This window comes from Nocardia elegans NBRC 108235 (assembly GCF_001612845.1).
Taxonomy (GTDB): Bacteria; Actinomycetota; Actinomycetes; order Mycobacteriales; family Mycobacteriaceae; genus Nocardia; species Nocardia nova.
In genome coordinates this window covers 1-57,671 of record NZ_BDBF01000021.1, presented here as the reverse complement: position 1 = coordinate 57,671, position 57,671 = coordinate 1, and the positions used below count along the sequence as shown (strand labels likewise).

The following is a 57,671-nucleotide window of genomic DNA, read 5'->3' as shown; positions in this document are numbered from 1 at the left end:
GCGCGGCTCCGCGGCGGCCTGGCTCCACCAAACCCCCATTCCCGGCCGCAGCAGCTCGCCGAAGTCGAGCATCAGTCCACCCGCTCGATGAGGGTCCCGGTGCCCAGTCCGCCGCCGCAGCACATGGTCACCAGGCCGAGGTGGCTGTCGCGCCGTTCCATCTCGGCGAGGATCGTCGCGATCAGCCGCGAGCCGGTTGCGCCGACGGCGTGGCCGAGTGCGATCGCACCGCCGTTGACGTTGACTCGGTCCATATCGGGCTTCAACTCCCGCTGCCAGGCGAGGACGACCGACGAGAACGCCTCGTTGACCTCGAATAGATCGATGTCGGCGACGCCGAGACCGTTGCGCTCCAGCAGCTTGTGAGTGGCGGGGATCGGGCCGGTGAGCATGATGATCGGGTCGACGCCGACGGTAGTCTGATCTGCGATCCGCGCCCTGATGCGCAACCCGTACCGCTGCGCCGCTTCCCGCGTGCACAGCAGCGCCGCGGCCGCGCTGTCGCAGATCGGGCTCGAGGTGCCGGCGGTGATCCGCCCGTTCTCGGGACGGAAGACCGTCGCCAGCTTGGCCAGTGTCTCGAGCGAGGTGCCCGGCCGGACCGTCTGGTCTCCGGTGCGGATCTCGCCGTCGAGGTCCATCTTCACCATCTCGGCGTCGAAACGGCCGGCGGCGATGGCCTCGGTCGCGAACGCATGCGAGCGCACCGCGAATTCGTCCATCTCCGTCCGGGAGATATCCCAGCGTTCCGCGATCAGTTCCGCGCTCTCGCCCTGAGTGACGAAGTCGTAGCGTTCCCGCAGCGCTGCAGGCCACGGATCACCGTACAGTTCGCTGATCTTGGCGGGAGAATTCATCGGCACATGGCCCATGTGCTCGACGCCACCGGCGATGACGATATCGTGCACGCCCGAAGACACCAGTGCGGCAGCGAAATTCACCGCGGTTTGCGCCGATCCGCAGCGGCGATCCAGCGTGGTCGCGGGGACCTCCGCCGGGTATCCGGCCTGCAGCCAGGCATTGCGTCCGATGTTTCGCGATTGCTCACCGAACGGTGCGGTGCACCCAATGATCAGGTCCTCCACCACGGCGGGGTCGATTCCGCTGCGGGCGACCAGATCCTGGTAGCACGACGCCAGCATCGCATTGGGGTGGATGTCGCGGAACCATCCCTTCTCGGGATGGGATCTGCCGATCGGGGTGCGCACCGCCTCGGCGATGACGACCTCGCGGCCCGAGGTCGCGAACGGGCCCGATACGCGTGCGCCCATCAGATCACCGTCCCGCCGTCGACGGGCAGGACCTGGCCGGTGATGTATCCCGCGGCCCCGGAGGCCAGGAAGACGAAGGTGGGGGCTATCTCGTCGGGATATGCCCAGCGTCCCAATGGTATTCGCGCGAGAGTCTTCGCGGCGAGTTTCTCGTTGCTGCGAATGTTCTCGGTCATCGCGGTGGCGGCCAGCGGTGCTACCGCGTTCACCGTGACCGATTGCTTGGCCAGCTCACGCGCGAGCGACTTGGTCAAGCCGATGATCGCGGCCTTGGCGGCACCGTAATTGGCTTGGCCGATGGTGCCGGTCAGTCCGGCCGCGGAGGTCACGTTGATGATGCGACCGCTTCCGTCGTCGGGCAGGTAGTCGAGAGCGGCATGACTGCAGTGATAACTGCCCATGAGATGGGTGTCGAGAACCTTGCGGAACTTGGCCTCGTCCATCTTCGGGAACATCGCGGGAGCGATCACACCCGCGTTGTTCACCAGGATATTGAGCTTGCCGTCACCGAGCCGGGCGGCGGCGGCAACCGCGTCGCGGGCGTTGTCGCCGTCGCACACATCGAGGGTGAACGGTTCGGCGACGCCGCCGGCTGCGGTAATTCGCCGGCTGACGGCCGCGGCCGCGTCCTTGTCGATGTCGGTTACCAGCACGGCCGCGCCGGCTGCGGCGAAAGCCTCCGCTACCGCCGCGCCGACGCCACCACCGGCGCCGGTGACCAACGCGGTGCGGCCGTCGAGGCGGAAGGCTTCGACGCCGGAGGGACTCTTGGCTGTCGATGTCTGATCGGTCATCAGTAGCTCCTCGGGAGGCCGAGTACGTGGGAACCGAGAAAGTTCAGGACCATTTCCTGACTGATCGGCGCGATGCGGGTCAGGCGCGCTTCCCGGAAGTAGCGCGACACGTTGTACTCCTCGGAGTAGCCCATGCCGCCGTGGGTTTGCAGCGCGCGGTCGGCGGCCTCGAAGCCAGCGTCAGCGCACAGATATTTGGCCGTATTCGCCTCGCGCCCACAGGGTTTGCCGTTGTCGTAGAGCCAGGTGGCCTTGCGCAGCATCAGCTCGGCGGCATCGAGGCGGGCCAGCGAATCAGCGAGGGGGAATTGAATGCCCTGGTTCTTGCCGATCTGGCGACCGAAGACCTCGCGGTCGTTGCCGTACCGGACACCGGCACGCAGCGCGGCGCGGCCGATTCCGAGCGCTTCGGCGGCCACCAGCATCCGTTCGGGGTTGAGGCCGTCGAGGATGTAGGTGAAGCCCTTGCCCTCCTCGCCGACCCGATCCTCGGCGGGGATCTCGAGGTTGTCGATGAACAGCTCGTTGGAGGTCACCGCGTTGCGGCCCATCTTCTTGATGGGCCGGATGTCGACCTTGTCGCGGTCCAGATCGGTGAGGAACAGCGTCATACCGTCGGTTTTGCGCGGGGAATCCTCGAACTTCTGCGTGCGGGTCAGCAGCAGGATCTTCTCCGACTCGACCGCCTTGGAAATCCAGACCTTACGCCCGTTGACGATGTAACTGTCGCCCTCGCGCCGGGCGAAGGTGGTGATCTTGGTGGTATCCAGTCCGGCACCCGGCTCGGTGACACCGAAGCAGACGTGCAAGTCACCGTTGACGATGCGCGGCAGCGTCCGCTGCTTGAGTTCCTCGCTGCCGTGCACGATCACCGGATGCATGCCGAAGATCGACAGGTGCATCGAGCTGGCGCCGTTCATCCCGGCGCCGGATGCGGCCACCTGCTCGAGCAGGATCGAAGCCTCGGTGATGCCGTAGCCGTGCCCGCCGTACTCCTCGGGGGTGGTGATGCCCAGCCAGCCACCTTCGGCGAAGGCGTTGTAGAACTCCGTCGGGAATTCGTGCTTCTCGTCCTTCTCCTGCCAGTACTGATCGCCGAATTTGGCGGCCAGCTCCGCGACCGCGTCACGAATCGTGAGCTGGTCCTCTGTCAGTTGGAAATCCACGCCCGTACTCCATCCATCTACTAAGTCAACTATAACAATGGACTGACCAAAAGATGCAACCGCGTCAGCGTGCGGTCACCGACTCGTCGAGCAACGCGGCCGCGATCCGCTCGTTCCAGACCGAAGGCGGGCCGTAGAGAGTGCGGTCGAGTTTGGCGCGCTTGTAGAACAGGTGCAGATCGTGTTCCCACGTGTAGCCGATCGCACCGTGGACAGTGAGCGCGGACTCCGCGAGCTCGGATACGGTGTCGCTCACCTGCGCTTTGGCGACCGCGGCGATCGTCGCGGCCTGGTCGAGTTCGGCGTCGACGGCGGCCGCGGCGTACAGCGCGATCGAATACGAGGCCTCGACCGTCACCAGCATCTGCGCCGCGGCGTGCTTGACCGCCTGGAAAGACCCGATGGACCGCCCGAACTGCTGGCGCTGCTTGCTGTATTCGACAGCGAGCTCGAGCATGCGCTCGGCACTCCCGAGCGCATCGGCGGCTACCAGTACGGCTGCCCGGATCGCGGTCCGAGACAGCGCCGATTCCTCCGCCGCGACGAACTCCAGGATCGGAGCGTTCGCGAACTCGACGGCCCCGGCCGAGCGCGAGCGGTCGAGCAGATCGTCGCGTCCCACAACAACGTCCAATGCCGACACCCTCGCCAGGCTGGGGCCGGCGGGGCCGGTCACCGGCACGACGAAGATATCCGCGTCGCCGGCGCCGAGAACGTGCGGAACAGTTCCCGTCAGCCGACTGTCGTAGGCAACCAGCGGCGCCCATGCGGGGTGCCTGTCAGCGCGAATGGCGGCGACGAATCGCCGGCGGCCGGCGAGCTGCTCCTCCATTTCCCGCTCGGTCAACAGAGGTGCGACCAGCGCGGCCGCCAGCCACCGCGAATCGGGGGCGGCGGACCGCCCGAATTCCCGTGCGGCCAGCGCCAATTCGAGTACACCGCCACCTTCGCCGGACTGCTCCTCCGGATAGCCGACACCCCACCATCCGTCTTTGATCAGCTCATCGGTGAACCGGCCCGTTTCACCGTCCGACTGCAACTTCCGGACGGTGTCGGTCGGGAATTTCGCGGCGATCCACTCACGCAGGGATGCAGTGAACATCTCCTGCTCTTCGGACAGTTCCCAATGCATCGCTTCTCCTCAGCTCGTACTCGGGCCATGCACGACATCGCGGATGGCGGCCACGGCCTCGGGGTTCTCCGCGCCCGACAGATCCCCCGGATCGGCATCGATGGCCGCCGCGCGCACCGCGCGCCGCAGAATCTTGGCGGACCGCGTTTTCGGCAGGGCGTCGACGACCCACACCTTCGCCGGGGCGAACGGCTTTCCGACACCGGCCGCTACCAGCCGGCGCAACTCTTCGGAGACGCCTTCGATCTCGGCTCCCGGTCGCGGGACCCAGAAGGCCCAGACGCTTTCGCCCTTCTTCGGATCCGGAATCCCGACGGCGGCGGCCTCTGCGACCGCCGGATGTGTGGTCAGTACGGATTCGACCTCGGCGGGTGCCAGGCGTTTGCCCGCGACGTTCATGACATCGTCGGACCGGCCCAGGATGTACCACTGCCCGTTTTCGTCGACGCGGGCGTAGTCACCGTGGCACCAGATTCCGGGGAAGGTGGACCAGTAGGACTCGAGGTAGCGCTCCCGGTCTCGCCAGACCCCTCGGGTCATGGCCGGCCAGGGCTGGCGGCAGACGAGTTCACCGATACTGCCGCGCAATGGCTTTCCGGCGTCGTCGACCACGTCGACATCCATGCCGAGCGACGGTCCGCCCAGTGAGCAGCTCGGAATCGGCTCCACGGGGTAGGGCGCAAGGAACGAGCCGCCGACCTCGGTACCGCCGGAGAAGTTGATCACTGGAACGCGGCCACCGAAGACCTGCTCCGCGAGCCAGTCGTAGGAATCGGGATCCCACGGCTCACCGGTCGATCCGAGCACACGCACCGAACTCAGGTCCCGCGCAGCGATATCGGCCAGCGGTGTCGACTTAAGCGCGCGAATGAGTGTCGGGGAGACGCCGAGCATGGTGATCTCGTGCCGCTGCACCAGATCCCACAGTCGACAGGTATCGGGAACATCGGGAGAACCCTCGTAGAGCAACAGAGTGGCGCCGTTGGCGTGGGTACCGAACGCCGACAGCGGACCCATGACCCAGCCCATATCGGTGATCCAGCAGAAGGTGTCCCCCTCGTTGATATCGAAGGAGTACGCGACCTCCGTCGCGACCTTGACCGTGAATCCGGCGTGGGTGTGGACCGCTCCCTTGGGTTTTCCGGTTGTGCCGGAGGTATAACCAAGCATCAATGTCTGCATGGCCGGGAAGGGGTGGAAAGTGTAGGGTTCGACGGCCTCGTCGACCAGGGATCCCCACGCCGTCACGGTGACATCTAGGCCGGCGAAATCGACCGGCTCACCGATATTTTCGACAGCGACAACCGCGCGGACCGAGGGTGTCAGGGCCAGCGCCTTGGCCAGCTCGTCCGCCATGCCGACCGCGCGCCCGCGCCGAATCGTCCCGTCGGCGACGACGACGGCCTTGACCTGCGCGTCGTTGAGCCGGGACGCAATGGCGGGAGCGGCGAAGCCGGAGAACAACGGTACGAGAACCGCCCCGATGCCGACCGCGGCGTAGCAGGCGATCACCGCCTCGGGGATCATCGGCAGGTAGATGGCCACCGCGTCGCCCTCACCCACTCCGAGTTCGGCCAGTCCTGCGGCGGCCCGCCCGACCTGCTCGGCGAGTTCGCCGTAGGTGAGGGTGTGGACCGAGCCGTCCTCCGCCTCGTGCACGATCGCCGCACGATCGGCAGCCGTTTCCAGCCAGCGGGTGAGGCAGGCGTCGACCGCGTTGAACGTGGCGCCGACGAACCACTCCGGGAACTCGACGCCCGCCGAGAGGTCGAGCACGGATTCGTACGGTGTCGCGAACGGGATGCCCAGATCGGTGACGGCCGCATCCCAGTACCAGGACACATCCGCGGTCGACCGCCGGCGAAGTTCATCGATCGAGTCGATGCCGTGCGTCCGCGCCAACCGCATGACGTTCGCGTTGTCGACGTATTCGGGAGTCGGATTCCACACGTAGGTGCTCATCACGCCGCCTTTCTCAGGTGCGGGGCATTCCGAGCACGCGCTCGGCAGCGATGTTGCGTTGGATGAAGGTCGATCCGCCCGCGATGGCGGTTCCGCGTGCCTGGTAGGCGAGCCGCAGCCAGCGCTGCTGATCGGCATCGGCCGCGTTCTCGGCGAGTCCGAACTGCCCACCGAACTCGGTCAATTCGAGGCCGAAATCGGCGATGTCCTCGACCAGCGGACAGAAGTACAGCTTGCCGATCGAGGTGACCGGGCCGGGTGGCTGCCCTGATGCCGCACCGGTGATCACTCGTTGCCCGATCAGATAGTGGGTCAGGGCGCGGCCGTAGAGATCGGCGATGCGCTGCCGGATCTCGGACTTGCGGCTGAGCGGGTTGCCCTCGTCGTCGGTCTTGCGCTCGACCTGCTCGATGAGATCGGCGACCGCCCTGGTGGTGTTCACCCGCCCCGTCGCGATGCCGACGCGTTCGAACGCCAGTGTCCCCATCGCGACCTTCCAGCCGTCGTCGACCTCGCCCACCACCGCGTCGTCGGGCACGAAGACGTCGTCGAGGAACACTTCGTTGAATTCCGCCTCACCCAGCATGTGCGCGAGCGGGCGCACGGTCACTCCCGCCGACGACATCGGCAGCAGGAAGTAGGTGATGCCTTTGTGGCGGTCTCCGCCGCCGGTGCGCGCCAAGAGGATCGCGTTGTCGGCGATCTGCGCGCGGGAGGTCCAGATCTTCTGTCCCTGGATTTTCCAGCCGCCCTCGACCTTGGTCGCTTTGGTCCGCAGCGACGCCAGATCCGACCCGGATTCCGGTTCGGAGAACAGCTGGCACCAGATCTCTGTGCCCTCCAGAATCGGCTGCAGATAGCGCTGCTTCTGCGCGGCGTTGCCGAAGGCGACGATCGTGGGTCCCGCGAAGTCCTCGCCGATGATGTTCAGCCGCTCCGGCGCACCCGCGCGATCCATCTCCTCGTTGAAGATCGCCTTGGTCTTCGCGTCGGCGCCGGCACCACCGAATTCCGCGGGCCACGACAGACCGGCGAAGCCGGCCTCGAACAGTTTCCGCTGCCACACCGACCAGAAACCGCGTTTGTCCTCGAGCCGTGCCGGTTCAGGCCACGGCAACGTCGGCAGGGTCTCGCTCAGCCAGTCACGAATGCGCGCACGGAATCGCGCTTCCTCCGGCGAATCGCTCAGATCCATCTGCACCTCCACGTGTTTACGGACCAACGTTACAATAGGTCAGACCATAAAATCCAGGGAGGTACCCATGACGAGCCCCTCGGCTCGGCAGTTATCGGTCGGCGCGGTCCTCGACGTCGTATCGTTCGAGGTGGAAGCGGGTAAGGTGCGAGAGTTCGCCACCGCCACACACGCAGCCGACGCGGTACATACCGACGGACAGGCCGCCGCGGATGCGGGATTCGCGAGCATTCCCGCGACTCCGACCCATGTGGTTGTCGCCGGCCATCATCGAAACCAGCAGCAGTTCGTGCATGCGCTCGGACTGGCCATCGAGCGAGTGGTGGTCGGCTCGGTGGAGTGGCGCTACTCCCGGCCGCCGGTCGTGGGCGACCGCCTCACCGGCACGCGACGGGTCGCCGGCGATACCACCAAGGCAGGCAAACGCGGCGGCGTGATGCGCCTGGTCACGCTTGAAACCCACTGGGTCGACGATGCCGGCGACACCGTCGTCACGCAGCGCGAAGTACTGATCGAGAGAGGCTCATGATGGCCCGCACCCCTGTCACACTGACAGCCGGACAAGAGCTCGAGCCGCGGCGGATCGGACCGATCACTCAGACCGATATCGTCCGGTTCGCCGGTGCGGGTGGAGATTTCAATCCGCTGCACCATGACGCCGATTACGCCGTACGCGCCGGACTGCCCGGTGTCATCGCGATGGGTCAGATGCAGGCCGGCATGCTCGCGGCCTGGGTCGCCGACCTGGTGCACGTCGAACATCTGGTCTCGTACTCCGTCCGTTTCGCCTCGCCACTGCGCATCGGGGAGATGCTCGAACTCGGCGGGCAGGTCGAATCGGTGGATCTCGAACCGGTGGATCCGGCAACGGCTGTCGCGACGTTGTCCGTGCATGCGAAATCTGGCGATCGAGTGGTGATCAGCGGCGCCGCACAGGTGCGAATTTCCTTGCTGCACTGAGGTTTCGGGTGAACCGAGGAATGCCGAAGGAAGCGGGTGATGACAGAACGACCGCGGCTGCGTCGTCAGGCCGTCTCTGTCGCCACCCGCTCGAGCGAGCGATAGGTGCGCCGCTCTAAGGGGCAAGAACGATCTTGCCGAATTCGCCGCCCGCCTCGAGCCGGCGATGCGCCTCGGCGGCATCGCCGAGCGGGTAGACACCCGCGATGGTCGGCGCAGCGACGGAGCCCGTGGACACAAGATGGAGCAACCCGCGAAAATCACTCGGCCCGCCCATCGTGGTGCCGAGCAAGCTGTACTGGCCGAAGAAGAAGCCCCGAACGTCCATGGTGGCCTGTTCGGCGACATTGGCGCCCAGCACGACAATGCGTCCGCCGGGTCGCAAAGCCTGAACGGAACGGTCCCACAACCCCACCGGATCCAGGATCACGTCGAATCCGTTGCCGTCCGGGGAGAGTGCTTTCACGTGCGCCGGCCAGTCGTCCTGCTCGTGCAGCACTCCTCCGCAGGCGCCGCTGTCGCGTGCCCGCGCCAGCTTCTCCTCGGACGATGCGGTGACGAAGGTCCGGGCTCCGAGAGCGGTCGCCAACGACAACGCCATGGTCGATACACCGCCGCCCGCGCCGATGATGAGCAGCGATTCGCCCGCCCCGAGTCCGGCACGGGTGACGAGCGCACGATAGGAGGTGACACCGACCAGTGGTAGCGCCGCCGCTTCTTCCCACGAATACGCGGCGGGCTTAGGCGCCAGGCATTCTTCGGGGACGGCCAAGCGCTGCGCATAGGTTCCCGGGGTTCGGTCACCCAGGATCTCGAAACTCGGCGATGGCGCGTCGATGCGATCGCCCCAGAACAGCGACGGCAGAATCACCACTTCTTCGCCGGTGTCGGCGCGTACGCCCGCACCGTCTGCCCCGGGCGTGTGCGGTAGCCGCGACCCGTATCGGCCACGACGCACCAGCACGTCATGCCAGTTCAACGCACTCGCGCGCAATTCGACTGTCACCCAGCCGGTCCGGGTCACCGGCTCGTCGATCTCGCGATACCGCAGTACATCCGGCCCACCGAATTCCGACATGACGATCGCTTTCACGACCGCACCCGCTGTACGGTCACGGTCGCGACGGCGCATGCCTTGTCCACCGAGTTCGAGGCCGTTACCCGCACCACAGCGAGCGACCTGCCCGTGTGAACGACGTCGGCGCAGAAGGTCGTCACATCGTCGGCGTTGCCCGGCCGGACGAAGACGATATCGATACTCGTGCTGCGGTAGTCCCCCGCCGCGCCGAGCGCCGACATGGCGGCCAGTTCCGATGCGCAGATGAGGATTCCGCCGTGCACATTGCCCATACCGTTGGCGGCCAGAGGGCTCGGCGGCACCTCGACGACACCGCGCCCGGCAGCGCGGATGCCCAGGGCTTCGCGGATCGTGGTGGTATTCGCCGGGACGCTGAAGGGCACCGCGGGGGCGGTAGGTGGTTCGTCCATCGGCACGAGATGCGATCGTTGGGTGATCAAGGCGAGGGCGGTACCGGCCGCATCGGTTACCAGGCCGCGAGTGGTGCCACCCTGATCGTCTCGGGCGATCAACTCGCCGGTGACGGCCAACCGTGATCCGTCGACCGGCGGATCGGCAAGCAGGTCGAGGCGGATGCCGAGACTGACCGGCCATCGGCCCCGCGGTGAGCCCGCCGCCACGATGTAGCCGGTGACATCGTCGAGTGGGACTGCCAGCGCGGCCCGGCAGAAGCCGGCCACCGGATCCCGCAACCACGGACCCGTTTCGACACTCAATTCCGCCCGTTCCGGTGACAGCCCGATGGTAGCGACCCGCAGCAGGGCTTCGGCCCCGCTGATCACGAACTCCGGGATGGGCGCGGGTGCCGCGCTCAACGGGCGCCTGCGGCGGTGGGTTGGTTGAGTTCCGCGGCGATCCGCATGCGCAGCAGGTGTTTCTGGATCTTTCCGGTCGCGGTCATCGGCAGTTCATCGATCGCGATGACGCGTTCGGGAGTCTTCTGGACGGCGACACCGCGGTCGGTGAGGTATGTGCGCAGTTCGTCCACCGTCGGCGCGTTATGTCCTTCTTTTGCCACCACGTAGCAGCACACCTTCTCTCCGAGTTTCGGATCGGGCATCCCCACGACGGCGAGTGCGACCAGATCCGGATGATCGGCCAGCTTGTCCTCGACCTCGCGAACACTGATGTTCATACCACCCCGGATGACGATGTCCTTGGTGCGGCCGGTGACCCGCACGTATCCGGTGTCGTCCATCACGCCGAGATCACCCGAACGCGAGAACCCTTCCGGGGTGAACAGTTCGGCGGTTTCCTCGGGTCGATTCAGATACTCGATCATGTGCGACGGCCCACGGTAGGCGATGTCACCCTCGGCACCTCGGGGCAACTCCGTGCCCTCGGGCCCGACGATCTTCACCTCGGCTCCCGGCAGCGCGGCGCCATCTGAGGTGATGGCGCGCAGCGGATCTCCGTTGATGCGGCATGTGGTCGTCGACAGATTCTCGCTACGCCCGTACAACGACAGCACGGTGGTCGTGGGCAATTGATCCTTGGCGTGCTCCACGACCGCTGCCGGAATCGGCGCACCGGCACAGACCCACACCCGCAGCGAGGACAAGTCGGCCTCGGGATGCTCCTCGGCCGCCGCGACCAGGGTCTGCAGGAAAGTCGTCGCCGTGACGGCGGCGGTGCAGCCGAACCGCTGAATCTCTTCCAGCCCGCGCACCGGATTCCATTCCGCCATCAGGTGTGTCGACGCACCGGCGATCAATGGAATCAGCACGCTGGTCACCAGACCGGTGGTGTGAGTGATCGGCGACGGACCGAACTGGACGTCGGCCGCAGTGTGCCCGAGAGCCACGGTCAACGCGCGGGCTCCCGAGGCATAGGTGTTGAACGTGTGTACACACCCCTTCGGGCGCGACGTCGTTCCGGACGTGTAGACGATGACGTACGGATCATCGGGATGGGCCCGGATATCGAGCTCGGCCGCGATCCGCCCCGAGTCGACATCGTCGATGATGAGGTCCTCGAATACCTCGATCCGCCGCTCGGCCAGTGATTCCCTCGCATCCTCTGGAGCGCGCACCGCAACGATCGCCTCGAGAGTGTCGCTGTCCCGGCGGATCCGCTCGAACATCGACAGGTAGTCGAAGCCCTTGAATTCGAACGGCGCGATCGCCATCCGGATCGAAGCGTCCGAAACCACATGAGACACTTCGTCTTTCCGATAGATCGGCATGATCGGCACCATTACCACACCGATCCGCGCCAGAGCCGCCGCGACCACCACGAAAGCGGCCCAGTTGGGCAGCTGCACAGCAACCCGGTCACCGGCGCGGAGCCCGCGCCGGTGCAGGCCCAGGGCAAGTCGTTCGGCCGTGTCGTAGAGCTCTGCGAACGTCAGAGCGTAGGTGCCATCGGTCACGAACACCTTGTGCGGCTCCGCCTCTGCTTGCGAACGCAGCAGTTCGGTGAAGTTGACGTCGGCCCACTGCCCGGTTGCATAGAACTCCTCGATCTGCGCCCGGGTGTATCTGCCGAGATTTCGCTCGCTGCTCATAGTGCCCATCCTCTATCAGTGCGTCACACGCTACGTCCAAAGATTAGAATGGTTAGACCGAAACTTGCAACCCTTTCGATGCTTCCCCCGCTCCCGAAACAGCTGCCTGCACCGCCCCGGAAACAGTCGAGGAACAGGCACTCGGACGAGGAACAAGACCGGTGTCGTCGGCGGCAGAGTAAGAAGATCTCTCGAATAGAGACCGGGTGGCGTGTTTCCAAGTAGGTGATGCCGGTCTCAATGCACGCAGGAGCACCCTCGTTGCCGAGCCGGCCGGCACGACGGTGTCGCGCGATCACCCACGACCGCCGAGAACAACCGCCGGAATGCCCCCGCTCCGGGCCGATGAAGCACGCTCGCGCGTCATTCGGCTCGAGCGCGACCCGAGAGGGCGAGGACACGCTCGGCCTGCTTCAGGTGCGGCAGATCGAGCATTTTCCCGTCGAGGGCGACCGTTCCCACGCCGGCGGAAAACGCCGCCACGACCCGCTGCGCAAATTCCACCTCCTCGGGCGAGGGCGTGAACGCGGCGTTGATCGTGTCGACCTGGGCAGGATGAATGGCGATCCGCCCGCTGAATCCCTCGGCGCGGGCACGACGAGAGGATTCCGCCAAGCCGTCGTCGTCGCGGATATCCACGTACAAAGTCTCGACCGCCTCGACGCCCGCGGCCCGGGCACTCATCAGCATCAGCGACCGGACCATTCGGTAGGTGGTGGCCCAGGTGCCGTCGGGCCCAAGATTGGTCGAAGCACCGAGGGCCGCGCTCAGATCTTCGGCACCCCAGGTCATTCCGTACAAGCGAGCAATCCCGGCGGTGGCGAAGTCACCCAGGCGGAACGGCGCGATGGGCGTTTCCGTCGCCACCGGGAGCACTCGAATCCCTCCCAGGGCCAGACCGCGTGCCGTCTCCAGAGCTTCGAGATAGTGGTGCACGCGCATGACATCGTCCGGGCCGTCGATCTTCGGAATCATGATGCCGGCCGGTCGCGAACCGACCACCGCCACGAGATCCGAGACGGCTTCTCCGGACGCGATCGGATTGATACGCACCCACAGTTGCGGACCTCGCCCGGTGTCGGGATTCGCACCGATGAATTCCGACACCAATTGTCTAGCAAGAGGTTTCCGCCCAACGCTGACGGCATCTTCGAGATCCAGGATCACCGCGTCCGCCGATGATCCGACGATCTTGGCGATCTTCTTCTCACTGTCGCCGGGCACGAACAGAAACGAGCGGATCGGGGCGGTCACTGCGGCCTCCTGCGTTGCAGGCCGGACCGCTTGCACGAGGCCACCAGTTCGTCGTGCTGATTGAACGCCTGATGCAGGAAGACCACGATTCCCTGGTCCGGCCGCGACTTGGAATCGCGTAACTCCAGAACTTCGGACACAACGTGGATGGTGTCGCCATGGAACAGCGGCTTGGGAAAGCGGACCTCGTCCCAGCCGAGGTTCGCCACCGCCGTTCCCAACGTCGTGTCACCGACAGAGATGCCCACCATCAGGCCCAGCGTGAAGGCACTGTTCACGATGCGCTGCCCGAACTGCGTGCCCTTCATGTACTCCTCGTCGAGATGCAGGAGCGCCGGATTGTGCGTCATCGCGGTGAAGAGGACGTTGTCGGTCTCGGTGACCGTACGGCGGATCGGATGTTCGAATCTCTGTCCGACCGACAACTCGTCGAACCACACACCAGCCACGTCGTTTACCTCCAGAGTCGGCCTTACAATGGTTCTACGGTACGACCAATTTAACGGACGGGTCAATGTATGCGACGTTGGTACGGAATCGAGCGCCGGGCGGGTCTGCGAACGCGCAGCGGACCGGCCGGTTTTGGACATACCATATAACTGATATGGTGTGTGTTGAGTCACACGACGTCGTCGCCGACGATCCACCGCCGCGCGTCGGTGACTGTTTGCGCGAGGAGTGGACAGTGGTTGTGCAATCAGCAACGATGCCGATTCGCCCCGCCGACGATGCCAACGTCGCAGAACGAGCGTTCGCGCGGTTACTGCAGGTGATCGGCCCCGAGCCGGAACTACTCCGACTCCAGGAGTTCAACCCGAGCCTCTCCTTGGTACGCGACTACGCCAGCAACGCGTTGCGCACCGGACTTCCCTCGCAGGAGATCACGCTGGAGGTCGCAACGATTTTGACCACCGTCGACCAGGCGATCCGGGCGGATATCGCGCGTCGCATGCGCGTGCACAGCAAACAGTTCGGCGGCTTGGCGCGGGTTGTGCGCGAAATCGACAAGGCACCCGAAGCCGCTTTGTCCCATGTGCTGACCCGCGAGCTGTGCACCGCGCTCGGCTATGGGAAAGCCATGTATTCGGTGGTCTCCGGATCGTGCTGGGCGCCGGTGACGGTCGCGGTGAACCCCGAGCTCGGTGCCGGCTTCGCACCCCTGGTCGCCGCGGTCGACGGCAGGACGATCCCCTTGCGCGAAGCGCCGCGGGAGGCCGAGCTCGTTCGACGACGCCGTTCATATGCGGTCGGACCTTCCGAGGTCAACCGCCACACCTATCGCCCGCTGTTGGATCTCAGCCGGCCCGCCGGGTATCTCGCGGTGCCCATCGTCGTGGCGGAACGCGCGGTCGCGATCGTTCACGTCGACCGCCACGACAATGATCTGAACGACGCCGACTTCCACCTCATCACCAGTCTGGCGCAGGCATGCGCGCTGTCGATGGAATCATCGCGGTTGCGGACAGCGATTGCCGAGAAGAACCGGCACACCGCCGCCGAGCTGGACAAACTCAACCGCGCATTGCGCGAACTGGAAAGCACCGTCGTCACCTTGGACGGCCTGGGAGATTCCCCGGGCGAGACGTATCACCGCGAATACCCTTCGCGCACAGAGGAATATCTCAGTTCGCTGACAGGACGCGAACGGGAGGTCTTGGCGCTGATCGCCACCGGCGCCACCAACGCGGCGATATCACGGCGGTTGTGCATTTCCGATGGCACCGTGAAATCACACGTGCAGCGGATCTTCAAGAAGATCGGCGTCGCCACCAGAGCCGAAGCCGCCGCGCAGTATGCCGGCCACCGGATGCAGCCGAGTCTTTCGGCATGAGTTCGCCGCCGGACGATCAGTGTAATCACCCGACGGCCGAGGATCTGATCGCCGCAATACGCACCGCATCCGGCTCCCGGGCGGCCGAGCTCGGTCGTCGGCTCGCCGAGCTCCTCGAACACGAACAACAGCTACGAGACAGGGAAATCGACGCGCATCGACGCGCCGCCGGCCGACTGCACCGTGCGGTCACCGGCCTCGTGACGGCCACCTCCAGTGCCGAACTACTGCGCCGCACCTGTGCGGCGCTAGCCGAAATCTGCACCGCGAGGCTCGTTCTCGCCTCCAGTATCGAATCCGATCGAGCACGACCCGTCGCCAGCTACGAATCCGGCGGCGCGAACGCAATTCCGGCGAGCTATCGCTTGCAGCCGGAATCCGCTGAATCGCATGCGGTCGTTTCAGGAAACAGTTCGTTCGGCTATCAGCCCGCGTCCGAGTTGAGGGCTTTGTTCCCCGAGGGCTGTACGGTCATATCAGTTTCGGTGGATGGAATTCCGGTGGTTCTCGTGCATATCGGTGGGAAACTCACAGCCGGACAGCATGATTCAGCTGCTCTGCTGCTGGAGGTACTCGGAAGCTGCCTGCGTCGACTGGGCTTGTCCGCCCGCCGGGCGAGACAACTCGAGTTGTTGCGATCGAGTGGAATCGCCCGCGAACACCAGAACGACATCCCCGCCGCACGGAGCGAAGCGGAACCTCCTCCACCAACCCCTTCATGGATGGAACCCCTGACCGAGCGCGAGAGCGAGGTGCTGCGCCTGGTACTCCAGGGCGCATCCAATACCGCCGTCGCCACCGAACTAGTCATCACTATCGATACAGTGAAATCTCACGTCAAGCGGATTCTGCGAAAGCTGGGGGCGACGAACCGAAGCGAGTTGATCGCCCGCCACGCCGCTCTCACAGACCGTTCGACTCCGCCACCGTCACGGTGATCGTCTCCATATCCGCGCGCAGCACCAACTGACAGGACAACCGGGAGCACGGCCTCGCCCCGTCGAGGAATTCGAGCAGATCCTGTTCCTCCGCCGACGCCTCGTCGAACGCCTCGGCGGATTCGCCTTCGACGTATACGTGGCAGGTAGCGCACGAGCAACTACCACCGCACTCGGCGACGATTCCCGGCAAGTTGTTGCGCACGGAGCCGTCCATCACGGTCTGCCCTGCCGGGACATCGACCGAACTGGCCGAGCCGTCGGGCAATCGATAGACAACGGTGGGCATGAGGTCCTCCTCCGACAGATGAAGCGCTGAAATACAGCGAATCCAGTCTGCGAATCACCTAGATCACCCGACATCCCCACGACGGCCGAATACCACCGGCCATCGGGGTGATTCCTACGCCACACTTCCCCCTTTCTGCCGACACGCTTCCGACATCGGTGTGATGTGCCTCACCCGCCGCGCTGACACGCTGGGAACCACTTCCCGATCGAACGAGGAGAGCAAATGAGCACCACGGAGCAGGCCACCGAGTTGATCCCGGACACCATCGCCCGGCAGATCGTGCTTCCCGAAGGCCACCGTGACAACGACGCGCTGTTCGACGCGTACCGCTGGTTGCGTGAGAACAATCCGCTGGGCCGCGCGGTCGTCGAGGGGTACGACCCACTGTGGCTGGTCAGCAAGCATGCCGACATCATGGAGATCGAGCGGCAGCCCGAGATCTTCACGAGCGCCGGCGGTGAGGACAAAGGGTCGGTCAACCCGATCCTGGCCAATCGGGCCGGGGACGAATTCACCAAGAGCATCAACAACGGCAGTCTCCGGATTCTGGAAACCCTGACCTATCTCGATCCCCCGGAGCACACCGAGATCAAAGACATTGCGCTGGACTGGTTCCGGCCGCAGAACTTGGCCCAGTGGGAGTCGGTGATCCGGGAGCTGGCCAAGAACGCAGTGGCACGCCTGCTCGAGACCGACGGACGGATCGATTTCGTCAAAGACTTCGCGCTGCAATATCCGCTGCACGTGATCATGAGCCTGTTCGGTGTTCCGGAATCCGACGAACCGAAGATGATGTCGCTGACCCAGGAGTTCTTCGGCACCGCCGATCCGGACGCCGCGCGAGACGATGTCGAACCACTCACTCCCGATGCCGCAGCCCGCCAGTGGGTCGCGACCATCCAGGACTTCTTCGCCTATTTCGAAGCGCTGCTGCAGGATCGGCGCGCCAACCAACGCGAGGATCTCGCCACCGTGATCGCGATGGCCCGCGATGGAAGTGGCGAGTTCTACAAGAGTGAGGTCGCCTACGGCTGGTTCATCGCCATCGCAACCGCCGGGCACGACACCACCTCCAGCACCCTGGCCGGCGGCATGCTCGAACTGGGCCGTCACCCCGAGCAACTGGAACTCGTCCGCAACGATCTCTCACTCGTCCCGCACCTGGTGAACGAGTCGCTGCGCTGGGCGTCGCCGGTGAAACACTTCATGCGCATGGCCACTCAGGATTACACCCTGCGCGGGCGCGAGATTCACGCCGGCGATCGGTTCATGCTGCTGTACCAGTCCGGCAACCGCGACGCCGACGCCAATCCGGAGCCGGACCGCTTCGATCTCACTCGCCGCCCCAACAAGCACATCGCGTTCGGCTACGGCCCGCACATGTGCATCGGGCAGCATCTGGCCAAGCTGGAACTGCGCGTCATGCTCGAAGAGCTACTGCCACACGTGAAGTCCATTACCCCGACCGATGACACGCGCTTCATTCAGACCAACTTCGTCGGCGGTCTGAAGAACATGCCCGTCGCCATCGAGTTCGACCGGTAACAGCGATGGATGCAGAATCTCCGGCGCACGACGTGGTGATCGTCGGTGCGGGGCAGGCCGGCGGAATGCTCGCCGGTCTGCTCCGGCAGCACGGTTTCACCGGTCGTGTGCTGATGTACGGAGCGGAGCCCGTTCCTCCCTATCATCGTCCGCCCTTGTCGAAGAAGTACGACGGCGAGGACTACCTCCAGTGGTTACGGCCCGAATCGTTCTACGCCGACAACGACATCGAGCTTCGGCTCGCCGATCCGGTGGTCGCCGTCGACCGGTCGGCGCGGTCGGTGACGACACGCTCCGGCCACACCGTCGAATACGGAACGCTGGTCCTGGCAACCGGTGCCCGCCCCCGCGTACTTCCGGTCCCTGGAGCCGATCTCACCGGGGTGGTCGCCTTGCGCACCGTCGCCGATGCCGCCGAACTTCGAACCGCAGTGCTCGCCGGTGCGCGGTTGACCATCGTCGGCGGCGGCTATGTCGGCCTGGAGGTAGCCGCGGCCGCACGAGCCCGCGGGTGCGAGGTGACGGTGATCGAACGTGAGGAGCGGGTTCTGGCCCGGGTGGCCAGCCCCGAATTGTCTCGGATTCTGACCGAGAGTCATCGCGCCCGCGGAACGCATATCGTCACCGGAGCCGATGTGCGGGAGATCCGCGGCCGCGAGGGACGGGTAGCGAGTGTAATCCTGGGCGACGGAACTGAAATCGGTTGCAACACGGTAGTTGTCGGGATCGGCGCGGTGGCCGTGGACGAAATCGCCCGGGATGCCGGCCTGGATTGCATGGCAGGCATCGTCGTCGACGGTGCCGCCCGCACCAGCGACCCGCACATTCTGGCCATCGGCGATGTCACCCACCGCCTGCACGACCGCTTGGGGGCCATGGTGCGTTTGGAAAGTATCCCGAGCGCCACCGAGCAGGCCAAGCAAGCCGCCGCTGTCATCACCGGTGCGCCCATCCCGCCGCACGAGGTGCCGTGGTTCTGGTCGGACCAGTTCGATATGAAATTGAAGATGGCGGGCGTACTCGCGCCTGGAACAGAGGCCGTGCTGCGCACATCCCCGGGCACGAACGCCTGCTCGGTGTTTCACCTCGACGCCGCAGGAATCGCGCATTGCGTCGAAACCGTCAATGCCGCAGCGGATTTCATGGCCGGAAAGAAGTTCATCGGCGCCCGGACTCGATTGGACCGCGACGTACTGGCCGATCCCGGCGTCTCCCTGCGCGACGCCGCGATGGATTCCGATCATGCCCCCGTGGCCGCAGGCGTTCACCCCGAAACGCGAAGGAACTGATCATGCAAGCACTCGCAGCGGTCGCGCGCGCGCCGCACAGCGAATTCTCCCTCGAGACAATCACTCTCGACGGGCCCCGCTTCGGCGAGGTACTGGTGAAGATGGAGGCCGTCGGCATCTGCCACACCGATCTCGCCGCACGCGACGGAGCGCTTCCGGTCGCTCTTCCGGCCGTCTTCGGCCACGAAGGATGCGGTATCGTCGAGGCTGTCGGTCAAGGAGTCACCAAGGTGGCACCGGGTGATCGCGTCGGCATCACCTTCGCCAGCTGCGGATCGTGCCCGGCGTGTGGTGCTGGTTCGCCGTCGTACTGCCACAATTTCATGCATCTCAACTACGACGGTGTCCGCGCCGACGGCACCCGTCCACTCTCGAACGGTGACGAGTCGATCACCGGACTGTTCTTCGGCCAGTCTTCCTTCGCCACGTACAGCCTCGCGCTGGAACGCAATGTGGTGAAGGTGCCCGCGGATCTACCCGCCGAACTGATCGCACCGATCGGATGCGGCATTCAGACCGGGGCCGGGGCCGTCATGCGCTCACTCGCTTGCCGGGCGGGCTCGGCACTGCTGATCGCGGGCGCGGGTTCGGTCGGGCTCGCGGCCGTGATGGGAGCTGTGGTGCGCGAGTGCGCCACCATCATCGTGGTCGAACCCCACGCCTCGCGCCGCGACCTGGCCCTGGAACTGGGTGCGACTCATGCCATCGATCCCGCCGCCGGGCCGGTCGCCGACCAGGTTCGCGCGATCGTCGCCGCCGGGGTGGACTACGCCATCGACACGTCCGGCATTCCGGCGGTCATCGATTCTCTGGTGAAGTCGATGACCTTCCACGGCAAGCTCGGCTTGATCGGTGTTCCCGCGAATCCCGAAGCGGCACTGCCCCTTACCGTGATCGACACTCTTGTTCTGGGCCTCACCGTGGTCGGCATCATCGAAGGTGACAGCGATCCCGACGAATTCATCCCCGAACTGATCGAGCTGTGGCGGGCCGGGCGATTCCCGATCGAGAAACTCGTGTCGACCTTCCCGTTCACCAAGATCAACGACGCCGTGGCCGCGCAACATCGCGGCGAGGTTCTCAAGCCGGTCCTCGTCCACGAGTGAGACGACCGAAAAAGAAAGCACGATCATGACCATCGATTACACCGACTTCTACATCGGCGGGCGCTGGGCGTCGCCGGCCACCAACTCGATCATCCCGGTGATCTCGCCGAGCACGGAAGAGCGTATCGGTTCAGTGCCCGACGGCGCGCAAGCCGATATCGACGCTGCGGTCGCCGCGGCAAGGGCGGCTTTCGACGATCCGACCGGCTGGGCGCACTGGGACGGCAAGCGCCGCGCGGAAGCGCTGGCCACGTTCGCCGACAAGCTGGCGGAGCGGGGCGAGGAGACCGCGGCCCGAGTCAGCACCCAGAACGGGATGCCGATCAGCCTCGCGCGACAGTTCGAAAGCGGCTTTCCCGCACTGCTTCTGCAGTACTACGGCACCATGGTCGCCGACCAGGAAGACGAAATCCGCCCCGGCATGCTCGGCGGTTCCACGGTGATCACGCGCTCACCGATCGGCGTCGTGGGCGCGATCGTGCCGTGGAATGTTCCCCAGGCAATTACCTTCCTCAAGATCGCGCCGGCGTTGGCCGCAGGCTGCACCGTCGTGCTCAAACCGGCGCCCGAGACCGTTCTCGACGCCTTCTTGATGGCTGAGGCGGCGCTGGCAGCGGGCCTGCCGCCCGGCGTGCTGAATGTGGTGCCGGGTGGCCGCGAGCTGGGTGCCTACCTGGTAGCGCACCCGAGCATCGACAAAGTGTCGTTCACCGGATCCACCGGTGCGGGGCGTGCGATCGCACGCACCTGCGGCGAGCTGTTGCGCCCGGTGACGCTGGAATTGGGCGGAAAATCCGCCGCCGTCGTCCTCGACGACGCGAACCTCGCCGACAACATCGAATCCTTCTTCAGCGCAACCCTGTTGAACAACGGGCAGATCTGCTGGCTGTGCACCCGCGTGCTGGCGCCGGCCTCCCGCTACGACGAAGTGGTCGACACCGTCACCGACCTCGCCAAGAACATCACCGTCGGTGACCCACTCTCTGCCGCCACCCAGATGGGACCACTGGTGACGGCCCGCCAACGCGACCGGGTCGAAGGCTATATCGCCGCGGGACGCAGCGACGGCGGGCGTGTCACGGCCGGTGGTGCGCGAGCGGGCGACCGCGGCTGGTTCGTCGAGCCGACGGTCTTCGCCGACGTGGCACCCGACCACACCATCGCCAAGGAGGAGATCTTCGGCCCCGTGCTGTCGGTCATCCCTTACACCACCGAGGACGAAGCCGTCGCCATCGCCAACGGCTCCGACTACGGACTCGGCGGTACGGTCTGGACGGCGGACCCGGAACGAGGCGCCCGCTTCGCCCACCGCATCGCCTCCGGCACCGTCGGAATCAACGGCTACGCCAACGATCCGACCGCACCGTTCGGTGGAATCAAGAACAGCGGTATGGGCCGTGAACTCGGTCCCGAGGGTCTGTCCGGCTACCAGAACATCAAGAGCATCTACCTCGACGTACGCTGACCGGTTTGCGTGATGGCTCGGCGGGGCCATCACGCTCACCGCCACCGGACAGTCCCGAACCGCGGGCACCCCCTTTCACATGGACCGATGTTAATATAGGTCTGACCATAAGTGAGAGGACGGACCCGATGGTGTCCTTCGATTTCGCCGACGAACACGAAGAGTTCCGCAAGACTCTCGATTCGTTCAGCCGGCATGTGCTGTTACCGGGATACCGCGATCGGGCAGCATCAGCCGAATTCCCGTTCGATATCTACAAAAAGCTCGGCGATCTGGGCTTGCTCGGAATCGGCCTACCCGAGGAGTACGGCGGCACCGGCGCAGAGGATCCGATCCTGCTCGGCCTGGCCACCGAAACCCTGGCTTACGGCGACGTCAATCTGGCGGGCGTACCCGTGCAGATCGGACTGTCGGGATCGCAACTGGCCCACGCGTCACGCGAAGTTCAGGAGCGCTATCTCCCTCCGCTGATAGCCGGCGAGGAGACGATCGCGATCGCACTGACCGAGCCCGGTTCGGGTTCGGATTCGGCCGGTCTGCGCACCACCGCGACAGCGGTCCCGGGTGGCTGGAAGCTCAACGGCGAGAAGACGGCTATCTCGTGGGCGATGAACGCCACCGTCGCACTCGTCTATGCCCGGGAAGGCGGCACCGCCCGCTCGACCGGAATCAGCTGTTTCGTCGTTCCACTGGATTCTCCCGGCGTTGCCCGTAGTCATATGCCAGGCATGGGTTGCCTCCCACTGGGCTGGGGCGCGCTGCATTTCGACGACGTCTTCGTGCCGAGCACCCACCTCGTCGGCGAAGAGGGGCACGGATTTCGTTCCGTGATGAACCATTTCGACTTCAGCCGCGCAGCATTGGGCCTTCTCTGCCTCGGGGCCGCTAAGCAGAGCCTCGAAGAAGCCGCCGAATACGCCCAGCAACGCCACGCGTTCGGAAAACCCATCTCGGAGAATCAGGGAGTCTCCTTCCAACTCGCCGAACATGCCACCTACATCGAGGGCGCCCGGTGGATCTGCTATCGCGCGTTGTGGTCGCGAGAGAACGAACGCCCGCACACCGCCCTGGCCTCGATGAGCAAGTGGTGGCCGCCCATCGTCGCCAAGAACGCCATCGAGGCCGCGATGCGTATCCACGGCAATCTCGGCTACTCCGTCGAATTCCCGCTGCAGCAACGTTTCCGGGATGTCATGGCATATCTGGTCGCCGACGGCACCGCAGAGATCCAGAAGAAGATCATCGCCCGAGATATTTTCGCCCGCGGAACTGTGTCGCTGTGAACAGCGGCATAGCTGATCCGCGTTTCTATACCTCTCGAGGAGGAGGAGAACCCACCGAAGAGGGGCTGCGCCCGACACTCACCTCGACGGATGATGAATCGAAACGAGGAGACTTCAGTGATACGTGCGCTCGATGTCGGCCAGCCACATGTCACGCCGAAGAAGTGCGCGCGCAGCGTTGGCGCATAAGAGACCGCACGCGAGCCCGCCGTCTCCCCCACCGCCTTCCGGAGACGTCATCATGACCGAGTTGCCATGGATCCCACACGAGGGAGATGTGCACGTGCGAGTCTGGCTGGCAGGTGTACCCCTCGACTTCACGACAACAGCCGCGGCGGCCCGCAACTTCATTCGCGAATGCTCGCACAGACGTTGGTGCACAATCGAATTGGTCCGCAGCACCGTCGAGCACCGCGGGCTGCTCCCCCGCCTGCCCTGCGAGCGGCTATTCCTCGCCTCTTGAGCAGCGCAGCCTGGTCAGCGACATCCGATCATTGCCGACACTCTGGAACAGAGATATTATGGTCTAACCATAATATCGTTCTCCACATACAGATGAAGGTTCCAGAGAGAAACAATGCGAGCCACGCCGCCTTCGCAGACTCGACTACTACTCGCGCAGCGCATCCGCAGATATCACCTGAACCGTGACGTGCCACGCCGCACGACGAAAGCGCCGACTCCCTACGCCTACGACGAGGCGTTGGAGATGATCCGCTTGGCCGCCATCTGGCTCCCGTTCGGCGGCCCGCCGGAGGAAGAGACCTTCACTCGATTCGGACTGTCCCGGCGAGAGTTCGAAGCGCGACTGGAGCAGGTCCTCGCGGCCGCCTGACCATCGACGGATGCCAACCGGTAAGGATAGCGATGTCGTTCACTACACTCACGTTCCACGGTCGAGGCGGACTGGACCTGACCGGCTACCGCTGGTCCCCTGACCAGACCCCGGTGGCCGCTATCCAGATCGTGCACGGAATGGGCGAGCACGCGCTGCGCTACACACCACTCGCCGAACAACTGGCCGCCACCGGATTTGTCGTCTACGCCTACGACCATCGTGGCCATGGATCCTCGACAACTGGCGAGTTGGGGGAGCTCGGCCAGGACGGCTGGGCCGCACTGGTAGCAGACATAGGGTCGGTCGGCGATCAGATCCTCGCCCGGCATCCGGGCAACCGTCTGGGCTCATCGCCCACAGCATGGGTTCGTTTGCGACACAACAGTTTCTGTTGACATCGAGTGCATCCGTCGACGCCGTGGCCTTGACCGCTACCGCAGCTCTGGACCCATTCGAGCCCGCACTCGACCTGGCGATGTTCGACGCCCCGTTCCAGCCGCAGCGGACCGACTTCGACTGGATCAGCCGCGACACTGCGATCGTCGACGAGTACGTCGCCGATCCCACGTGCGGATTCGGCGTGGACCAGGCTGGCGCCCGCGATATGTTCGCGGGCGCCCGCGCCGCGCCCTAGCCGAGCCCGCCACCCGTCGCCACCATCCGGCCGGACCTGCCCATCTACCTGGCCGTCGGCGATCAGGACCCTGCCAACGCCGGCCTCGCACTGTTCGAACCGCTGGCCGAGCGTCTGCGCGCCGCCGGAGTCGCGGACGTCACCGCACGTGCCTATTCCGGCGCCAGACACGAAATTCTGAACGAGACGAACCGGGCCGAAGTCATCGCTGATCTCGCTGCTTGGCTGAGCAACCGGTTGTCGTGAAATCGACTCGGCCTCCAGTGTTCTGCGCCTGAAATCCGTTGTGTAATCGTAGGATTCGTCGGTGGCGAGGACGGGGCGGCCGAGGTCGGGGCCGGATTTGGTGGTGACCGAGGCGCAGCGTCGGGAGTTGGTGCGGGGTGCGCGGGCGGCGACGTCGACGCAGGCGTATGCGTTGCGGTGCTGGCCTGTGCCGAGCCGGGTGCGTTCAACACCCATGTTGCGGCGCAGGTGGGGCCTGTACCATAATCCGCCCGAGCGGGCGGTCGTGCTGTGCGTGGACGAGAAGTCGCAGATCCAGGCTCTGGATCGGTCGCAGCCGGTGCTGCCGATGATGCCGGGTATGCCCGAGCGCCGCACCCGCGACTACGCCCGGCACGGCACGGCACGACCAGCCTGTTCGCCGCGTTTCAACATCGCCGACGGCACCGTGATCGGTGAACTGCACCGACGACATCGCGCAACCGAGTTCCGCAAGTTATTGACCAGCATCGACAATGCCGTGCCCGCCGAACTGGATGTGCACGTGGTTTGCGACAACTACGCCACCCACAAGACCCCGCTGGTCCAGCGATGCCTCGCCGCGCATCCACGATTCCACGGTGCACTTCACCCCGACCGGATCTTCGTGGCTCAACCAGGTCGAACGCTGGTTCACCCTCTGCACCCAGCAACTACTACGGCGCAGCGTCCACAAAAGCGTTGCGGCCCTGGAGGGAGACGTCCGCAACTGGGTCGACCAAAGAACACTAGCTCGATCCGGCATCCGGGCCCGCCGAGTACCGACGTCGTACAGCTCGGTTGCGGTCACGACGTCCGCATCGAGTGACAGGTGTATCAGCGGCCGTACGGCTGGGCGTAATACGGCAGCGGCGGCTCGGCCGGAACCCAGTTCGCGGGATTCAGCAACCCGTCGAACAGCGCGGTGAGAGTGGCCGAGAACCGAGCCATGCCGGACAGATCCAAGTCCGGCATTGTCGGCTGCCCGCACACCGAGTGGTCTACTCGACTCGGCTCCGCGGGACCGGGGTGGCTCAGCGCATCGAGCACCACTCCATATGCTGCCGAGTCGATCAGCAACGTCCCATGGTCGGCGACGTGCGTGGGGCAGACATCCTGAATCACGACTGTGCGCACGCCGGGTGACGACGACGCGGCCGGCTGCGGAAAGACGACCTCGTCCTGATAGGAGGCGATCGAGGTGTACGCCGGTCCGGACGGCAGCGGGGCGTTGCGGAAGGCGCGCGTGACCTGCGATTCGGTGCCCATCTGCCACGAGATGGGCGAGCACGTTCGGCTCGCGCACAACGTATCGGCCAATGCCGTGCCGTCGAGCGGCGCCGCGAGCCCGACGACGTCGGAGGTGACGGCGGCGACCCCCGGCCAGAATTTCGCGATCCACGCCGCCATGAGGCCGCCCTGGCTATGACCGATGATCGCGATGGGACGCCCCGAAATCTCATGGGCGTGGATTGCCGCGTAGGCCGCGTACTCTGCCGACGTCGCGAAGGAACGCAGCGACCGGTCCGGCAGAGCGACCGTGCACACACCGTATCCCGCTGCGGGAAGGGCTCTTTCGTAGTTCCACGACCACACCTCTTCCGGTGTCCCACCCGTCCCCGGAATCAACAGAACCGTCGTTCGCGTCCCCGACCTCGCGCCGTCGTCACAGTGCACCGCGCTCGCGAGCTGCTGCTCCGGAACCGTGAAAGCAGGCCCGGTCGCATCGGCCGAGCCCGGCGGGGCTCCTGCCCACGCCAGGCCGAGCCCTACGGCAAGTACCGCGAAACTACGAAGAGCTTTCATTCCGGATCCCCAAACATCCTCGGTGGGAGATCGGCAGGCGCTGTTCGGCGCCCGCGGCGATCAGGCAGTGACACGGTCGAGCCACGCGAGCAGGTCACCCTCGACCTCGTCGCGATTCGTTTCATTCAGGATCTCGTGGCGTGCGCCCGGGTACGTGCGCAATTCGACATCGGTGAGCCCGGCCGCGCGGTAGCGCTCGACCAGTGCGTTCACCAGTGTGAGCTGTCCGTTGACAGGATCCTGATCGCCGACGGCGATGTAGAGGGGCAGGTCGGAGCGGATGGCGGCAAGGCCGTCCGGATCCGCCGCTTGCCGGGCCCCCGCGAACACCGCTTTCATACCGTCGGTGTCGTAGGCGAATCCGCACAGCGGATCCGCTACGTAGAGGTCTACTTGGTGCTCGTCACGGGAAAGCCATTCGAAGCCGGTGCGGCTGGGTTCGAACGGAGCGTTGAAACCGTTCAGGCCGACCCCGGCGTCCAGGTCGAGGGCCGGCTCGATGAGGTCGAGGGCACTCGTACCTGACAGGGCGACCGCATCCACGCGGGCGCTGTGATCGAGCAGATACTGCTGAGTGGCGAACGAGCCCATGCTGTGCGCGAACAGCACCAACGGCAGGCCCGGGAATTCGGCGCGTCCGCGATCGACCAGAACATCGATGTCCTCGATCGAACGCGCCCATCCGTCGGCGCCGATCACACCGGGCTCCGAGCCAGGAGAGATCGTCTGCCCGTGTCCGCGGCTGTCGTAACCGTGTACGAAGAACCCGGCTCCGGTGAGCGTCTGCGCAAGATGCTCGTAACGACGCAGATGTTCGCCGAGGCCGTGAATCACCTGCACGACGCCACGGGGCGCACGGGCCGGCTCCCAGCGATAACCGACGATCTGCTGGCCCTCACGCCCTTCGAATCGGAATTCGGTCCTGGTGCTCATCGAGCCTCTCCATCTGGTCTGTTATCGACGCAGGCTCCGCCGCGCCATCGGTGGACGCGGTGTTCCGCGCGCCGACGTCCTCTTTAATCGGATCTTAATTAAGGTCAGTCCAAATGTCGGCGCTTTACGAAAGTTCGGTATCGGCGCCTGCCGGTCGAGTCCCCACCCCGGGACCCGGTCGGCGAAACACCGTCCTTCCCGCAGATGATTCGTGATGGTCACCAGGCGTGTCCGTGCGTTTCGTGGCCGGGGGCGTCCCGCAGCAGTCCCCGGTAGGCGTCCGTCGCCCGCGCCCCGCGGTTGACGACCGCGTCCACCTCGCGGACGGTCGGGGCTTCGACGCCCTGCTGGTCGGCGAGCCGCTTGACCACACCGACGGCACCGGCCCCCTCGGCCACCTGGGGAATCGTCGCGAGCGCCTCGGCGATGGCCAGGCCGCGGCCGAGCGCTTCGCCGAGTCTGCGGTTTCTGCTCAGGGGACTCATGCAGGTCACGATGAGGTCGCCGTTGCCCGCGAGTCCGTTGAATGTTGCCGGTTCACCTCCGAGTGCCGAACCGAGAGTTGCCATTTCACGAAGTGAGCGCGTGATGACCATTGCCTTGGTGTTGTAGCCCGCACCGGCCCCGTCCGCCATTCCCGCCGCGATCGCGAACACGTTCTTCAACGCACCACACAACTCCACGCCCACCACGTCGGTGCTGGAATAGACCCGATAGCGAGACGTCCGGAACACCTCGGCCAGACGGCAGGCGAGACCCAGATCGGGCATCGCGAGCGTGGCCGCCGCCGCATAGCCTTCGACGATCTCCTGCGCGATGTTCGGGCCCGCGAGCACACCGGCCGGACACCCCGGCAACAGCTCGGCGACGATCTCGGTCATGCGCAGGTCACTGCCCTGTTCGAGTCCCTTGACCAGGCTGACGATCGGTGTGCGTGGCCGGATGAAGGCCGCCGCTTCGGCCAAGACCGCGCGGAATCCGCGTGCGGGAATACCGACGACGACCATGTTGGCTTCGGCCACGGCTTCGGCCAAATGCGGCGTGGCACGCAGGTTCGGCGGGAGGAGCCGATCGCCTGTATAGCGCGTGTTGCGCGACTGATGGTTGATCTCGGCCGCGACCTCGGGAGAGCGTGCCCACATCACGGTCGGTGCGTTGCGCGCGACGATCGATGCCACCGCCGTCGCCCAGGATCCTGCGCCGAGGACCGCGATCGACGGCCGCGGGGCAGTCACGAGACCACCGTCCTTCCGGCCGAGCGCGCAATCCGGACCATCAGGACGCTGCCGTCCCTCGGGACCGGATTCGCGCATCCCCCAACGGAATACAGTCGGCTGTGGTTGATCGTCGTCATCGCTGTCCCCTTCCCGGAAACCACGAACGTGAGTCGCGTCAGCGATGTCATCGTCTCTCGCGGACCGATCCGCCGATCCGGGTTCCCTCGAAGATCCCCCGGAAGGACTACTCGGACCATCCCATCGAGTGGCACTCGAAGCCGCTGACCGTATTCGGCTCAGACGAGCAGGTGATCGGCCATCGCGCGTCCCGTGCGCTCGGGCGCCTGGAGCCACGGTGCGTGGCCCGCGCCGGGCAGCCGGAGCAGGCTGACCTCGCGTACCGCCACGATGGATTGCGCGGCGGCAAGCGGCTTCAGAAAGACGTCGTCGTCGCCCCAGACGAACTGGATCGGCCGCCGCAGCCGGGCGAGTACGTCAGTGGGCACCATCACGTGCGGACGCACCGATGACCTCTTCACGAGCGCCCGGAAGAAGCTCGCGATACTCGCCGCGTTCCGGGCCCTGCCGCCGATCAGCCGAAGTGCCAGCACCAGTTCGGCCGACACGTCGCGTAACGCGTCCCGGCCGAGGGTCAGATCGTTGCTGCGCTCGAATGCCCGCTCCGACATCGGCATCGACAGGAACAGCGGCCCCGCCTTGGGCATCGCGAGCAGCCACATCACCGGAATCGGTTTGACGCCGTCGAACGCGGCGCCGGGTGCACCGAGCAGCACCAGGCGTCCGATCCGGTTCCCGAGTTCGGCCGCGCCGTACAGCGCGAACTGCGCCCCCATGGAGTGTCCGACGATATCCGCGGTGGGCGCACCGATATCGTCCAGCAGCGAATCGAGCACCGCCGTGCAGTGCGCGCGCAGATCGACGCCGGGCGGCAGGACGCACGCATCGGACAGACCGTGCCCGGGCCAGTCCACCGCGATCACCCGGCGGTCGCGCAGATAGGGCAGCAGGGGTGCGGCAAGGACTGTGGCGGAGGCGATTCCGTGCAAGAGCACGACCGGCGGGCGCTCATCGGCCGTACCGAACTCGGTCAGGCGTGTACGCACCGGGCCGAGGCCGGACTCGAGTTCGACCATTCGCTCGGTTCCGGTGACACCATGGACGGCATACCCATCGGCCTCGGCCGCGCGGATCCGGATGTCGAGTTCGTCCTGCCGGTGGTCTGTACGGCGACTCATATGCCCTTCCCCTCTTGCCGCGTGAGGGCGAGGACCTCGGCGAACCCCTCGCTCATGGATTCCTGGAATGCCTCGGTGTCGTCGAACACGCGCGGATCAACGGTCAGCCCGAGGCAACACACGCCGTTGTAGGTGATCATCGTGACCATCGCCGCGACTCCCGGACGGGGGCCGAGCGGGTACGTCCCCAGCACCTCGGCACCCGCCAGCCGTACCGGATGACCGATCCCGCGGATATTGGAGATCTGCACGTCCGAACCGGTGGTGAGGCCGGCCGACAATTCGATGATCGCGCGCGTCGGCAGCCTGGTCAGCATCGGGGAAAGGAAGTCCAGGAAACCGATCGCGGGCTCGTCCCTGGCGGTGATCACATGTTCGCGAATGGCTCGGATCCGGCGGGCCGGATCGAGTTCACCGGCGGGCCCGGGAAAGCGGATCCCAGCAAATCGGTTGCCGCCCAACGGGTCGTTCTCATTGCGCAAGCTGACCGGCATCCCGACGACCACCTCGTCGATCGGGACCTTCTTGTAATCGTGGTAGCGCCGGAGGCCGCCGAGGATCGCCGCGATGAAGGCGTCGTTGACCGAACCGCCCGCCGCCGTTCCCGCGGATTTCAGATCGCGCAGGGGGACATCGAGGATGAGCAGCCGAGTGCCCGAGCCGCGGTCGGCCAGCAGAGGCGAACGTTTCGCATCGGGGATCGCCAGCATCCGTGACAGCGACGACGCGTAGCCGGTGACGTCGGCGACCAATCCGAGCGGATCGTTCAGCCCCCGCAGCGAGCGGTCGACGCCGCGGCGGACCGCCCGAAACAGCGTGCCCGGATCCGCCGCCCTCCGCGTCGCGTCGACCAGCACCCCGACCGGCGTCACGGGCGCCGCGGATCGCGCCCCGCCGGTGTCGGCGTCCGGATCGCCCTCGTGCGCGAGTTCCAGTAATTGCACCAGGCCCATACCGTCGGACAGGCTGTGGTGCAGCCGGAAAGCCAACGCGGCAGTACCGTCTCGCAGACCACAGAACAGAGTCGCTTCCCACGGCGGCCGAGCGGGGGCGAATCTGGTGTGCCATTCGGTTTCGCAGTGCGACAACACTTCCCGGATTCCGGCAGCTGGACCGAGCTCCACCCGGCGCAGGTGGTTTCGGACCGAGAATTCCGGGTCGGGCGACCATGCGGGCTGGACTATCGGGACCGGCGGTTCGACGACCCGGTCCCGCAGGCGCGGGATCCGGCGGCTCGTCCGTTCGAAGGCGGAGACCAGTCGTTCCCAGTCGGGCTCCCGGTCGAGTAGTTCGAGCAGGATCCCGGTCGAGCGGGTGCGCGGATCACGTTCGGCGCGCCACATGAGCCCTTCCCACGCCGACATTTCCCGCGGCCCACCCCAGTTGGCCGCATCCTGGGCGGACGGCCCCGACTCGTTCATGTGATCCTCCCGTTCGCAAAACCCGCCGGAATGTGGTGTGACGGCGCCGGTCTCCCGCTAGGGCGTCCGTCGTTCGGCCGCACGTCGCGACAACTGCCCGATCCGGTCCTGAATCGCCTCGATCTCTCGCCGAAAAGCCTTGCGGCGCAATTCCAAATCGGGCTGTGCGTCATCGAGCAGGCCGAGGTGGCGAACCAGGCGCAGCGCGGTCTGAAACATCTCCGCCGACGTGGATTCGGCGCTGGCGTTGCGGCCCTGCAGCGCCCACTGATGCCCGACCGCGAGGCACCGCTCCATGAACCACCCCTCATCGAATTCCGTCGAGCCACCGAGTTCGGCGAGCTGATATGCCACCACGGCGTAGGCGTCGATGAAGGGGCGCAACATCAGCGGTGCGACGAACAGGTCGAGGCGGTCGAGACATGCCGCGGCATCCCCGTCGACCGACCTCAACCCGATGGTGGCGCCGGTAATCAGATCGAGTTCGGTCTGCAGCGCGGCCGTGAATTCGGTTCGGCCGGCGAAGAAGAACTCGAACTTGAGCAGATCTCGCAGCCGGAGCGCGTCATCGAGTGTCGTCGAACCGGCGGGGTCTGTCGCGGACGCGCCCTCGAGGGCTACTTCGACGATCGCGCGCTCGATGAGGGCGTGGATCGCGCTGTTGCGGTATACCGCCGCGACCAGGTGCTGACTGGGCCGAATGCCCCATACCGTGGTGTCACCGCGAAAGCTGCTGAGTACGCCGGTCTTCACCAGATCCTGCAGGGCCCGCCGGACGGTCGCCCGGTCGGTGAGGTTCGCCGCGCCCGCCGTCTGCCAATTGCGTGCGTGCAGATAGTCGGCGAGTGGTTCCACCGTCTCGAGGACCTCGTCGAGCGTCAGTGCCCGATCGGCAGCGAGCAGCGCTATACAGACCACCGCCGTCGGAGCCACCGGGGTGGCGCGATTGATCCGATGCGAAACCTCCACGGCGATGCGCTCGATGGCGGTGGTTTCCGCGGCGTCGTTTTGCTTGAGTTCCCGGAGCCGCGACCGCAATTCGATCGGCTCACCGAAATCGACGTACACCCGTCCCAGACGACGCCGCAGTCCCCGCAGATAGCCGAAGAACCACCGCACATTCTCCGGTGTCTTCCCCTGTCCGCGCGCCTCCGCGGTGATCTTCTCCACCTCGTGGGTCGGCAGTTGGTCGTACAGGATCGAGACCGGCACCAGCAGTACATCCGAGCCCCGTTGCTCCTCGACCGCATCGGCGACATAGCGCAGTAATCCCATCCGCGGCGGTCGAAGCTTCCCGGTCCGCGAGCGGCCACCCTCGATCGACCAGATCATGTTCGAGCGATCGGCGACCAGTCTGCGGATGAATGTCCGAAGCGCCAGCTTGTACACCGGTATGTCGCCGGTCGCGCGCCGGATATGGACGATGCCGGTCCGGCGGGCGATGGTTCCGAGCGGAAAGAAGTCGAGATTGGCGCCGGCGAAGCCGAATGGTGTCCGCAATCCCAGCTCGACCAGTGCACTGGGAAATACCCATTCGTCGAGATAGGACCGATGCGAGATGAGGAACACCAGCGAATGCCCGCGATCGAGCGCACGGAGATCGGCCAGTCTCTCCTCATCGACCAAGCGGTCGTATCCGCGCAGCATCCAGCGCCCCAGACCGTGCCATTGGCGCAGCACGGTCTGGTTGTGGGTCGCGGACATCTCCTGGTGATGCGACCGGATCTCGTCGAGCACATCGTCGATCGGCCGGTCCAGTCGCTGTGCCAGTTCCGCGGCATCGTCTGCGTATTCGCCGAAGTCGACCGGGCGGCTGGTCATCGCTGCGCCTCCGATCCCGTGGACGGTGCCGATTCGGGCCAGTGCGCGAGGGTCTCGGCATACAGCCGACGCACCTGCTCGACCGAGCGGTCCAGGTCGGCCTTGGTCCAGCCGACCGTGGGTATCAGGTCGAGGACGACGACCTCCACGGTGCCGGAACGGACGGTTTTCGCGTTGCGCCACATCAACTCTCCGGCATTGCGAATGACGATGGGAACGATCGGGACCCCCGCCTGCATCGCCAAGTGGAAGGCGCCCTTCTTGAATTGCCCGACCCGGGGCGTGAGCGATCGCGTGCCCTCGGGCGAGATGACAATGGAGATACCGTCGGCCAGCCGCTGCGCCGCCTCGGCCAGGGCCCGGTGCGCTTGTCCGGGGTCGGCGCGGTCGATGAACGCGAAGTCGGCCATCGCCATCAACCGCCCGAACACCGGAATGGCGGCCGCCTCCTTCTTCGCGACGGCGGTGAAGCCGCCGCGTAGTATCGTCGTCGTCACCAGCAGATCGATGAGGGAACTCTGGTGATTGACCAAGAACACCGCCGGGCGCCGCGCCCACAGGTTGGCCTCGCCGATCACGCTCACATCGACATCACCGAGGGCCGATCCGAGATGGGCGAAAAGAGTTGTCGCCAAATCGATACCGCGTCGTCTGCTTCCGGTCAGCGCGCCGACGGCGATCCCGGCCACTCCGGATCCGGCGAGGGCGCCGTACATGGCGGCGGTGCGCAGTGCGGGCTTCGGATCCAGTCGTCCCGGGCCGCGGCGCAGCGACAATTCCGGCCAGCCGTGGCGGCGAGCGTACTCGGCCAGTTCGCGCTGCGCGTTGACCGCGCAGGGGCGGCCGACGCACGCCAGGAAGGGGACGTCCTCGGCTCCGTTCGCGTAGGCGAATGAATCCACAAGCCGGATGTCGGCCGCCTCGGCGAAAGTGACCACCGCGGCGGCCTTTCCGGCACCCCACGACGGGCGCCCGACGACACGCCCCGTCAGCAGACCGCCCTCCTCCTCGAGTTCGGAGCACACAATGTGGTCCACCTCCAGCTCGCGAGCCAGCGGCGCGACCTGGAACCGGGTGGCCGACGTCGCGATGACGACGGTGTGCCCCTGTCGCTGGTGCGCCTTGACCAGGCTCCACATTTCGTGGGACAGGGCCCCGGCGATGGACTGACTGAACAGGCGTGCGCCGAGTTCGTCGATATCGGCCACGGGCCGTCCCGACCAGCCCGCCACACCGCGGCCGAGCAGCTCACCGAATTGCTCCTCGGTCAGCGTGGGGCCGGCCATGGACCGGACGGTGTGTACCAGCTCGTTCAGCCCGATCTCGAAGTGCCGCAGGCGATGTGAATACAGCGCCTCGGCGGAATAGCCGTCGATCAGAGTGCCGTCGAAGTCGAAGAAGGCGCCGACGCCGGGGCCTTCGGGTGCCCGCCGAATCGCCTCCAGGGCCGCAGACAGTGACATGCGCGGATTGCCTCCTCGCGGCTCGATGGCCGGGCGGTCGATAACGGGAACGATCTCGCAACGGTCCAATGCTTCTACCCAACTGCTGCCCATAGCGCGGTCGAACTCAGTGCCGGTAGTAATCGCCGAACAACTTGCGCACGAGGTTCTTCTGGATCTTGCCTGTCGATGTCTTCGGCAACGCGTCGACGACGATCACCGCTTTCGGCACCTTGTACGGATCGACGTGGTGGCGCACCGCGGCCGTCAACTCGCTCTCGTCGATGCGGGTGCCCGGCTTGGCGACGACGACAGCGGTGATCGCCTCGCTCCAGCGATCATGGGGAAGGCCGACGACCACCGCCTCGGCGACGTTCGGGTCCGCCGCGTACACGGCCTTCTCCACCTCGATCGACGCGACATTCTCGCCGCCGGTCTTGATGACGTCCTTGTTCCGGTCGCTGAACCAGAGGATGCCGTCGCGGTCGATGTGCCCGATGTCTCCGGAGTGGAACCATCCGTGCGCGAACGCCTCCTCGGTGGCCGCGCGATTGTTCAGGTATTCGGTCATGGTGTGCGGGCCGCGGTAGACGATCTCCCCCTCGGCCCCCTGAGGTAGCCGGTGGCCGTCGGCGTCCATGATCGCGACTTGGATGTTCACCACCGGGGTGCCGACGGCTCCCGCATGGGACAGCTGGTGTTCGGGCCGGAACATGGTCGCGGTCGGACTCATCTCGGTCTGGCCGAACAACAAGTAGAAATCGCAATCGAAGGCGGTGATACATTGCCGCAGTTGAGCATCCGGCATCGGGGCCATGGCATAGCAGGCCCGGCGCAAGCTGCTGAGATCGCGCTCCTTCAGTTCCGGATGCTCGAGCATCGCGCGGTACATCATCGGAAGGCCGAAGATCTGCGTGATGGCCTCGCGCTCGATCTGGTTCAGCACCTCACCCGCGTCGAAGCCGCGGCGAACATAGATCGTCGCGCCGACCATCAGCGCCGCGGTGCAGTGGCAGTTGAGCTGCGCGGTGTGGAACATCGGCAGCATGGCGATGAATCGGTCGTCACAGCGGAACCCGGACTCCAGCGCGATGCTCATCGATTCCAGGTAGATCGCCGTGTGGTTGCCCACCACGCCCTTGGGAAACGATGTGGTCCCACTGGTGTAGAGGTAGGTGATCGGATCGCGATCATCGACGAGGTGCTCGGGTTCGGCATCGCCACCGGCAGAGGTCAATTCGGCGAAGGTCAACCGGGCACGCCCCGCAGGGGACTCCCACTCACCCGTGCCGTAGCCGGGCGCGACTATCACATCGGCGACTTCCGGCACCTGCCGCAGCGCATCGGAGATCTGTTCCAGCAGCTGGGTTTCCACCACGATTCCGCGCGCCGAGGAATGCTCCAGGACATACGCCGTCTCCTCGCTACGCCAGCCGAGATTGATCGGCACACAGATCACACCGAGTTTCGCGCAGGCGTAGTAGGTGACGAGAAACTCGGCGCAGTTACCGGATGCGAGCGCAAGCGAATCCCCTCGCCGGTATCCGCGATCGTGCAATGCGTTCGCGACCCGGTTCACCCACGTGTTGAGCGCGGCGTAGGTGTAGCGAGCATCGCCCTCGACGACCGCGATGGCGTCCGGCCGGCGGTCCGCGGTGCGGGTCAGGCTGTCACCGACGTTGACTCGGTGGATCAGATTGGCATGCAGTTCGGTGGCAGACATCGAGGTCGACTCCAGTCATCACTAACGGTTGCCGACAACGTTAACCGCAATTCACTAACTCCGGGGTCGTTCCGAAAAATCCGTCCGCGAATCCAGGTTTCCAGTGTTCAGGAGACACGTCTCGCGGCAGAGCTCGGCCTAGCACGCGGAGAAGCGACTACTTATTAACTAAGCAGCTCAAGCTCGGCAGGGTAAGCTCGCGTAGCAGCGGCTCAACACCAGAAGCGCCGATCTGGATACGGACTATTTCATCATTAGTCAACGAGGACTAACATTGGTCGGACTTGTCGCGAGCCAGGGAGGTCATCATCAGCGAGCAAGCAGCGTCCGACGTCGAGCCGCCGACCCGTATCCGCGACCCGGCGCGCAAGGATCGCATCCTGGTCGCGGCGGCGGATCTGGTGGCTCGCAGAGGTTTTCACGCGGTCTCCATGTCCGATATCGGTCAGGCGGCCGGTATCACCGGGTCGGGGATCTACCGCCACTTCGACAGCAAATCGGCCGTCCTGGTGTCGCTGTTCGAACAGGCGATCGACAACCTGCTCATGGACGAGCACACCATCGTGGAATCGGTCGCGGACCTGCGGCTGGCCCTGAACCGGCTCATCGACGGCCAGGTCGAGTTCGTGGTGGGCGACCGTGAATTGGCGCAGGTCTACCACAACGAGATCAACAATCTGCCCGATGAGGACAGCCGCCGGTTGCGACGCAAACAGCGGATGTACATCGAGGAATGGGTGCATCTGCTCGACGAGTTGCGCGACGACCTGTCCGACGCCGACGCGCGCGCCATGGTCCACGCCGCGATCGGCGCGATCCAGTCGTCGCTGTTCCACAACACGGGCCTGTCCGAGGACCGGTTGCGCCAACTGCTCGCCGACGCTGGGCGGGCCGTGCTGGGCCTATGACCCCAGCACGGGTGTGCGGCCCTCGAGGTATCCGGCCCGGAGCTTCGCCTTCTGGAGCTTGCCGGTGGGTGTTCTCGGCAGCTCGGACACGAAGTCGACACTGCGAGGCACTTTGAAATGGGCGATCCGCTCCCGCAGGAATCCGATCAGTTCCGCCTCGAGTTCGGGGCCGGGGCGTACGCCGGGGGCGGGCTCCACGACGGCCTTCACCTGCTCGCCGAACTCCGGGTCGGGTATCCCGATCACCGCGATGTCGAAAACCTTGGGATGCAGGGTGAGAACGTTCTCGATCTCCTGCGGGTAGATGTTCACACCGCCCGAGATGATCATGAACGCCTTGCGGTCGGTGAGGTAGAGATAGCCTTCGTCGTCGACTCGGCCGACGTCGCCGCTCGTGGTCCAGTTCGGATGTGCCGGGTGCTGCGCGGCTTTCGTCTTCTCCGGATCGTTGTGGTAGGTGAACGGCAGCGTCTCGCGTTCGAAGTAGATCGCGCCCACCTCCCCGACCGGCAGCTCGTGCCCCTCGTCGTCACAGATGTGCAGCACCCCCATTCCGGCCCGCCCCACCGAACCGGGTTTACGCGACCACTGCTCGGAGTCGATCATGGTGATCCCCATCCCCTCGGTGCTGGCATAATACTCGTGAAGGATCGGTCCCCACCAGTCGATCATCGCCTGCTTGACCTCCACCGAGCACGGCGCGGCCGCGTGGACGGCCACCCGGTGACCGGACAGGTCGAATCGCTCACGATCGGGCCATGGCAGTTTCAGCATGCGAACGAACATCGTCGGCACCCATTGGCTGTGCGTCACCCGATAGCGCTCGATGGCCTCCAGGGCCGCCACCGGCTCGAAGCGCGGCAGCACGACAACCGTTCCACCCAGGGCGTGCACCCAGCCACCGAAACGGAACGGGGCGGCGTGGTAAAGCGGTGCGGGGCACAGATATACGGTCTCTTCGTCGAATCCGTAGGCCTTGCCGAATACCGATACGTACGGATCGCCCGGCTCCCCCAGGCGCCGCTGCGGCAGCGGCTGTTTGATCGCCTTCGGCAGTCCGGTCGTTCCGGACGAGTACAGCATGTCGCCACCGACTCTGTCGTCGGGTACCGGGACGGCCTCGGTGGCAGCCAATTCCGTCTCGAAATCGGTGTGCCCCGCAATCCCACCGCCGAAGGACAACCGGCCCTCCACGGCGGGCGTCGAATCGATAATCGCTTGTGCCGCCGCGGCTTTACCGGCAGAGGCGATCACAATCCGCGCGCCGCAGTCGTTCACGATATAAGAGATCTCACCGGGGCTCAGGTTGTGATTGATCGCGGTCACGTACAGTCCGCTTCGCTGCGCCGCCCAGTACGCCTCGTAGTAGCGGGGACTGTTCTCCGACAGCAGCGCGAAGTTGTCCCCGCGCCGCAGCCCGCGCTCATGGAGCAATCGCGCCAGTCGCGTCGAACGGTCCTCCAACTGAGCGAAGGTCAGCGTCTCGTCGGTATCGGCCATGATCACAGCGGGCCGATCCGGTGTCCGCTGAGCGTATGCGCCCGGGTACATGGGGCCTCCTTACCGGCTGTCGGCACGGCCTCGTCGCCGCGCCGTGCACCGAGCGTGCACCGAATCACACTTGAAGTCAACACTGACTGTTGGTGCAGTCAAGACTGACTGCCAGCGCTTCGGCGCGCTACCCCGCCAGTAGAATTCGCGCCATGTCCCGCCACTGCGCGAGATGCGGATCCCGGGCCGGAGTGCGCGGATCGAACCCGTACGCCATCGACGCCCCTCGCATGCTGGACAGCAAGGTGTCGACCACCTGCTGATATCGCGGACGCGCGGACCAGACCGGCCCGAACATCACCGCGAGGGTTTCGTGAATCGCCTTCTGCAACTGCCGTTCCGCAGGCCGCAACGCCTCGCGCAACGAGTCGTTGTGCCGAGCCGCCACCCACAGCTCTATGGATGCCCAGAAGAAGGGCTGATGGAAATTCGCCCACATCTGGCCGATCGCCTCGTCGATGCGGGCCGGGTCGTCGTCGGGCACGGTGATCATCGATCCGACCTCCGTGCGCAGCTCGGCGACGCGCGCGGACGCCAGATGTTGGACGGCCCCCACCAGCAACTCGTCCCGGGAGGAGAAATGATGCAGTAACCGCCCGCGCGAGATGCCCGCCAACTCCTGGATCCGCAGCGTCGACGCACCCGCGTATCCGTATTCGGCCAGGCACTGCACGGCCGCGTCGAGAATCTGCTGACGGCTGGCTCGACTACGTCTCTCCTGCTGTTGCAGATAACTCTCTGCGCGCGTGGCTGCCATGACCTCGATACTACGACGCCACGGCCGAGTACAGTCAGCACTGACTGTAGGGCTCGTCGGAAGGAAAGCACCATGCTGGTCGACGGAAATATCGGCGGTTCGATCGACGGCACCGGCGGCGGTGACCTGACGGCCGTCGGCGAGCAGGTCCACTTCGCCGACCGCGTCGGATACGACGGCGTCTGGTCGACAGAAGTCGCCCGCGACCCATTCCTGCCCCTGCTGGCCGCGGCGCAGAGCTCGCCCCGGCTGCAATTGGGCACCGCGGTCGCCGTGGCGTTCGCCCGCAATCCGATGACGACGGCGATGGTGGCCAACGATCTGCACGCCTTCAGTTCGGGGCGGTTCATGCTCGGCCTGGGCTCGCAGATCCAGGCCCATATCGAGCGGCGTTTCAGTATGCCCTGGTCGGCGCCGGCCGATCGGATGCGGGAATTCATCTCGGCGGTACGCGCGATCTGGCACAGCTGGGAAGCCGAGGAGCGCTTGGACTTCCGTGGCGAGTACTACCAGCACACGCTGATGACTCCGATGTTCCGGCCCGAGCGCAACCCCTGGGGGACACCGCCGATCCTGCTCGCGGCAGTGGGGCCGAAGATGACCCGGGTCGCCGCGGAGGTCGCCGACGGCATCGTGCTGCACGGCTTCACCACCGAGCGATATCTGCGCGAGGTCACGATCCCGCTGCTCGAATCGGGACTGAACGCCTCGGGGCGCGAACGCGACCGGTTCACGACCAGCTATCCGGGACTGATCGTGACCGGCGCGGACGAGCGCGACTACGGCCGGGCACTGGACGCGGTGCGCCGGCAGATCGCCTTCTACGGCGCCACCCCCGCCTATCGTCCCGTGCTGGAACTGCACGGCTGGGGCGAGTTGGGCACCGAACTCCATCGCCTGTCCAAGTCCGGGGATTGGCAGGCGATGACGCGGCTGGTCGACGACACCGTGCTCGAAACCTTCGCCGTGGTCGGCGAACCCGGCACGATCGGCGCGCGGATCCACCGCCGATTCGCCGGGATCATCGACAGATTCACCCTGTACACGCCGTATCCGATGGCCGACTCCGTGCGCCGCACCATCATCGACGACCTGCACGAATCGGATGCCGTGACCCCGGAGCGCGAACGGGACGCGGCCCACGGCCGATAGCTACAGTCAGTATTGACTGTAGCTCGGCTGCTGGGTTATCTTCGGCTGGCACCGCGCCAACGCGCAAACCCGTCACCTGCCCAGCACGTGAGTCGTCGTTCACCCCGCCGAGCCACCGCGACAGCCGGGTCGTGCCCGCGATCGGGCCACCTGCGGAAAATAAGGAGAAGCCGATGCCGAACCAGGCCATCGTGTACGAAGCGATTCGCACACCCCGAGGTAGGGGGAAGAATGGATCGCTGCACAGCGTCAAGCCGATCGACCTCGTCGTCGGCCTGATCGACGAACTGAGGGCGCGCTTCCCCGATCTCGATCCCGCCTACATCGACGACCTCGTCCTCGGCGTCGTCACCCCGGTGGGTGATCAGGGCGGCGATATCGCCAAGGCCGCGGCACTGGCCGCCGGACTCCCGGAAACCGTTGCGGGCCTTCAGATCAACCGATTCTGCGCCTCGGGCCTGGAAGCGACCAACCTCGCCGCCCAGAAGGTCGGCTCCGGATTCGAGAGCCTGGTGCTGGCCGGTGGCGTGGAATCGATGTCGCGGGTACCGATCGGCACCGACGGCGGTCCGCTGTTCAACGACCCGGCAACCGCCTACGACCTGCATTTCGTCCCTCAGGGCATCGGCGCCGACTTGATCGCGACGATCGAGGGGTTCACTCGCGTCGACGTCGACGCCTACGCCGTCCGCTCGCAGCAACGTGCGGAAAGCGCCTGGACCGGTGGGTATTTCACGAAGTCGGTGGTGCCGGTGAAGGACTTCAACGGAGTCACCGTGCTCGACCACGACGAGCACCGGCGCCCCGGCACGACGGTCGAATCGCTGGCGGCGCTGAAGCCGTCGTTCGCCGCCCTCGGCGCAGCCGGCTTCGATGCCGTTGCGCTGCAGAAGTATTCGTCGGTGGAGCGCATCGACCACGTCCACCACGGCGGCAACAGCTCCGGCATCGTCGACGGTGCGGCACTGGTCCTGATCGGAAACGAGGAGGCGGGCAAACAATTCGGGCTCACGCCCAGGGCACGTATCGTGGCGACCGCGGTATCGGGCGCCGACCCCACCATCATGCTGACCGGTCCGCGCCCGGCCACCGAGAAGGTGCTCGCCAAGGCGGGGCTGAGCCTCGACGACATCGACCTGTTCGAATTGAACGAGGCCTTCGCGTCGGTGGTTCTCAAGTTCCAGAAGGACCTCCGTATCCCCGACGAGAAGCTGAACGTCAACGGCGGCGCGATCGCCATGGGCCATCCGCTCGGCGCCACCGGCGCGATGCTCGTCGGCACCGTGATCGACGAACTCGAGCGCCGCGGCGAACGCCGGGCACTGGTGACGCTGTGCGTGGGCGGCGGCATCGGCATCGCGACCATCATCGAACGCCTCTGAGCAGGAACGGAATTCGGCATTATGACACAGGCACAGACGATCCGCTGGGAGCGCGGCTCCGACGACATCGTGGTCCTCACCCTCGACGATCCCGCCGCCTCGGCGAATACGATGAACGGCGCGTTCTTCGTATCGATCACCGCGGCGGTCGACCGCCTCACCGCCGAGCGCGACACGATGCGCGGGGTGGTGCTCACCTCGGCGAAGAAGACGTTCTTCGCGGGCGGCAACCTCGACGATCTCATCGCCGCGACGCCCGACGACGCGCAGTACTTCACCGACTTCTGCAACGGCATCAAACAGCAGCTGCGCCGGCTCGAGACCCTGGGCCGTCCCGTTGTCGCCGCGATCAACGGCGCGGCGCTCGGCGGCGGGCTGGAACTCGCACTGGCCGCCCATCACCGCGTCGCGGCCGCCAAGGGCGTGGTCGTCGGCCTGCCCGAGGTCGGTCTGGGACTGCTGCCGGCGGTCGGCGGTGTCACCCGCACCGTGCGCCTGCTCGGTGTGGAACGCGCGCTGAGCGAGGTCCTGCTGACCGGGACCCGGTTCAAACCGCAGCAGGCGCTGGAACTCGGATTGATTCATCAGATCGTGCCCACGGCCGACGAATTGGTTCCGGCGGCCAAGGCGTGGATCGAGGCGAACCCGGAGGCCGCCCAGCCGTGGGATGTCAAGGGCTACGCCATCCCCGGCGGCACCCCGGCCGATCCCAAGCTGGCGTCGCGCCTGCCGATCCTGACCGCGACCGTGCACAGCCGGTCGAAAGGCGCCCCGCTGCCGGCCCCGCGTGCCATCCTGGCCGCGGCCGTGGAGGGGTCGCAGGTCGACTTCGACTCCGCCACATCGATCGAGACCCGCTACTTCATCCCGCTGGTCACCGGCCAGATCGCGAAGAACATGATCCAGTCGGCGTTCTTCGACATCCAGACCGTGCAGGGCGGCGCCAGCCGTCCCGCAGGCGAACCCGCCTTCGCGGCGACGAAGGTCGGCATCCTCGGCGCCGGGATGATGGGTTCGGCCCTGGCGTATGTGTGCGCACGAGCCGGATTGCCGGTGGTACTCAAGGACGTCACCCTCGACTCGGCGGAGCGCGGCAAAGCCTACGCCGAGAAGCTCGAAGCCAAAGCGGTGGCCCGCGGCGCGACGACCGAAGCGAAGTCGAAAGAGCTTCTCGGCCGCATTCGTCCGACCACCGAGGCCGGCGATCTCACGGGCGTGGACTTCGTCGTGGAGGCGGTGTTCGAGGATGTCGCACTCAAACAGCGTGTGTTCCAAGAGATTCAGGACATCGTCGAGCCCGATGCGGTACTCGGGTCCAATACCTCCACACTGCCGATCAGCACGCTCGCCGAAGGCGTGAAACGGCAACAGGACTTCATCGGAATACACTTCTTCTCGCCCGTCGACAAGATGCCGCTGGTCGAAATCATCACCGGGAAGAACACCTCGCAGCAGACATTGGCGAAGGTCTTCGACTTCACCCAGCAGATAGGCAAGGTTCCGATTGTCGTAGGCGACAGTCGCGGCTTCTTCACCAGCCGCGTGATCATGACCTTCCTCGACGAGGCGGTCGCCGCCGTCGGCGAAGGCGTCACCGCGGCCCTGATCGAGCAGGCCGGTGCGCAAGCCGGATACCCCGCCCCGCCACTGCAACTCATGGACGAGCTGACTCTGACGCTGCCCCGCAAGATCCGGCAGGAGAAGCGGGCCGCGATCGAGGCGGCCGGCGGGCGCTGGTCCGCGCACGGCTCGGAAGCGGTGATCGACAGCATGATCGATGAATTCGATCGCAAGGGTCGCTCCACCGGGCGCGGCTTCTACGACTACGACGAATCGGGTAAGCGGATCGGCCTGTGGCCCGGGCTGCGCAACGCCTTCGGATCGGGCACGAGCGACATCCCGATACGCGATCTGCAGGAGCGCATGCTGTTCGCCGAGGCACTGGAAACCGTGCGCTGCTTCGACGAGGGCGTCCTGACCTCCGTTGCCGATGCCAATATCGGATCGTTGTACGGGATCGGCTTCCCGAGCTGGACCGGCGGCGTGCTGCAGTACATCAATGGATACGCCGGCGGAGTGCCCGGCTTCGTCGCGCGCGCTCGCGAGCTGGCGGAGCGTTACGGTGATCGCTTCTGCCCGCCGGAATCATTGCAGGCCAAGGCCTCTCGCAGCGAGATCTACCGCTAGTCCGGCCCGTCACGGAGGGGCACTCGCCGCGCGGTGCCCCTCCGTCGTGTGGTTCGCACGCTAAGAGGCGAGTCGGCGCCTGGACGCATGTCGGCACCGGATCCGGGTCAGGACAGGACGGCGTCGACGAATGCCGCTGGCAGCAACACCGGCCCGTCATCAGCAGCGCCGCTCTCCGCGATGTGCCGCACGATCGTGAGTACCGCGGGATCGCCGTAGCGAAGCAGGCCGATCAACGATCGTTCCGCGCACAGGCGTGCGCACGGCAACAAGCTCCGCGCGGCCTGCTCCGTCTCACCGGCGGCGGCCAGGCAGCTGACCAGCAGCAGATTGGCCCGCAACAAGGCCCGGGGCCGGTGCTGTCCGGCGATCCGGTCGACCAGGGCGCGCGCGAGGGCACATGCCTCGGCCGCCGCCGTGATCGATTGCCGCGCGAGCAACTCCCGGATCACGGACTCCTGCGCCAGCTCCGCGGTGACCAGCTCTACCCCGTTCGCCGCGCCGTCCGAGCCCGGCGACGTGACCTCGTCGGCCGGCGGATCTCCGGCGGGTACGGGTATCCCGGCCCGGACGCACTCGTTCACGATGCGCGCTGCCAGACGCGGCAACGACAACGTGGTGGCCATGCGCCACCCATCGTGCAAGCGTCGCCGGGCGCTGTCGAGATCACCACGCAACGCCTTGATCCGGGCTCCCGTTCCGAACGTGGCGAGCATCGAGTCGACGATGCCGCCCTCCAGGCCGAGTTCGTACCCCTCGTCGAGCAGACGTTCGGCGGCGTCGATATCGCCCTTGTCGAGCAGCAGATCCCCCAGCAGGGCGCCGGCAATGCGCGCGGCATGCAACCGGCCGCCGCCGCTTTGCTCCGCGACGCGGACCGCGGTACGGAAATTGTCCTCCGCTGTGGTGATATCGAGTTCCTCGTTCGCGGCGATGCCGTCGAAGCTGTAGCCGTACATGACGCTGAACGGCCCGCGCATCCGCCGGTGATAGTCGATCGCCCACTGTTGCCTGCGGTGCGCCGCCGCGAAGTCGAAGCGGTAGATCGCAGCGAGGGCGTCCATATCGGCCGCCGTGGTGACGACCCACGGGTGCAGTTCCTCCGGCCGGTTCAGTGCTCCGGCTACCAGTTCGGCGACACCGCCGAGACGATCGCCGGAGACTCGAACCGCCGCGTCGACCACGTCGGCTTCGATCTCCACGGCGTCCTCGCATCCTCCGCGATTGTTCCGGAGCAGTGAACGAACCTGCGCCAGAGCGGCATTCGCCGCATCACGTCGTTGCAGGAGCAGATTGGCCCACACCTTGGCCAGCTGCAAGCGCGGGTTGGTGGTCACCGTCGGCGGCGGCAACTTGTCGATCACCGCCAGCAGCGCCGGCATCTGCGACTGTTCGAGGAGGTGGGTTCCGTCCCGCTCCACCTTTTCGACAGCCCAGTCCTCGTCGCCGGCGGCCAGTGCGTGATCGACCGCCTCGCGCAGGAACCGGTGGTCGGCGAACCATCGGTACGCCACCCGATGCAGGTCGGTGATCCAGTCGGGATGGTCGCGCTCGAGCCGGCGGCGCAGGAACTCGGCGAACAGGTGGTGATATCGAAACCAGTCCCGATCGGTATCGGATCTGATCAGAAACAGATCGCGGGCCTCGACCTCCTCCAGCAGCGCCGTGGCGTCCGGCATACCGGACAGCGCCGAGGCCAAGCTGCCCGACAACCGCTCGGTGACCGAGGTGCGGAGCACGAACTCGAGTAGCCGGGGTTCCAGTCCGTCGAGCACATTCTCGGCGAGGAAATCACCGATCGCGTGGTGGCGGCCCGACAAGTGGCCGATCAGATCGCTCGGATCGTCGGCGCCGCGCAGCGACAACGCTGCCAGTTGCAGTGCGGCCACCCAGCCTTCGGTCGACTCGGTCAAGTGGGCGATGTCCGCGGGCCCCAGTGCCGGTCCGCCGGCGCCGGCGAAGAAGGAGCGTGCTTCGGATATGTTGAACCGCAGGGTATTCGAGTCTATTTCGACCAGTTCGTCGCGGACCCGCATCCGGCTCAACGGCAGACCCGTCCGGCTACGGCTGGTGACGATCACCTGGAGGTGATGGCATCCACGCTCCAGCAGATAGCCCAGCGCCGAGATGGTCTCGGCGTCACTCACCCGATGCCAGTCGTCGACGACCAGGGCGACCGGTTGGGCGGCGGCATGGATCCCGTCCACCAGAGCGGACAGCACATAGGGCTGCGCCGCGTCGCCGTGCAGTTCGAGTAGTCGCTCGAGTTTCTCGCCCAGTTCGGGCGACACCGGCCGCAGCGCCTGGACCAGATGCACGAGGAACCACACGACGTTGTTGTCGTCCTGGTCGATGCTGAGCCATGCGACCCGCACGTTCTCCCGGGTGAGCGTGTCACGCCACTGCGAGGCCAGGGTGCTCTTCCCGAATCCGGCCGGAGCGTGAATCACGACCAAGCGCCGGCGTTGCCCGGCCCGGAGCCGTTCGACGAGCCGCTGCCGCACAACCAGCGGGCGGGTCGAGGTCGGCGGCCGGAATTTGGTCGATGCCGCCGGCGGCGTGTACACGGCCGGTCCGGTCCCCGGAGCACCGGCGGGCGACCGTGGCACGGCCGGTGCGCGGATGGTCGAATTCTTTTCCGCTTCTTCTAATTCCGCCTCGGTGGGAAGCACCATCCGATCGACCGGGACATCGTGGCGACGCTGCGCCGCGCACAGTTGCCCGCCCAGTCCTGCGGCCGAGACCTGCCGGTCCCCCGGGCGTTCCGACATCGCCTGTTCGATCACGTCGCAGACATCGTCGGGGATGTCGCGCACCCGCAGATCCGGTAGCGGCTCGGAGGTGATTCGCAGGAACTGTGAGACGAGCTTCTCGCCGGTGCGGCGTTCGAACGCGGCGTGACCGGTGATCAGGCAGAACAGGGTCGAACCCAGACTGTACACATCGGAGGCAACGGTCGGGGGCCGTCCCCGCAACACCTCCGGCGCGGTGAACGCGGGAGATCCGGTGACGATGCCGGACGTCGTGACGAAGGCACCGGAGACATGGGCGATACCGAAGTCGGTGAGTTCGGGTTCGCCGAAGTCGTTGACCAGGATATTGGCCGGTTTGACGTCGCGATGCAGTATTCCCGCGCGGTGGGCCGTTTCGAGCGCGCCCGCCATCTTGATCACGATCCGGACCGCGTCGCTCCACGGCAGTGGGCCGTCGCGTTCGATCCGTTCCTGCAGCGACCGTCGCGGATGGTAGGGCATCACGATGTAGGGCCGCCCCTCCGAGAGCGTGCCGCTGAACAAGATGCCGACGATATGCGGATGTACCGAGAGCTTGCCCATCGCCCGCTGTTCGCGCAGGAACCGCGAGCGGTTCTCCGAGTCCAGCTCGGCCGTGAGCACCTTCACCGCCACGGTTCGCTGCAGTGCTGACTGTTCACAGCTGTAGACCACCCCGAAGCCGCCCTGCCCGATCGGAACGACGGTCTCGAAACCGGCCGATTCGAGCTCCGACGCAATGCGTTCGGTGAGATCTCGTCGCGCTCGCTGCGGATCGAAGCTGACCATCGATCGGCCCCATCTCCCGACATCCACCCGTACCGCGCGGGACCGGAAGTGATTCACCGCCCCGGCAGACGTCCGGCCCGCCTGCTGGCGTACCGCCAGCATACCGCCGCGGACTCGCCGGCTCCCGAGATCGAGACGACCTCGGATGCCATCGTGCGGCCCGAACACGGCGGAACCTGTTCGGCTACTCGTCGAGTGGGACGGCGCAGGAGTAGGCGCCCTTGTGGTACAGCAACGGCTCGTGCACCCGTTCGCCATCTTCGTCCCAGTACACGCGCACGACGCGACAGACGGCCAATACCGAGTCACCGGCCGGAATCAGCTGCTGCACCTCGGCGTGAATCCAGGTGGGTGTCCCGTGCAATACCGGCTCGCCGGTGTCCAGTGGCGACCACAGCGACTCGTCGGAGAACCTCTGATCGGCGCTCCGCGAGAATCGCTGCGCCAGTTGAAGTTGGTGGGCGCCGAGCAGATGGACGACTACCGATTCCGCGGCCTGCAGCGCCCCGAGACTCGACGACGTGCAGGTGATGTTGAACGACACCAGGGGCGGATCCAGCGACAGCGATGCGAACGAGGTCGCGGTGAAGCCCACCGGGCCGCTCCGGGAGTTCAAGGTGACGATGGTGACTCCGGCCGCGTGGCGGCGCAGAGCGGCGCGGTACTCGACAGCACTGACACTGCGGAACCGGTCCGGCCGGGCGGACAGGTCCTCGGCCTTGTCGATCGAGTTGGACATGAGTTCCTCCTGAATACCGTCCGGGACGGCAGTGGTGATGGGAGCCGATGCGCTTCAGGCCGGTTGCCGATGCTGTGCGCCGCGGCCGGTACCGGACCGCAGCGCCCGCCTTCGCACGGCCTCGACCTGTTCCGGGCACAGCGGCGCACCGCTCGACCCGAGCCAGGGCAGTGTCCGGAAGGCGATGTGCCCCAATACCTCCGAGTTGACCAGCGGCCGCAGGGTCACCCCATCGGCGACGTGCACGGCGTGGATGTCGGCGACCAGGCCGGCCAATCCGGTCGGTGTTCCGACGTACCGTAGCGAGGCCGGAACCGAGGGAGCCGCGAGGCGGCTGTCCAGCCGTGCGAGTTCGCGGCGCGCTGTCGGCGCGTCGTGCGCGATCATCACTTCGAGATCGACCAGAACGATCACAGCGGACGAGTCGTACCCTTCCCCGCTCGCGGCGGCCTTGATCCGGGCGGTCTGTCGTTGTGCGTCGGCGAGGTCGGGCGCCTGGATCCGCACGATGGAGGACGGTCGGCGCTGGGCCGGATCGACACCGGTCAGGTTCAGCCATTCGTCCGGACCCATGGCGTACCCGTCGCTCGCGGCAGCCTCGTGATGACCGGCGCTCGCCAGCTCCAGTGCCACCTGTAACGGGGGCCTTGCTCCAATTATCCAGCGCGACATAGTCGTTCCATTCCTGTCCTCGGATCCCGGCCTTCCGCCTCCGGTGCCGGGCCACCGCCCGGCGATATCGCGCGGGCCCGGCGGGGACGGTGGTTCGCGCCGCCAGCGCGCGAACCACCCTCCCCCGCCGTGGGGCGATCGGAGCGTCAGCCCGCGACCGGATCGATCACGATGGCGAACGCCTTGTTCTCGATACCGCCCGACCGGTCGAGCGAGATGAACTTCTGCTCGGTGTACTCGTCGAGCGCGTCCGGCCCGCCCTCGCGACCGAGACCACTTTCCTTGTACCCGCCGAACGGATACGCCGGGTGGATCACGTGCCAGTCGTTGACCCAGACCATGCCCGCGTCCAGCTGCCGGGCCACCTCGAGCGCGCGCTCCTCGCTGCCCCAGACACCGGCGGACAAGCCGTAGTTGGTGTCATTGGCGATCTTGATCGCCTCGTCCACGGACTCGTAGGACAAGACGGTGAGCACCGGGCCGAACACTTCTTCCCGCGCGATCCGCATATCGTTGGTGACGCCGACGAAGATGGTCGGCTCCACCCAGTAACCCTTGGCGAATTCCGGTCCCGACGGAGCCCGCCCGCCCAAGGCGACGGTGGCGCCTTCTTCGGCCGCGATCGTGAAGTAGTCGAGGATGCGGTCGCGCTGCACCTGCGAGGCGATCGGGCCGACATGGGTCGCCGGATCCAGCGGATTACCGAGCTTCAGTGTCGACGCCCGCTCGACCAGCCGGGCCACGACCTCGTCGTACCTGCTCGCGGGCACCAGCAGCCGGGTCCCGGCCTCACATGCCTGACCGTTGTTGGCCATGCAGGCGAACAGCGCGCCATCCACGGCGATATCGAGATCGGCATCGTCGAGCAGGACGTTGGCGCCCTTGCCGCCGAGTTCGAGGGTGACCCGCCGAATGGTCTGGGCGGACTGCCGCAGGATGCTCTTGCCGACCACGGTGGACCCCGTGAACGCCACCTTGCGGACATCGGGGTGACCCGCGAGGTAGGCACCCACCGGATCGCCGTCACCGGTGATCACGTTGAGCACGCCGGCCGGCAGACCGGCCGCTTCGAATTCCTTGGCCAGTTCGAGAGCGAGCAGCGGCGCGTGCTCATCCGGCTTGAGCACCACGGTATTTCCGGCCGCGAGCGCGGGGGCGATCTTCCACACCGTGGTGAGCAGCGGGATGTTCCACGGGACGATGGCCGCGACCACGCCCAGCGGCTCGCGGCGCACGAGGCCGACCGCGGGAACCGGACCGATCTCCGGACCGCTGGTCTCCCATGCGTAGTTCTCCGCCAGCGAGGCCAGGTACTGGATCTGCGCCACCGACAACCCGACGTGCAGTGCGCCGGTGATCCGGATGGTGGCGCCGTTCTCCTGGGTCTGCAGCACCGCGAGTTCGTCGATGCGACCGCCCAGCCGAGTGGCGACCTCGTTGAGCACGGCCGCGCGCTCGGCCGGCGGCGTGCGCCGCCAGGTGCCCTCTTCGTGCGCCGCCTTGGCCGCGGCCACCGCCTGGTCGACCTCGGCGACGCCGCCCTTGGCGACCGTCGCGACGAGTTCTTCGGTTGCGGGACTGCGGATTTCGTAGATGTCGCCGGTGTCGATCCATTTGCCGTCGACGAACAGTGAGTAGTGGGGGGTACTCATCGGTTACTCCTGATGTGATGTGAACCGTCGGATATGGCGCGGGCGCGTCATCCGATTTGGCGTTCCCGCCCTTGCCAATACGGCGCGCGGATCGCTTTCTTGTCGACCTTGCCCGCCGGATTCACCGGCACACTGTCGACGAACTCGACCGTCTTCGGCGCGGGAACGCTACCGAGGGCGGCCTTGACGTGGTCGATCACTTCGCGCTCGGTCAGCCGCGCCCCCGGTTTCACGACGACCACGGCATGGACGGCTTCGCCCCACTTCTGGTGCGGTATGCCGATCACCGCCGATTGCGCCACCGCCGGATGGGTCGCCAGCGCGTCCTCGACCTGCCGCGGAAAGACGTTGAACCCACCGCTGACGACCATGTCCTTCTTGCGGTCGACGATGTAGAGGAACCCGTCCTCGTCGAGCCGGCCGATATCGCCGGTGTGGACCCATCCATCGCGCAGCGCTTCGTGATTGCGGGTCGAGTCGAGGTAGCCGAGCATCTGGCCGAGTTGTTTCGAGCAGATCTCGCCCGCCTCGCCGACCGGCAGCGGCCGACCGTCCTCGTCCTGAATGCTCGCCCGCACCTGGAACATTGGGCGCCCCGCCGACGCGAGGCGGTCGATCCAGACCTGTGAATCGAGCCGATGCTCGTTCTTGCGCAGGCATGAGACGTAACCCTGCTCGGTTCCGGCGTAGGTCTGGATGAAGATCGGCCCGAAGACCTCCAGTGCCTCGCGCAGCCGCTCGGGCGTGATCGGCGATCCCGCGTAGATCACGGTCTGCAACGAGGACAGGTCGTGTTCGACGCGTGCGGGATGATCCAGCAACAGATAGACGATCGTGGGAACCACCGCGGTCGCGGTCACGCCGAACCGCTCGATACTGTTCAGCAGGCCGTCGACTTCCAGTCCCGGCAACATGACGTTCGTACCACCGCGCACGAAGGTCGGCATTACGAAGATCTGGCTGAAGTGGGTCAGCGGCGCACCGTGGGCGAAGACCTCACCGAACCGGATGTCGCCGATCTCGAGTCCTGCCGAGATGCTGTACTGCGCCCAGGTGAAGTGGGAGTTCACCACACCCTTCGGCTCCCCGGTGCTCCCCGAGGTGAACAGGACATACGCCTCGTCGTCCTCGAACAGCGCCAGGTCGGGCCGGATGGTCGGCTGGGCCCGGAAAAGTTCCGAATAGTCTTGTGCGTCATTCGGATTCGATTCCGGGCTGCCGCCGATCCGAATCAGATTCTGCAGTTTCGGCAATTGGCCCCGGATCGCGGCGACCTTGTCGTCGAACTGCGCGTGGTAGATCAGCGTGGTGGCGTCGGTCTGCGAGAGGTTCGATCGGAACCCCTCGGCGGCCGATCGCGTCGGCAGTTGGACGAGCACGCCGCCGGCCGCCCAGATCCCGTGCTGGGTCGGGATGAACTCCAGGCAGTTCGGCAGCAACAGTCCGACTCGTTCGCCCTTCTGCAGACCCAGCGCGACCAAGCCATTGGCCACGCGGTTACGCCATTCGCCCAGCTCCCGGTATGTGATCGACCGGTCGCCGTCGATGATCGCCACCGAGGTGGAGTAATAGGTGCACGCCCGATCCAGGACGTCCGGCAACGTACCCCACATGGTCAGGAACCGACGAGCGTCGACGGATCGAAGCCCTCGACCCAGTACTCGGGAGTAATGATCGGCACGCCCAGCTCCTGCAGCACGGGAGTGTCGTTCCAGTAGGTCGTCTCGCGCGCGATCTTGCCGTCGGCGTCGAGCTGGTGCCAGGTGATGCCCTGGGTGGTCAGCGTCTTGCCGCCGGTCGGGACGCCGCGGTAGGTCTCGAGGCCCTCACCGGTCCACTGCCAGCGGATCACCACGGCCGGGTTGCCCCTGGTGCCGGCGAGCGAGAAGCTTTCGAACACGTCGAATCGGTGGATTCCTACGCCGTTGGACGCATCGGTATTCGCGAACGGCGCCAGCCGGGGCGCGAGTTCTTCCTTGGTGATGGCCGTGGACAGAACGTGATCACGATCGGCGTGGTCGTCGTAGACCAGGTCGTCGGCGTACAGCTCGACCGCGGCCTGCGTGTCGGTGGTCAGCGCCTTGATCCACCGCTGTACATGTTCGTCGTGCGTGCTCATAGTGAATTCCCTTCGGAGAGTGGTTGATTCAGGCGGCGACGGCCGGCTTCGTGACCGAGCGCGACTCGATCGGCAGGCCCAGCTCGCCGACGGCGGTGGCGACGTCCCAGAGGCTTGCTTCTTTGATGATCAAGCCCTCGCTGTTGTAGACGTGGAAGGTGATGCCACGGGTCCCGGGCACCTTGCCGTTGGTGGGAACGCCGACGAACGCCGTCGCTGTCGGCGCCTGCCAGGTCCAGCGGTAGATCGCCGATTTCTCGTCGCCGACCACCTCGTCGATGCGGAAATTGTTGATGCCGATGCCGTTTTCGGTGTCCTTGTTCGCGTACGGCGCGAAAACGCGCAGCAACTCGTCACGGTCGGTGATCTTCTGACCGAGAATCGGGTCCTCGAAAACAAATCCGTCACCGTACAGCGCGACAATTGCCTCGGGGCTCTCCCGGAATGCCTTCAGCCACTTGATCGCAAAAGTATGACTCATGAAAGTTCGCTCTCCCTCGGTTCGTCAGGAACACCTTCAAGGTATTGCGATCCACATCACTGATTCGACTTCCTCTCGGAGGAAAAGCACCGCTCTAAGGGGGGATGCCACCCCGTGGGCCGCGGCGCGTGCGCCTGGTGACAAGCGCGAAACCGCGGCATCCCCCCGGATCCGCGCGCGGGACGGGTATCCGACCGGCGTCACCGTCCTGCACGAACCCGGACGCCGCCTGCTCGCCTCGAGTTTCTCCCCCTTCGTTGGTCTCAAATCCCTCTTCCGGGAGGTGTGGGAAATCCTCACCATTGCCAGACTGGGCTGCACACACTCGGAACAAAGGGTTGATCCATGAGCACCTTCAAAAATGCCGACGAGGTCTACACCTATATCGGCGGAATTTTCGATATCGCCACCAAGGAACAGTCGTTCGTCGACGCGACCGCCGGCACCGGACTGGTCGTCAAGCTGATCCAGACCGACCCGGATGCGGTGCTGGTCATCGACTTCCCGGGGCAGAAGGTCACCACCGGTGATGCCGCGCGGGATCTGGACGCCACGGTGCAGCTTCGGATGTCGTCGGACAACAGCAACCGGTTCTGGCAGGGCAAGCTCAACTTCACGCTGGCCATGGCGCAGCGCAAGGTCAAGCTCGACGGCAAGCGGTCGGTCGCGTTGAAGCTGCTGCCGCTGACGGCCGGACTGTTCGACGTCTACAAGAAGCTGCTCGTCGACAACGGCCGCGAAGATCTGCTGATCCGCTAGAAAACCCCTCTCCCCCAACACCTCTCACCCCAATCAAGGAGCAGACATGCTGAAACCGGATATGACCGACGAAGAATTCCAGCCGTACTTCGAGAAGGCTCGACAGGTCTCGGAGTTCTTCCGGGAGATCGGACCGGAGTACGACGAGAAGAACACCTTCGCCTACCCCTCGATCAAGGCGTTCAAGGACTCGGGCCTGGGCGCGCTGCCCGTGCCGAAGGAATTCGGCGGACCGGGCGGCAGCCTGCTGCACGCCTCCAAGGTGATCAGCGAACTGTCCAAAGGGGATTCGGCGATCACCCTGGCCTACAACATGCACTACATCATGGTCGGCATCGCCGGGAGCCTGATGAGCGAGGAGCAGAACAAGTACTGGCTGGGCCGGGTGGCCGACGGCGACCTGATCTTCGGCCCGTTCTCCGAACAGCGCGCCGGCTTCAGCGGCCTGGCCGATATGAAGGCGGTCCCCCAGCCGGAGGGCGGCTGGCGGCTGTACGGCAAGAAGACCTGGGGCACGCTGTGCGAGGCCGCCGACATCATCACCACCAACGCGACCATCACCGACGCCGAGGGAAACCTGCCCGAGGACTTCCAGGAGCGGGTCAACGCCGAAAGCTTCTTCATCGGTGAGTTCAAGGTCGACGAGAACGGCCAGGGCGACGGCATCCGGATCGAAAAGACCTGGAACGCCTTGGGTATGCACGCCACCGGCACGCAGACCATCCACTTCGAGGGCTACTACGTCCCCGCCGAGGGATTCATCTGCGAGTGGCGTACCGGCGCCTTCGGTGTGCTGGAGTGGGCCTCGCTGATGTTCGCCAGCATCTACCTGGGCATGCAGTACCGGGTTCTCGAAGAGTCGCGGGCGGTGCTGTCGAAGAAGACTCTCGGCGCCACCTTCGGCGCGATCGTCGCGCAGGACACCAAGGTCGCCAATGTCGGCCACATCATCGACGGCATCGGCGATATGGCTTCGCGCGTCGAGATCAGCCGGCGTGTGCTGTACCAGACCTGTCAGGAACTGCTCGACGGCAAGGACGACGAGTGGCCGCTGGAGCTGCGCTTCCCCTACATCGGCCTGGCCAAGACCTTCATCGCCGACAATGTGCTGCACATGACGCGGCACGCGATGAGCATGATCGGCGGCTCGTCGTTCCGCAAGGGCACCGTCTTCGAGCGTCTCTACCGTGACGCCGCGGCCTCGATGTTCCAGCCCCTCAATGGCGACCAGTCCCGCACCTATATCGGCGAATTCCTCTTGCAGCCTGAGGAACTCGCGAACTGACCTCGCGCGATCGACGAAGTAACCCCCCGGCCGCGGCCGGGGGGTTACTTCGTTGTTCACTTGTGGATGTCCCGGGGGACAGGGCGAGAGGATCACTGCGGGGGAAGGTGGCCTCGGATGAGCAACCACGCTATCGCGGTGACGAGGTGCTGGATGGGGTCGACGAGGTCGATGATCATGGAAACTCCTTGCCGCGCAACGTATCAGGCCGACAGCCCGGCCGGTTCGAAGGTCTCCTCGATGGCCCGGCGAGCCTGGGCGGGCAGGGTGTGCAAAATAGCGCGCACCCGTTCCTGGCGGCGGGCCGCGGCCTGCCGGAAGGGCATCCCCGGGGTCGGTTGCATCTGCGCCACGATGCCCTCGATATCTTCCACGCCCCCGGCGTGGTGACCGGCGTCAACGAGCGCCTGCTCGTGTGCCATCTGTGCCTCGTCCTTCTCCTCGCTCATGCCGATCGGGCCGATCATCCGGCCGTTGAGGAACTGCCGGACCACCGGCTCGTCGCTGGTGAGCAGCACCTCGCGCGGGCCGAACATGACCAGCTCCCGGCGAAACAACATGCCGATGTTGTCGGGCACGGTGCGGGCCAGGTTGATGTTGTGGGTCACGATGAGGAAGGTGGCATCGATCTGGGCGTTGATATCGAGGAACAGCTGGCTGATGTAGGTGGTGCGGACCGGGTCGAGTCCGGAGTCCGGCTCGTCGACCAGGATGATCTGCGGGTCCAGGACGAGCGCGCGCGCGAGACCGGCGCGTTTGCGCATACCGCCCGAAATCTCGCCCGGCAGTTTGGTTTCCGCGCCCGTCAGACCGACGAGGTCGAGTTTTTCCATGACGATCCGGCGGATCTCTGACTCGGATTTCTTGGTGTGCTCGCGCAACGGGAACGCCGTGTTGTCGAACAGGGTCATCGAGCCGAACAGCGCACCGTCCTGGAACAGCACGCCGAACAGCTTGCGGATCTCGTAGAGTTCCTTCTCGCTGCACTCCAGGATGTCGGTGCCGTCGATCAGGATCGAGCCGTATTCCGGCCGCAGCAACCCGATGAGAGATTTCAGGAACACCGACTTGCCGGTACCCGAGGGGCCCAGCAGCACACTGACCTCACCGGGCGGCAAGGTCAGCGTCACATCACGCCAAATCGTCTGCGGGCCGAACGATTTCGTCAAACCCTCGACATGGACTTCGACACCACTCATGATGACTTCTCCTTTGCCTGCGATGCTCTGGCGGTCAGAACAGCGGATCGAATCGGTTGATCAGCCAGCGGCCGTCCACCTCGGTCAGTCCCACGCGCAACGCGTTCTGCGACTGCGATGGTGCGGGATTGCCTGCGACAGTGGTGGTTTGGTTGATGTAGACGATCACCGTCGCCCGGTCCCTCGACACCGATTCCACTGCCGCGCCGACGGGTGCGGCCCGCATGGTCACCTGCTTCTCCTTGGCGGCGGGCCCGACCACGGTATCCGCCAGTTTTCCGTAGGTTTCGAGAAAATCGCCGGTCAGCCGTGCCTTGGCGGCGGCGAGATCCTGGTCCACCCTGTCGGGTTGGTAGGACAGCACCGCCACCGCGCTGTCGGAGGCGGCCTTGGCGACGGTGTCGCGGGCGTTCGCCAGATCGCCGTCGGCGGGACGCTGGATCAGCGTCTGCAGCGAAACAAGCACTGCCAGAGCGAGAATCGGCGGGGCGGCGGCGAGCAGCAGCCGGCGCCCGCCGGCGCCGCGGCGGCGCAGCACCGCGTTCCAGCCCGCGAAGCCCAGGGCGGCGGCGATGACGAGGCCGCAGAGCACCTCCATCCAGAGCGGACGCCCGAGCACGGAGGTGATCATCAGCGTGGCCGCGGCGAGGACGACCAGCGGAACGAGATCGGCCGCGGCCGAGGCGACGCGGCGAAGATACCGGGTAGAGGTCTGGATGATCATTGGACGAATCCCACCTTCGAGAGCTTGAATTTCCCGCCGACCCGGGCCACGTCGACGCGCACCTGATACTGCTTCGGCGCGGTGTCGACCTGCACTCCGCTCGGCGGCGCGGGCGTCGCCGGACTGCCGGGAGCCGGTGCGGC

48 protein-coding genes and 2 pseudogenes (1 of these 50 running past the window's edge) are annotated in these 57,671 nt (G+C 65.8%); 18 read left to right on the top strand and 32 right to left on the bottom strand.

The genetic code is table 11. The features are described 5' to 3' along the window. The 7 genes from NE2_RS16550 to NE2_RS16520 all read right to left on the bottom strand — a co-directional run. Positions 1–72, bottom strand: the start of a protein-coding gene (locus NE2_RS16550) for an acetyl-CoA hydrolase/transferase family protein (RefSeq protein ID WP_063027133.1). Its footprint begins 1,158 nt before the window's first position; the window shows 72 of its 1,230 coding nt (coding positions 1–72); it begins with the start codon at positions 70–72; the stop codon falls past the left edge of the window. Continuing rightward, positions 72–1,271 carry a thiolase family protein gene (locus NE2_RS16545; protein WP_063027131.1) on the bottom strand — a complete coding sequence of 400 codons (1,200 nt, stop codon included), beginning with the start codon at positions 1,269–1,271 and terminating at the stop codon, positions 72–74. Before NE2_RS16545 ends, NE2_RS16550 begins: the two co-directional genes overlap by 1 nt. Next, positions 1,271–2,065 (bottom strand): SDR family NAD(P)-dependent oxidoreductase, encoded by a 795-nt coding sequence (locus tag NE2_RS16540; protein ID WP_063027129.1) that lies wholly within the window; start codon positions 2,063–2,065, stop codon positions 1,271–1,273. The genes NE2_RS16545 and NE2_RS16540 overlap by 1 nt, the downstream gene beginning before the upstream one ends. After that, positions 2,065–3,231 carry an acyl-CoA dehydrogenase family protein gene (locus NE2_RS16535; RefSeq protein WP_063027127.1) on the bottom strand — a complete coding sequence of 389 codons (1,167 nt, stop codon included), beginning with the start codon at positions 3,229–3,231 and terminating at the stop codon, positions 2,065–2,067. The genes NE2_RS16540 and NE2_RS16535 overlap by 1 nt, the downstream gene beginning before the upstream one ends. A 64-nt stretch (positions 3,232–3,295) precedes the next feature. Next, a complete protein-coding gene (locus NE2_RS16530; protein ID WP_063027125.1) occupies positions 3,296–4,363 on the bottom strand; it encodes an acyl-CoA dehydrogenase family protein in 1,068 nt (355 codons plus the stop codon). Positions 4,364–4,372: 9 nt separating this feature from the next. Next, positions 4,373–6,325 (bottom strand): AMP-binding protein, encoded by a 1,953-nt coding sequence (locus tag NE2_RS16525; RefSeq protein ID WP_063027123.1) that lies wholly within the window; start codon positions 6,323–6,325, stop codon positions 4,373–4,375. A gap of 13 nt (positions 6,326–6,338) precedes the next feature. Continuing rightward, positions 6,339–7,520: an acyl-CoA dehydrogenase family protein gene (locus NE2_RS16520; protein WP_063027262.1), complete on the bottom strand. Its 1,182-nt coding sequence runs from the start codon at positions 7,518–7,520 to the stop codon at positions 6,339–6,341. A gap of 67 nt (positions 7,521–7,587) precedes the next feature. On the opposite strand from NE2_RS16520, the gene NE2_RS16515 reads away from it, so the two are divergent. Together NE2_RS16515 and NE2_RS16510 are read left to right on the top strand one after the other, a co-directional pair. Further along, on the top strand, positions 7,588–8,049 hold the full coding sequence (locus NE2_RS16515) for an FAS1-like dehydratase domain-containing protein (protein WP_063027121.1): 462 nt from the start codon (positions 7,588–7,590) through the stop codon (positions 8,047–8,049). Beyond that, positions 8,049–8,480 carry a MaoC/PaaZ C-terminal domain-containing protein gene (locus tag NE2_RS16510; protein WP_063027119.1) on the top strand — a complete coding sequence of 144 codons (432 nt, stop codon included), beginning with the start codon at positions 8,049–8,051 and terminating at the stop codon, positions 8,478–8,480. The genes NE2_RS16515 and NE2_RS16510 overlap by 1 nt, the downstream gene beginning before the upstream one ends. A gap of 115 nt (positions 8,481–8,595) precedes the next feature. Here the strand turns inward: NE2_RS16510 and NE2_RS16505 are convergent, their stop codons facing one another. The 5 genes from NE2_RS16505 to NE2_RS16485 form a co-directional block, all read right to left on the bottom strand. Next, complete coding sequence (locus tag NE2_RS16505; protein WP_063027260.1) at positions 8,596–9,573, bottom strand: quinone oxidoreductase family protein; 978 nt, start codon at positions 9,571–9,573, stop codon at positions 8,596–8,598. Continuing rightward, entirely contained in the window at positions 9,570–10,373 is an 804-nt protein-coding gene (locus tag NE2_RS16500) for a PaaI family thioesterase (protein WP_063027117.1), read from the bottom strand. The genes NE2_RS16505 and NE2_RS16500 overlap by 4 nt, the downstream gene beginning before the upstream one ends. After that, positions 10,370–12,064 carry an AMP-binding protein gene (locus tag NE2_RS16495; RefSeq protein WP_063027115.1) on the bottom strand — a complete coding sequence of 565 codons (1,695 nt, stop codon included), beginning with the start codon at positions 12,062–12,064 and terminating at the stop codon, positions 10,370–10,372. The genes NE2_RS16500 and NE2_RS16495 overlap by 4 nt, the downstream gene beginning before the upstream one ends. A 363-nt stretch (positions 12,065–12,427) precedes the next feature. Then, positions 12,428–13,318: an HpcH/HpaI aldolase/citrate lyase family protein gene (locus tag NE2_RS16490; protein ID WP_063027113.1), complete on the bottom strand. Its 891-nt coding sequence runs from the start codon at positions 13,316–13,318 to the stop codon at positions 12,428–12,430. After that, complete coding sequence (locus NE2_RS16485; protein ID WP_063027111.1) at positions 13,315–13,767, bottom strand: MaoC family dehydratase; 453 nt, start codon at positions 13,765–13,767, stop codon at positions 13,315–13,317. The genes NE2_RS16490 and NE2_RS16485 overlap by 4 nt, the downstream gene beginning before the upstream one ends. A gap of 236 nt (positions 13,768–14,003) precedes the next feature. On the opposite strand from NE2_RS16485, the gene NE2_RS16480 reads away from it, so the two are divergent. Further along, a complete protein-coding gene (locus NE2_RS16480) occupies positions 14,004–15,149 on the top strand; it encodes a helix-turn-helix transcriptional regulator (RefSeq protein ID WP_233429801.1) in 1,146 nt (381 codons plus the stop codon). Further along, positions 15,146–16,087, top strand: a complete 942-nt coding sequence (locus NE2_RS16475) for a helix-turn-helix transcriptional regulator (protein ID WP_063027109.1) — start codon at positions 15,146–15,148, stop codon at positions 16,085–16,087. The genes NE2_RS16480 and NE2_RS16475 overlap by 4 nt, the downstream gene beginning before the upstream one ends. On the opposite strand, the gene NE2_RS16470 is transcribed toward NE2_RS16475, so the two are convergent. Next, positions 16,053–16,376, bottom strand: coding sequence for a 2Fe-2S iron-sulfur cluster-binding protein (locus NE2_RS16470; RefSeq protein ID WP_063027107.1), 324 nt, complete (start codon positions 16,374–16,376; stop codon positions 16,053–16,055). The genes NE2_RS16475 and NE2_RS16470 overlap by 35 nt on opposite strands. Before the next feature lie 225 nt (positions 16,377–16,601). Here NE2_RS16470 and NE2_RS16465 point away from each other — a divergent pair, with 225 nt between their 5' ends. From NE2_RS16465 to NE2_RS16430, 8 genes and pseudogenes are all read left to right on the top strand, one after another. Then, positions 16,602–17,924: a cytochrome P450 gene (locus NE2_RS16465; RefSeq protein ID WP_063027105.1), complete on the top strand. Its 1,323-nt coding sequence runs from the start codon at positions 16,602–16,604 to the stop codon at positions 17,922–17,924. 5 nt (positions 17,925–17,929) lie between these two features. Beyond that, on the top strand, positions 17,930–19,213 hold the full coding sequence (locus NE2_RS16460) for an NAD(P)/FAD-dependent oxidoreductase (RefSeq protein WP_063027103.1): 1,284 nt from the start codon (positions 17,930–17,932) through the stop codon (positions 19,211–19,213). A 2-nt stretch (positions 19,214–19,215) separates the two neighbouring features. Next, positions 19,216–20,319 carry an NAD(P)-dependent alcohol dehydrogenase gene (locus NE2_RS16455; protein WP_063027101.1) on the top strand — a complete coding sequence of 368 codons (1,104 nt, stop codon included), beginning with the start codon at positions 19,216–19,218 and terminating at the stop codon, positions 20,317–20,319. Between the two features lie 25 nt (positions 20,320–20,344). Continuing rightward, positions 20,345–21,784 (top strand): aldehyde dehydrogenase, encoded by a 1,440-nt coding sequence (locus NE2_RS16450; RefSeq protein WP_174553948.1) that lies wholly within the window; start codon positions 20,345–20,347, stop codon positions 21,782–21,784. A gap of 128 nt (positions 21,785–21,912) precedes the next feature. Then, a complete protein-coding gene (locus NE2_RS16445; protein ID WP_063027097.1) occupies positions 21,913–23,067 on the top strand; it encodes an acyl-CoA dehydrogenase family protein in 1,155 nt (384 codons plus the stop codon). 577 nt (positions 23,068–23,644) lie between these two features. Next, positions 23,645–23,902, top strand: a complete 258-nt coding sequence (locus tag NE2_RS16440; RefSeq protein ID WP_063027095.1) for a hypothetical protein — start codon at positions 23,645–23,647, stop codon at positions 23,900–23,902. Positions 23,903–23,934: 32 nt separating this feature from the next. Continuing rightward, positions 23,935–24,539, top strand: a pseudogene (locus NE2_RS37680) (alpha/beta hydrolase). Between the two features lie 478 nt (positions 24,540–25,017). Continuing rightward, positions 25,018–25,522: pseudogene (locus tag NE2_RS16430) on the top strand (IS630 family transposase); the annotation flags it as partial. A gap of 97 nt (positions 25,523–25,619) precedes the next feature. On the opposite strand, the gene NE2_RS16425 reads toward NE2_RS16430, so the two are convergent. The 8 genes from NE2_RS16425 to NE2_RS16390 all read right to left on the bottom strand — a co-directional run bounded on the left by NE2_RS16425 (position 25,620) and on the right by NE2_RS16390 (position 36,401). Then, positions 25,620–26,588 carry an esterase/lipase family protein gene (locus NE2_RS16425; protein WP_146165157.1) on the bottom strand — a complete coding sequence of 323 codons (969 nt, stop codon included), beginning with the start codon at positions 26,586–26,588 and terminating at the stop codon, positions 25,620–25,622. Positions 26,589–26,648: 60 nt separating this feature from the next. Beyond that, positions 26,649–27,521, bottom strand: coding sequence for an alpha/beta fold hydrolase (locus tag NE2_RS16420; RefSeq protein ID WP_063027092.1), 873 nt, complete (start codon positions 27,519–27,521; stop codon positions 26,649–26,651). 218 nt (positions 27,522–27,739) lie between these two features. Further along, on the bottom strand, positions 27,740–28,756 hold the full coding sequence (locus NE2_RS16415; RefSeq protein ID WP_063027089.1) for an NAD(P)H-dependent glycerol-3-phosphate dehydrogenase: 1,017 nt from the start codon (positions 28,754–28,756) through the stop codon (positions 27,740–27,742). Positions 28,757–29,034: 278 nt separating this feature from the next. Further along, positions 29,035–29,994, bottom strand: coding sequence for an alpha/beta fold hydrolase (locus NE2_RS16410; protein ID WP_063027087.1), 960 nt, complete (start codon positions 29,992–29,994; stop codon positions 29,035–29,037). Further along, complete coding sequence (locus tag NE2_RS16405) at positions 29,991–31,415, bottom strand: wax ester/triacylglycerol synthase domain-containing protein (protein WP_063027085.1); 1,425 nt, start codon at positions 31,413–31,415, stop codon at positions 29,991–29,993. The genes NE2_RS16410 and NE2_RS16405 overlap by 4 nt, the downstream gene beginning before the upstream one ends. A gap of 57 nt (positions 31,416–31,472) precedes the next feature. After that, positions 31,473–33,236, bottom strand: a complete 1,764-nt coding sequence (locus NE2_RS16400) for a 1-acyl-sn-glycerol-3-phosphate acyltransferase (protein WP_063027083.1) — start codon at positions 33,234–33,236, stop codon at positions 31,473–31,475. Continuing rightward, positions 33,233–34,699, bottom strand: coding sequence for an HAD-IB family hydrolase (locus NE2_RS16395; protein WP_063027255.1), 1,467 nt, complete (start codon positions 34,697–34,699; stop codon positions 33,233–33,235). The genes NE2_RS16400 and NE2_RS16395 overlap by 4 nt, the downstream gene beginning before the upstream one ends. 106 nt (positions 34,700–34,805) lie before the next feature. Next, a complete protein-coding gene (locus NE2_RS16390; protein ID WP_063027081.1) occupies positions 34,806–36,401 on the bottom strand; it encodes an AMP-binding protein in 1,596 nt (531 codons plus the stop codon). Between the two features lie 308 nt (positions 36,402–36,709). Here NE2_RS16390 and NE2_RS16385 point away from each other — a divergent pair, with 308 nt between their 5' ends. Continuing rightward, positions 36,710–37,309 carry a TetR/AcrR family transcriptional regulator gene (locus tag NE2_RS16385; protein WP_063027253.1) on the top strand — a complete coding sequence of 200 codons (600 nt, stop codon included), beginning with the start codon at positions 36,710–36,712 and terminating at the stop codon, positions 37,307–37,309. Here the strand turns inward: NE2_RS16385 and NE2_RS16380 are convergent. Continuing rightward, entirely contained in the window at positions 37,304–38,860 is a 1,557-nt protein-coding gene (locus NE2_RS16380) for an acyl-CoA synthetase (protein WP_063027079.1), read from the bottom strand. The genes NE2_RS16385 and NE2_RS16380 overlap by 6 nt on opposite strands. 127 nt (positions 38,861–38,987) lie before the next feature. Next, positions 38,988–39,617: a TetR/AcrR family transcriptional regulator gene (locus tag NE2_RS16375; protein WP_063027077.1), complete on the bottom strand. Its 630-nt coding sequence runs from the start codon at positions 39,615–39,617 to the stop codon at positions 38,988–38,990. A gap of 72 nt (positions 39,618–39,689) precedes the next feature. Between NE2_RS16375 and NE2_RS16370 the strand changes: the two genes are divergently transcribed. From NE2_RS16370 to NE2_RS16360, 3 genes are all read left to right on the top strand, one after another. Further along, a complete protein-coding gene (locus tag NE2_RS16370; protein ID WP_063027075.1) occupies positions 39,690–40,769 on the top strand; it encodes an LLM class F420-dependent oxidoreductase in 1,080 nt (359 codons plus the stop codon). A 173-nt stretch (positions 40,770–40,942) separates the two neighbouring features. Continuing rightward, entirely contained in the window at positions 40,943–42,151 is a 1,209-nt protein-coding gene (locus NE2_RS16365; RefSeq protein WP_063027073.1) for an acetyl-CoA C-acetyltransferase, read from the top strand. 21 nt (positions 42,152–42,172) lie between these two features. Further along, a complete protein-coding gene (locus NE2_RS16360) occupies positions 42,173–44,338 on the top strand; it encodes a 3-hydroxyacyl-CoA dehydrogenase NAD-binding domain-containing protein (protein ID WP_063027071.1) in 2,166 nt (721 codons plus the stop codon). Positions 44,339–44,445: 107 nt separating this feature from the next. Here NE2_RS16360 and NE2_RS16355 read toward each other — a convergent pair whose 3' ends face one another. The 7 genes from NE2_RS16355 to NE2_RS16325 all read right to left on the bottom strand — a co-directional run bounded on the left by NE2_RS16355 (position 44,446) and on the right by NE2_RS16325 (position 53,561). After that, complete coding sequence (locus NE2_RS16355) at positions 44,446–47,898, bottom strand: serine/threonine-protein kinase (RefSeq protein ID WP_063027069.1); 3,453 nt, start codon at positions 47,896–47,898, stop codon at positions 44,446–44,448. A gap of 184 nt (positions 47,899–48,082) precedes the next feature. Continuing rightward, positions 48,083–48,637, bottom strand: a complete 555-nt coding sequence (locus tag NE2_RS16350) for a flavin reductase family protein (RefSeq protein ID WP_063027067.1) — start codon at positions 48,635–48,637, stop codon at positions 48,083–48,085. Between the two features lie 54 nt (positions 48,638–48,691). Beyond that, on the bottom strand, positions 48,692–49,270 hold the full coding sequence (locus NE2_RS16345) for a hypothetical protein (protein ID WP_063027065.1): 579 nt from the start codon (positions 49,268–49,270) through the stop codon (positions 48,692–48,694). A 185-nt stretch (positions 49,271–49,455) separates the two neighbouring features. Continuing rightward, positions 49,456–50,961, bottom strand: a complete 1,506-nt coding sequence (locus tag NE2_RS16340; protein WP_063027063.1) for an aldehyde dehydrogenase family protein — start codon at positions 50,959–50,961, stop codon at positions 49,456–49,458. Between the two features lie 47 nt (positions 50,962–51,008). Then, positions 51,009–52,574: an acyl-CoA synthetase gene (locus NE2_RS16335; protein ID WP_063027061.1), complete on the bottom strand. Its 1,566-nt coding sequence runs from the start codon at positions 52,572–52,574 to the stop codon at positions 51,009–51,011. A 2-nt stretch (positions 52,575–52,576) separates the two neighbouring features. Further along, positions 52,577–53,080: a ketosteroid isomerase-related protein gene (locus tag NE2_RS16330; RefSeq protein WP_063027059.1), complete on the bottom strand. Its 504-nt coding sequence runs from the start codon at positions 53,078–53,080 to the stop codon at positions 52,577–52,579. 28 nt (positions 53,081–53,108) lie between these two features. Further along, entirely contained in the window at positions 53,109–53,561 is a 453-nt protein-coding gene (locus NE2_RS16325) for a ketosteroid isomerase-related protein (protein ID WP_063027057.1), read from the bottom strand. 345 nt (positions 53,562–53,906) lie between these two features. Between NE2_RS16325 and NE2_RS16320 the strand changes: the two genes are divergently transcribed. Further along, positions 53,907–54,320: an SCP2 sterol-binding domain-containing protein gene (locus NE2_RS16320; protein ID WP_063027055.1), complete on the top strand. Its 414-nt coding sequence runs from the start codon at positions 53,907–53,909 to the stop codon at positions 54,318–54,320. 46 nt (positions 54,321–54,366) lie between these two features. After that, positions 54,367–55,605: an acyl-CoA dehydrogenase family protein gene (locus NE2_RS16315; protein WP_063027053.1), complete on the top strand. Its 1,239-nt coding sequence runs from the start codon at positions 54,367–54,369 to the stop codon at positions 55,603–55,605. A 203-nt stretch (positions 55,606–55,808) separates the two neighbouring features. Here NE2_RS16315 and NE2_RS16310 read toward each other — a convergent pair whose 3' ends face one another. Both NE2_RS16310 and NE2_RS16305 read right to left on the bottom strand, forming a co-directional pair. Beyond that, positions 55,809–56,804, bottom strand: coding sequence for an ABC transporter ATP-binding protein (locus NE2_RS16310; protein WP_063027051.1), 996 nt, complete (start codon positions 56,802–56,804; stop codon positions 55,809–55,811). Positions 56,805–56,838: 34 nt separating this feature from the next. Next, the gene (locus NE2_RS16305) at positions 56,839–57,528 is read right to left on the bottom strand and encodes a hypothetical protein (protein ID WP_063027049.1); all 690 of its coding nucleotides are present in this window, start codon (positions 57,526–57,528) and stop codon (positions 56,839–56,841) included. Between the last annotated feature and the right edge of the window lie 143 nt (positions 57,529–57,671).

Coding starts and splice junctions, on each gene's coding strand:
- NE2_RS16525 (WP_063027123.1), bottom strand. CDS start 6,325: ATGAGCACCTACGTGTGGAATCCGACTCCCGAATACGTCGACAACGCG.
- NE2_RS16305 (WP_063027049.1), bottom strand. CDS start 57,528: ATGATCATCCAGACCTCTACCCGGTATCTTCGCCGCGTCGCCTCGGCC.
- NE2_RS16370 (WP_063027075.1), top strand. CDS start 39,690: ATGCTGGTCGACGGAAATATCGGCGGTTCGATCGACGGCACCGGCGGC.
- NE2_RS16545 (WP_063027131.1), bottom strand. CDS start 1,271: ATGGGCGCACGCGTATCGGGCCCGTTCGCGACCTCGGGCCGCGAGGTC.
- NE2_RS16320 (WP_063027055.1), top strand. CDS start 53,907: ATGAGCACCTTCAAAAATGCCGACGAGGTCTACACCTATATCGGCGGA.
- NE2_RS16425 (WP_146165157.1), bottom strand. CDS start 26,588: ATGAAAGCTCTTCGTAGTTTCGCGGTACTTGCCGTAGGGCTCGGCCTG.
- NE2_RS16515 (WP_063027121.1), top strand. CDS start 7,588: ATGACGAGCCCCTCGGCTCGGCAGTTATCGGTCGGCGCGGTCCTCGAC.
- NE2_RS16310 (WP_063027051.1), bottom strand. CDS start 56,804: ATGAGTGGTGTCGAAGTCCATGTCGAGGGTTTGACGAAATCGTTCGGC.
- NE2_RS16445 (WP_063027097.1), top strand. CDS start 21,913: ATGGTGTCCTTCGATTTCGCCGACGAACACGAAGAGTTCCGCAAGACT.
- NE2_RS16510 (WP_063027119.1), top strand. CDS start 8,049: ATGGCCCGCACCCCTGTCACACTGACAGCCGGACAAGAGCTCGAGCCG.
- NE2_RS16465 (WP_063027105.1), top strand. CDS start 16,602: ATGAGCACCACGGAGCAGGCCACCGAGTTGATCCCGGACACCATCGCC.
- NE2_RS16470 (WP_063027107.1), bottom strand. CDS start 16,376: ATGCCCACCGTTGTCTATCGATTGCCCGACGGCTCGGCCAGTTCGGTC.
- NE2_RS16360 (WP_063027071.1), top strand. CDS start 42,173: ATGACACAGGCACAGACGATCCGCTGGGAGCGCGGCTCCGACGACATC.
- NE2_RS16395 (WP_063027255.1), bottom strand. CDS start 34,699: ATGTCACTGTCTGCGGCCCTGGAGGCGATTCGGCGGGCACCCGAAGGC.
- NE2_RS16530 (WP_063027125.1), bottom strand. CDS start 4,363: ATGCATTGGGAACTGTCCGAAGAGCAGGAGATGTTCACTGCATCCCTG.
- NE2_RS16540 (WP_063027129.1), bottom strand. CDS start 2,065: ATGACCGATCAGACATCGACAGCCAAGAGTCCCTCCGGCGTCGAAGCC.
- NE2_RS16405 (WP_063027085.1), bottom strand. CDS start 31,415: ATGAACGAGTCGGGGCCGTCCGCCCAGGATGCGGCCAACTGGGGTGGG.
- NE2_RS16380 (WP_063027079.1), bottom strand. CDS start 38,860: ATGTACCCGGGCGCATACGCTCAGCGGACACCGGATCGGCCCGCTGTG.
- NE2_RS16440 (WP_063027095.1), top strand. CDS start 23,645: ATGCGAGCCACGCCGCCTTCGCAGACTCGACTACTACTCGCGCAGCGC.
- NE2_RS16410 (WP_063027087.1), bottom strand. CDS start 29,994: ATGAGTCGCCGTACAGACCACCGGCAGGACGAACTCGACATCCGGATC.
- NE2_RS16460 (WP_063027103.1), top strand. CDS start 17,930: ATGGATGCAGAATCTCCGGCGCACGACGTGGTGATCGTCGGTGCGGGG.
- NE2_RS16330 (WP_063027059.1), bottom strand. CDS start 53,080: ATGAGCACGCACGACGAACATGTACAGCGGTGGATCAAGGCGCTGACC.
- NE2_RS16375 (WP_063027077.1), bottom strand. CDS start 39,617: ATGGCAGCCACGCGCGCAGAGAGTTATCTGCAACAGCAGGAGAGACGT.
- NE2_RS16520 (WP_063027262.1), bottom strand. CDS start 7,520: ATGGATCTGAGCGATTCGCCGGAGGAAGCGCGATTCCGTGCGCGCATT.
- NE2_RS16335 (WP_063027061.1), bottom strand. CDS start 52,574: ATGTGGGGTACGTTGCCGGACGTCCTGGATCGGGCGTGCACCTATTAC.
- NE2_RS16365 (WP_063027073.1), top strand. CDS start 40,943: ATGCCGAACCAGGCCATCGTGTACGAAGCGATTCGCACACCCCGAGGT.
- NE2_RS16340 (WP_063027063.1), bottom strand. CDS start 50,961: ATGAGTACCCCCCACTACTCACTGTTCGTCGACGGCAAATGGATCGAC.
- NE2_RS16315 (WP_063027053.1), top strand. CDS start 54,367: ATGCTGAAACCGGATATGACCGACGAAGAATTCCAGCCGTACTTCGAG.
- NE2_RS16420 (WP_063027092.1), bottom strand. CDS start 27,521: ATGAGCACCAGGACCGAATTCCGATTCGAAGGGCGTGAGGGCCAGCAG.
- NE2_RS16475 (WP_063027109.1), top strand. CDS start 15,146: ATGAGTTCGCCGCCGGACGATCAGTGTAATCACCCGACGGCCGAGGAT.
- NE2_RS16400 (WP_063027083.1), bottom strand. CDS start 33,236: ATGACCAGCCGCCCGGTCGACTTCGGCGAATACGCAGACGATGCCGCG.
- NE2_RS16455 (WP_063027101.1), top strand. CDS start 19,216: ATGCAAGCACTCGCAGCGGTCGCGCGCGCGCCGCACAGCGAATTCTCC.
- NE2_RS16350 (WP_063027067.1), bottom strand. CDS start 48,637: ATGTCCAACTCGATCGACAAGGCCGAGGACCTGTCCGCCCGGCCGGAC.
- NE2_RS16450 (WP_174553948.1), top strand. CDS start 20,345: ATGACCATCGATTACACCGACTTCTACATCGGCGGGCGCTGGGCGTCG.
- NE2_RS16495 (WP_063027115.1), bottom strand. CDS start 12,064: ATGAGCAGCGAGCGAAATCTCGGCAGATACACCCGGGCGCAGATCGAG.
- NE2_RS16355 (WP_063027069.1), bottom strand. CDS start 47,898: ATGGTCAGCTTCGATCCGCAGCGAGCGCGACGAGATCTCACCGAACGC.
- NE2_RS16325 (WP_063027057.1), bottom strand. CDS start 53,561: ATGAGTCATACTTTTGCGATCAAGTGGCTGAAGGCATTCCGGGAGAGC.
- NE2_RS16390 (WP_063027081.1), bottom strand. CDS start 36,401: ATGTCTGCCACCGAACTGCATGCCAATCTGATCCACCGAGTCAACGTC.